46 protein-coding genes (1 of these 46 cut by a window edge) are annotated in these 57,671 nt (G+C 59.2%); 30 read left to right on the top strand and 16 right to left on the bottom strand.

The annotated features are described in order from the left end of the window. The first annotated feature begins 1,080 nt into the window (after positions 1-1,080). The 8 genes from AC3WQS_RS27805 (at position 1,081) to AC3WQS_RS27770 (ending at position 8,157) form a co-directional block, all read left to right on the top strand. Entirely contained in the window at positions 1,081-1,863 is a 783-nt protein-coding gene (locus AC3WQS_RS27805; RefSeq protein ID WP_070797436.1) for a ParA family protein, read from the top strand. Next, a complete protein-coding gene (locus AC3WQS_RS27800) occupies positions 1,860-2,174 on the top strand; it encodes a hypothetical protein (protein ID WP_070797435.1) in 315 nt (104 codons plus the stop codon). The genes AC3WQS_RS27805 and AC3WQS_RS27800 overlap by 4 nt, the downstream gene beginning before the upstream one ends. Before the next feature lie 626 nt (positions 2,175-2,800). Next, on the top strand, positions 2,801-3,775 hold the full coding sequence (locus AC3WQS_RS27795; protein ID WP_492713157.1) for a DUF2637 domain-containing protein: 975 nt from the start codon (positions 2,801-2,803) through the stop codon (positions 3,773-3,775). 111 nt (positions 3,776-3,886) lie between these two features. After that, positions 3,887-4,513, top strand: a complete 627-nt coding sequence (locus AC3WQS_RS27790) for a TetR family transcriptional regulator (protein ID WP_241841249.1) — start codon at positions 3,887-3,889, stop codon at positions 4,511-4,513. Between the two features lie 432 nt (positions 4,514-4,945). Continuing rightward, positions 4,946-5,182 carry a YlcI/YnfO family protein gene (locus tag AC3WQS_RS27785; RefSeq protein ID WP_070797433.1) on the top strand — a complete coding sequence of 79 codons (237 nt, stop codon included), beginning with the start codon at positions 4,946-4,948 and terminating at the stop codon, positions 5,180-5,182. After that, positions 5,182-5,481 carry a type II toxin-antitoxin system PemK/MazF family toxin gene (locus tag AC3WQS_RS27780; RefSeq protein ID WP_070797432.1) on the top strand — a complete coding sequence of 100 codons (300 nt, stop codon included), beginning with the start codon at positions 5,182-5,184 and terminating at the stop codon, positions 5,479-5,481. The genes AC3WQS_RS27785 and AC3WQS_RS27780 overlap by 1 nt, the downstream gene beginning before the upstream one ends. A 28-nt stretch (positions 5,482-5,509) precedes the next feature. Continuing rightward, a complete protein-coding gene (locus tag AC3WQS_RS27775) occupies positions 5,510-7,360 on the top strand; it encodes a hypothetical protein (RefSeq protein WP_492713158.1) in 1,851 nt (616 codons plus the stop codon). Further along, positions 7,360-8,157, top strand: coding sequence for a hypothetical protein (locus tag AC3WQS_RS27770; protein ID WP_007733683.1), 798 nt, complete (start codon positions 7,360-7,362; stop codon positions 8,155-8,157). The genes AC3WQS_RS27775 and AC3WQS_RS27770 overlap by 1 nt, the downstream gene beginning before the upstream one ends. A gap of 130 nt (positions 8,158-8,287) precedes the next feature. On the opposite strand, the gene AC3WQS_RS27765 is transcribed toward AC3WQS_RS27770, so the two are convergent. After that, positions 8,288-9,358 (bottom strand): PDDEXK nuclease domain-containing protein, encoded by a 1,071-nt coding sequence (locus AC3WQS_RS27765; protein WP_003941261.1) that lies wholly within the window; start codon positions 9,356-9,358, stop codon positions 8,288-8,290. A 302-nt stretch (positions 9,359-9,660) separates the two neighbouring features. On the opposite strand from AC3WQS_RS27765, the gene AC3WQS_RS27760 reads away from it, so the two are divergent. Then, positions 9,661-11,610, top strand: a complete 1,950-nt coding sequence (locus AC3WQS_RS27760) for a cutinase family protein (RefSeq protein ID WP_139148547.1) — start codon at positions 9,661-9,663, stop codon at positions 11,608-11,610. 708 nt (positions 11,611-12,318) lie between these two features. Here AC3WQS_RS27760 and AC3WQS_RS27755 read toward each other — a convergent pair. Then, the gene (locus AC3WQS_RS27755; protein ID WP_070797427.1) at positions 12,319-13,359 is read right to left on the bottom strand and encodes an iron-siderophore ABC transporter substrate-binding protein; all 1,041 of its coding nucleotides are present in this window, start codon (positions 13,357-13,359) and stop codon (positions 12,319-12,321) included. 511 nt (positions 13,360-13,870) lie between these two features. Here AC3WQS_RS27755 and AC3WQS_RS27750 point away from each other — a divergent pair. The 3 genes from AC3WQS_RS27750 to AC3WQS_RS27740 all read left to right on the top strand — a co-directional run bounded on the left by AC3WQS_RS27750 (position 13,871) and on the right by AC3WQS_RS27740 (position 17,726). Beyond that, positions 13,871-14,554 carry a response regulator transcription factor gene (locus AC3WQS_RS27750; protein ID WP_070797426.1) on the top strand — a complete coding sequence of 228 codons (684 nt, stop codon included), beginning with the start codon at positions 13,871-13,873 and terminating at the stop codon, positions 14,552-14,554. Continuing rightward, positions 14,554-15,942, top strand: coding sequence for a HAMP domain-containing sensor histidine kinase (locus AC3WQS_RS27745; protein WP_492713159.1), 1,389 nt, complete (start codon positions 14,554-14,556; stop codon positions 15,940-15,942). The genes AC3WQS_RS27750 and AC3WQS_RS27745 overlap by 1 nt, the downstream gene beginning before the upstream one ends. Positions 15,943-16,217: 275 nt before the next feature. Continuing rightward, the gene (locus AC3WQS_RS27740) at positions 16,218-17,726 is read left to right on the top strand and encodes an alpha/beta fold hydrolase (protein ID WP_492713160.1); all 1,509 of its coding nucleotides are present in this window, start codon (positions 16,218-16,220) and stop codon (positions 17,724-17,726) included. 24 nt (positions 17,727-17,750) lie between these two features. On the opposite strand, the gene AC3WQS_RS27735 is transcribed toward AC3WQS_RS27740, so the two are convergent. Beyond that, positions 17,751-17,963 carry a hypothetical protein gene (locus AC3WQS_RS27735; RefSeq protein WP_070797423.1) on the bottom strand — a complete coding sequence of 71 codons (213 nt, stop codon included), beginning with the start codon at positions 17,961-17,963 and terminating at the stop codon, positions 17,751-17,753. Between the two features lie 143 nt (positions 17,964-18,106). Here AC3WQS_RS27735 and AC3WQS_RS27730 point away from each other — a divergent pair, with 143 nt between their 5' ends. The 5 genes from AC3WQS_RS27730 (at position 18,107) to AC3WQS_RS27710 (ending at position 23,253) form a co-directional block, all read left to right on the top strand. Then, positions 18,107-18,922, top strand: a complete 816-nt coding sequence (locus AC3WQS_RS27730; RefSeq protein WP_070797422.1) for an SDR family NAD(P)-dependent oxidoreductase — start codon at positions 18,107-18,109, stop codon at positions 18,920-18,922. Positions 18,923-18,961: 39 nt separating this feature from the next. After that, positions 18,962-20,371 (top strand): flavin-containing monooxygenase, encoded by a 1,410-nt coding sequence (locus AC3WQS_RS27725; protein ID WP_070797421.1) that lies wholly within the window; start codon positions 18,962-18,964, stop codon positions 20,369-20,371. A 323-nt stretch (positions 20,372-20,694) separates the two neighbouring features. Next, positions 20,695-21,321: a TetR/AcrR family transcriptional regulator gene (locus AC3WQS_RS27720; protein ID WP_492713161.1), complete on the top strand. Its 627-nt coding sequence runs from the start codon at positions 20,695-20,697 to the stop codon at positions 21,319-21,321. A gap of 224 nt (positions 21,322-21,545) precedes the next feature. Then, on the top strand, positions 21,546-21,683 hold the full coding sequence (locus AC3WQS_RS27715) for a hypothetical protein (protein WP_153212672.1): 138 nt from the start codon (positions 21,546-21,548) through the stop codon (positions 21,681-21,683). A gap of 904 nt (positions 21,684-22,587) precedes the next feature. After that, positions 22,588-23,253 (top strand): TetR/AcrR family transcriptional regulator, encoded by a 666-nt coding sequence (locus tag AC3WQS_RS27710; RefSeq protein WP_153212671.1) that lies wholly within the window; start codon positions 22,588-22,590, stop codon positions 23,251-23,253. A gap of 1,065 nt (positions 23,254-24,318) precedes the next feature. On the opposite strand, the gene AC3WQS_RS27705 is transcribed toward AC3WQS_RS27710, so the two are convergent. From AC3WQS_RS27705 to AC3WQS_RS27685, 5 genes are all read right to left on the bottom strand, one after another. Continuing rightward, the gene (locus AC3WQS_RS27705; RefSeq protein WP_070797418.1) at positions 24,319-25,791 is read right to left on the bottom strand and encodes an APC family permease; all 1,473 of its coding nucleotides are present in this window, start codon (positions 25,789-25,791) and stop codon (positions 24,319-24,321) included. Positions 25,792-26,410: 619 nt separating this feature from the next. Then, the gene (locus tag AC3WQS_RS27700) at positions 26,411-27,886 is read right to left on the bottom strand and encodes an aldehyde dehydrogenase family protein (protein ID WP_078377560.1); all 1,476 of its coding nucleotides are present in this window, start codon (positions 27,884-27,886) and stop codon (positions 26,411-26,413) included. A 1,019-nt stretch (positions 27,887-28,905) separates the two neighbouring features. Beyond that, positions 28,906-30,006, bottom strand: coding sequence for an alanine dehydrogenase (gene ald, locus AC3WQS_RS27695; RefSeq protein ID WP_070797416.1), 1,101 nt, complete (start codon positions 30,004-30,006; stop codon positions 28,906-28,908). Between the two features lie 606 nt (positions 30,007-30,612). Further along, entirely contained in the window at positions 30,613-31,137 is a 525-nt protein-coding gene (locus tag AC3WQS_RS27690; protein ID WP_070797415.1) for an Lrp/AsnC family transcriptional regulator, read from the bottom strand. Between the two features lie 169 nt (positions 31,138-31,306). Then, the gene (locus AC3WQS_RS27685) at positions 31,307-31,531 is read right to left on the bottom strand and encodes a hypothetical protein (RefSeq protein ID WP_070797414.1); all 225 of its coding nucleotides are present in this window, start codon (positions 31,529-31,531) and stop codon (positions 31,307-31,309) included. Positions 31,532-31,583: 52 nt separating this feature from the next. Here AC3WQS_RS27685 and AC3WQS_RS27680 point away from each other — a divergent pair, with 52 nt between their 5' ends. The 5 genes from AC3WQS_RS27680 (at position 31,584) to AC3WQS_RS27660 (ending at position 38,395) form a co-directional block, all read left to right on the top strand. Continuing rightward, positions 31,584-32,531: a transketolase gene (locus AC3WQS_RS27680; protein WP_241841243.1), complete on the top strand. Its 948-nt coding sequence runs from the start codon at positions 31,584-31,586 to the stop codon at positions 32,529-32,531. Further along, positions 32,528-33,544, top strand: coding sequence for a transketolase family protein (locus AC3WQS_RS27675; protein ID WP_070797412.1), 1,017 nt, complete (start codon positions 32,528-32,530; stop codon positions 33,542-33,544). Before AC3WQS_RS27680 ends, AC3WQS_RS27675 begins: the two co-directional genes overlap by 4 nt. Beyond that, entirely contained in the window at positions 33,541-34,785 is a 1,245-nt protein-coding gene (locus AC3WQS_RS27670; protein ID WP_070797411.1) for an aminotransferase class III-fold pyridoxal phosphate-dependent enzyme, read from the top strand. Before AC3WQS_RS27675 ends, AC3WQS_RS27670 begins: the two co-directional genes overlap by 4 nt. A 464-nt stretch (positions 34,786-35,249) precedes the next feature. Further along, positions 35,250-36,371: an alcohol dehydrogenase catalytic domain-containing protein gene (locus tag AC3WQS_RS27665; protein WP_070797410.1), complete on the top strand. Its 1,122-nt coding sequence runs from the start codon at positions 35,250-35,252 to the stop codon at positions 36,369-36,371. A gap of 626 nt (positions 36,372-36,997) precedes the next feature. Beyond that, entirely contained in the window at positions 36,998-38,395 is a 1,398-nt protein-coding gene (locus AC3WQS_RS27660; protein ID WP_492713162.1) for a M1 family metallopeptidase, read from the top strand. A gap of 338 nt (positions 38,396-38,733) precedes the next feature. On the opposite strand, the gene AC3WQS_RS27655 is transcribed toward AC3WQS_RS27660, so the two are convergent. Then, positions 38,734-40,017 carry a cation:proton antiporter domain-containing protein gene (locus AC3WQS_RS27655; protein WP_228118135.1) on the bottom strand — a complete coding sequence of 428 codons (1,284 nt, stop codon included), beginning with the start codon at positions 40,015-40,017 and terminating at the stop codon, positions 38,734-38,736. Between the two features lie 680 nt (positions 40,018-40,697). On the opposite strand from AC3WQS_RS27655, the gene AC3WQS_RS27650 reads away from it, so the two are divergent. The 3 genes from AC3WQS_RS27650 (at position 40,698) to AC3WQS_RS27640 (ending at position 44,679) form a co-directional block, all read left to right on the top strand. Further along, the gene (locus AC3WQS_RS27650) at positions 40,698-42,224 is read left to right on the top strand and encodes an MFS transporter (RefSeq protein ID WP_153212669.1); all 1,527 of its coding nucleotides are present in this window, start codon (positions 40,698-40,700) and stop codon (positions 42,222-42,224) included. Further along, on the top strand, positions 42,211-42,774 hold the full coding sequence (locus tag AC3WQS_RS27645; protein WP_070797659.1) for a TetR/AcrR family transcriptional regulator: 564 nt from the start codon (positions 42,211-42,213) through the stop codon (positions 42,772-42,774). The genes AC3WQS_RS27650 and AC3WQS_RS27645 overlap by 14 nt, the downstream gene beginning before the upstream one ends. A 1,551-nt stretch (positions 42,775-44,325) precedes the next feature. Next, a complete protein-coding gene (locus tag AC3WQS_RS27640; protein ID WP_492713163.1) occupies positions 44,326-44,679 on the top strand; it encodes an Lsr2 dimerization domain-containing protein in 354 nt (117 codons plus the stop codon). Between the two features lie 419 nt (positions 44,680-45,098). Here AC3WQS_RS27640 and AC3WQS_RS27635 read toward each other — a convergent pair whose 3' ends face one another. Beyond that, positions 45,099-45,230: a hypothetical protein gene (locus AC3WQS_RS27635; protein WP_265588721.1), complete on the bottom strand. Its 132-nt coding sequence runs from the start codon at positions 45,228-45,230 to the stop codon at positions 45,099-45,101. Between the two features lie 539 nt (positions 45,231-45,769). Continuing rightward, positions 45,770-46,213 (bottom strand): hypothetical protein, encoded by a 444-nt coding sequence (locus AC3WQS_RS27630; protein WP_153212994.1) that lies wholly within the window; start codon positions 46,211-46,213, stop codon positions 45,770-45,772. Between the two features lie 402 nt (positions 46,214-46,615). Between AC3WQS_RS27630 and AC3WQS_RS27625 the strand changes: the two genes are divergently transcribed. From AC3WQS_RS27625 to AC3WQS_RS27605, 5 genes are all read left to right on the top strand, one after another. Further along, the gene (locus AC3WQS_RS27625) at positions 46,616-47,128 is read left to right on the top strand and encodes a hypothetical protein (RefSeq protein WP_492713164.1); all 513 of its coding nucleotides are present in this window, start codon (positions 46,616-46,618) and stop codon (positions 47,126-47,128) included. 594 nt (positions 47,129-47,722) lie between these two features. Continuing rightward, the gene (locus AC3WQS_RS27620; RefSeq protein ID WP_070797662.1) at positions 47,723-48,241 is read left to right on the top strand and encodes an NADPH-dependent FMN reductase; all 519 of its coding nucleotides are present in this window, start codon (positions 47,723-47,725) and stop codon (positions 48,239-48,241) included. Further along, positions 48,238-48,789 (top strand): flavin reductase family protein, encoded by a 552-nt coding sequence (locus AC3WQS_RS27615; RefSeq protein WP_078377589.1) that lies wholly within the window; start codon positions 48,238-48,240, stop codon positions 48,787-48,789. Before AC3WQS_RS27620 ends, AC3WQS_RS27615 begins: the two co-directional genes overlap by 4 nt. A 129-nt stretch (positions 48,790-48,918) precedes the next feature. Beyond that, entirely contained in the window at positions 48,919-50,199 is a 1,281-nt protein-coding gene (locus tag AC3WQS_RS27610) for a bifunctional 3,4-dihydroxy-2-butanone-4-phosphate synthase/GTP cyclohydrolase II (RefSeq protein ID WP_078377590.1), read from the top strand. Positions 50,200-50,257: 58 nt separating this feature from the next. Beyond that, positions 50,258-51,460 (top strand): NAD(P)-dependent malic enzyme, encoded by a 1,203-nt coding sequence (locus AC3WQS_RS27605; RefSeq protein ID WP_492713165.1) that lies wholly within the window; start codon positions 50,258-50,260, stop codon positions 51,458-51,460. 411 nt (positions 51,461-51,871) lie between these two features. Here AC3WQS_RS27605 and AC3WQS_RS27600 read toward each other — a convergent pair whose 3' ends face one another. The 5 genes from AC3WQS_RS27600 to AC3WQS_RS27580 form a co-directional block, all read right to left on the bottom strand. Continuing rightward, positions 51,872-54,610 (bottom strand): winged helix-turn-helix domain-containing protein, encoded by a 2,739-nt coding sequence (locus tag AC3WQS_RS27600; RefSeq protein ID WP_070797394.1) that lies wholly within the window; start codon positions 54,608-54,610, stop codon positions 51,872-51,874. Positions 54,611-54,682: 72 nt separating this feature from the next. Further along, positions 54,683-56,170: an aldehyde dehydrogenase family protein gene (locus AC3WQS_RS27595; RefSeq protein WP_492713166.1), complete on the bottom strand. Its 1,488-nt coding sequence runs from the start codon at positions 56,168-56,170 to the stop codon at positions 54,683-54,685. Positions 56,171-56,300: 130 nt separating this feature from the next. Next, a complete protein-coding gene (locus AC3WQS_RS27590; RefSeq protein ID WP_228118164.1) occupies positions 56,301-56,675 on the bottom strand; it encodes a cupin domain-containing protein in 375 nt (124 codons plus the stop codon). Positions 56,676-56,765: 90 nt separating this feature from the next. After that, positions 56,766-57,056 (bottom strand): Dabb family protein, encoded by a 291-nt coding sequence (locus AC3WQS_RS27585; protein WP_070797393.1) that lies wholly within the window; start codon positions 57,054-57,056, stop codon positions 56,766-56,768. Positions 57,057-57,150: 94 nt separating this feature from the next. Continuing rightward, positions 57,151-57,671, bottom strand: partial view of a cysteine hydrolase family protein gene (locus AC3WQS_RS27580; RefSeq protein ID WP_492713167.1) — the 3' portion only. The gene runs 151 nt beyond the window's last position; the window shows 521 of its 672 coding nt (coding positions 152-672); the start codon falls outside the window, past its right edge; the stop codon is at positions 57,151-57,153.

Here is a 57,671-nt window from a genome sequence, read left to right as displayed (position 1 = left end):
ACGGGCTTCTATTGACGTGCCCCCGGCGCGAAAATCAGAGAGTTTCTGAAGTGGCAGTCTGTTCTTGCCTGCCTTGCAAGGTTGGTGCTTTCCTGCCATCCCCGCAAGGGCGGTGCATTGGCGGATGGCTGGGTATGACCGCTCGCGACGGTGAACAATTTGTTCTGCGCGCACATCGGAGATTGTCGAATCCTACAATTTCGGCCTTTACTCAGTTAGCAGCCGAATAGCGTCCCTTCGTTTCCTTAACAAGCTGACCGAGAGGACTGCCACACGTTTCGATTCGGTCTCTGAAACGTCTCACGATCGGGTGATCGTGTTAGCGAAGCTGCTCTCGGTCGAGTCGAGCTTTTGCAACAACGCGTGACACTTGCGGCAGGTATTTTTGATTCGTTCGACACGCATAAGCGTATTGACCTGCTATTTTGCTGCTTCACGCAATGCGTGAGGTGCATGCAATGCATGCAGGGAATCGAAAGAACATGCAATGCATGCAATGCATGATCTGCTTGCGGCGCAAGGGGTGCGTGCTTACCGTGCATAACATTTGATGCGTGTCCTGCATGCAGTACACGCACGGCATGCATGGCAGTGCGTGCATGCTGAGCGAGCAGAGTACGCAGCGCATGCCATGCGTTGAATGAGGTGATTGCGCGGCGTGCGAGACGTGCATTGTGCGCAACGCATGCGTGGGTTGCGGGCGAAGCATGGCTAGCGTGTCGAGCGAGACGTGCGTGGGTTGCGGTGCACGCATGGTGAGCGTTGCATGCGTTGTGCGCACGGGGTGCAGGTAATGCAGCACGTGCATGACACGCACAGAGTGCAAGGCTTGAACGTCATGCAATACATGCGTGTTATGCTACGCGCGCACGTAATGCACAGTGTGCGTGTCTAGCGGGCAGAGCAGACCCAGCATGCAATGCATGCGGTGCTCAGGTCGCGTGTAACGCACAGTCTGCATGTAACCCACGTACAGCGTGGATTGCGCACACAGCAAGCAATGCACATATTGCATGCAGCGCGTGATCCACACGCAATGCACGCCTCACACGCGTCAACGCCCTCGATGAAAGGTCCGCAATGCAGCCACGCAAAATCGCACTCGGCAACCAGAAGGGTGGGGTAGGCAAGACGGCCTCCACTCTCGGGCTTGCCAGCGCCATCACCGCGGTCGGCGGAAAAGTACTTGTCGTCGACATGGACCAGCAGGGCAATACGACCGGCGGCCTCGGCGTCACTCTCGAAGAGGGCATGATGACGGCCTACCACCTCATGAACCAGACCAGGGAAGGCGTTGCAGCCGAGGCGATCATCGCCACCCCATGGGATGGCGTCGACCTCATTCCCGCAGACGAAGAACTCGGAAAGATCGAATCGGATGGGTCGAATGACCTGGTGTTTCGCCTAGACGTCGCGTTCGAAGGGCTCGACCTTTCTCCCTATGACGCCGTGCTTTTCGACTGCCCTCCCAATATGGGCAAGGTCCTGTTCGCGGTTCTTATTGCAGCAGATGGCGTTGTGGCGATCACCGAACCGACAATCGACAGTGTCGGCGGCGTTCAGAAGCTCGAAGAGACAATTGACACCGTTCGTAAACGGGCAAACCCGAAGCTGGAATTCGACAAGATCGTGATCAGTCGTAAACGATCCACCGGCGAACATGAGTTCAGAGAGAGCGAGCTACGGGAAACCTACGGCTCTCTCGTCGCCAAGACGTCGATCCCGGAACTCGCGGCCCGCCAGGACGCGCACTCGAATCGCACTCCGATTCACCAGTTCAAGGGTGGGAAAGCATTGACGCTGCAACTTGCATATAGTGACTTGCTCGCTGAGTTGCCCATTGTGATCGGAGCACCGGCATGAGCGTGAAGCGGGAACCTGCCATTCGTAAGACACATCCGGCTGAACTCATCCCGGAACGTCCGCCCAGGGGAGACGCGACCCCTGCGGCACCTGCAGCTACGCCGTCATCGCCTTCAGCGGATCTCAGCGGCCGCAAAGATGAGGAGGAGAAGCTGTCGATGACCCACAACACGCGCATCAAACCTTCAACCAAGGATCGCCTCCGGCGTGGTGTTGACAAATTGCGGTACGAGACGGGCGATCGTGAAATCAGCGAGGCGTCGATGACCGAGGCTGCGCTGGACGAATACTTGAAGGCCAGGGGACTCTAGAGCGGAGCGTGCACGGCATGCACTGCGTGCATGCATCCGATAGATTGTCCTGATTGCGGAGTTCGGTCACGGGCATCTTGTGCTTCGGCTGAAAGACCTACGCAGCGGCGCTTAGCGCGTGCCCGTCGAATGAGTTTGCACACGGGAAGCATTCCACGGACCTCAGTAGTTCAAGTGGTCAGCCCGCGGGTGCGGGCGCGCAGCGAACCCGCCCCGGAGTGGGAGTCCTTGCTAGGACGTGCAATGCCGTGTTCCTCTCATCTGCTGGCATTCCGTTCCGTAGCTCTCGGAAGCCTTGGCAGCGCAAAGCGGCGAGCAATTTGCGTGAGCAATCCGCTGCAGTCCTGCAATACACACGCAAAATTGCAGACCACCCCACATACATCTGAATCAACATGCACGCAGCTGGCACGACATCGCCGACATGCTCGGAGTACCACGCAAACAACAGCAGTCGCCGCTCGCATGCGACCGGAAGAAATCGCAAGAACCCCCACTCCACGCAAAGCGGACGAAACGCAGGAGTTCCACCAGAAGAAATCTTCCGAAATCAGGAGGAGCCCCGCCGGCGGCAACCAGCGAGGCTCCAGACCGAGAACACCCCTTGTAGGAAGGAAAACCCGATCATGGGTGATTTTAGTCTGCGCGCAGCGCGGATCCAGCTTGGAGCACTGATCGCCGCACTTCTCATCGCGATCTTCATCGCAATCGGGATCACCGCAGGCGCATTTGTCCTCTCCTTCGCAGTCCAACGGGACCTCGCGCGCCAAGGAACCATCCCCGAAAACCTCGCATGGATCTTTCCCGTCATTGTTGACAGTGCAATCTTCGGATCCACCGTCGCCATCGTTATTCTGAGCAAACTGAAGATGCATCGACGCGACAAGTACTTCTACGTTGCTGTCGCTGTTGCAGTGGTCGCGATCAGCATCCTCGGGAACGCCTACCATGCGTTCCACTCCGCAACAGTTGCGCAAAAGGCCGTTGCAGCAGGTCAGAGTATTGGCTACACGCCTCTCGACCCCGCCGTTGCAGCCATGATCGCGATCATTCCGCCCGTGCTGGTACTCGCCTTCACTCACGGTCTGGGAATCCTGATCAAAGCAACGGGTATCGCATACTCCGACTACAAGATCGAGATCGACAATGCCGCTGCAGACGCGGGCACGGTCGCTACGCAAAGCATCGTCATGCGCAACGAAACAGCCGAAGGAGTCCAACACTCTCTTGGCGTCGTAGCAACGCATCAAGCACCGAAAAGCGCTCCGCACCCGAACCCCTCCGAACAAACGAGGTCCTCAGTGGACCCGGAGCCGTCGAACGAAGAGGCGGTGGCGCACGCCGAGCTCGAATGGTTCATTGCCACATCGGACCTGCCCGACGCTGTCAAGGACACCGCACGACGCAAGCTTGCAGACCCAACCCTCACCTGGGAGATGATCGCCCAGACGTCCGATCCTCCTGTTGCGACATCGACCTCGTGGCGGCGGTACGAAAAATTTGACACCGCGGCCCGAGCGGCCGGCTTCGACAACCCGCCGCTCATCGACATGCGAGCCTCCGATGTTCACTTCACCGACCAACTCGTCACTACAACGTGAGTAGCGCCGCAACCCACCAAATGCCAAAGTCTCCGAGCGGCAGGAATCGCGTCATCATGGAGAGGTTGACCACCGCAGAGTCCCTCACGGATTGCAGACAAGGAACCCGCATTGATTGACCCAGACGACCGACGCCACTTGATCGTTCCGTTCGAACAACACCACCGACCCCGACAACAACGAGCGCACGAGACGAAGGCAAAGATCCTCAAGGCAGCTGCACGCTCCTTCTCGATCGATGGGTATGCCGCCACCTCGTTGAACGACATCATTGCGAAGGCTGCCTCCACGAAAGGAGCGGTGTACTTCCACTTCGATTCCAAGGAAGCGATCGCGGGAGAACTCATCAACCACTGGTTGACCGCGCTCCGCCGAACCCGACAATCAAGCGGCGAATCAGCGGTACCAGCGCTTGAGCAGTTGGCTGTATTTTTCAACGGTCTAGCGGCGCTTATAGCTGACGATGCCCTGGCCCGAGCCGGTCTCAGGCTCACCACAGAAGCAAGCCTCGATATCGCCCCACCCGCATTCCGGGAGTGGGTGGAACTCGCCAGCCGACTCGTCGATACTGCGATCGCAGACAGACAGCTCCCCGCCTCCGCCGCCCACCGTCTGGCGGCGAACCTGTGCGCGGGATTCATCGGCGCGGTTCAAGTCATACAGGTACTCGGCGACCCTGGAGATTTCACTTCGCGTATAGACGACCTAGTGAACGCGTATGTGATCGCAGATACGTAGTCCGCGCACTGGGCGAGGTCGTGGTAGGGGAGAGGGACCAGACCCAATCCTGGCAGTGACGTCGCCAACCGCGTACCACGTCTATTGCATTTTCTCGACGGTAGCGAGGCAGTCGCGTCGTAGAGAGGGGTGACAACGTGCCAGGCATTCAGAGTCGAATCCCCAACGCCCTTTGTCGCATAGCGAATATTTCAGCGATACGAGCCGTGCCGACGTGAAGACGCGACCATCGACGGGACCGTCACTGAGACTGGAGAACATCAGATATAGATCGACCCGATGAAGGCAGCGGAAACCGTGTGCGTGGGAAGGTGTGCCGCGTCGGGGCCGCTGAGTACTTCATCGATCCTCGCCTCCCGTTGAAATGATCGGTTCCACAACTCGCACACGATGGTGGTACCCAAACGAATCCCACTTCGGTACCATTGGCATATGAGCACGCAGATCGCGGTACGACTACCGGACGAGATCGTGGAATTTCTCGACGACGAAGTCAGGGAACATCGCGCCACCTCGCGGGCCTCACTAGTGTTGCGCGCTCTCGAACGGGAGCGTCGCCGCCAGATAGCCGCACGAGACGCGGAGATCCTCTCGGCCGCAACATCCGAACATGATCTGAGTTCCCTCGCTAACCACGCCGTCAATCGACAGCCAACAGGCTTGACCTGATGCGACCAATTCACGAAGCCCACCTCGATACAGTCCGGCCGGTCCTCGTACTCACCCGGGAGGTGGTCCGCCCGCACCTCGGGACCGTCACGGTAGCGCCCATCACCGCCGAGGTCCGAGGGCTGTCCACTGAGGTCCCCGTCAGTTCAGCCAATGGAATGACCACCGAAGCGGTCGTCAGCTGCGACCACATCACCACGATCCCCGCCAACGCACTCGGTAACATCATCGGCTATCTTTTTCCAGCACAAGAAGAATCGCTGACCATCGCCGTGCGCGCCGCATTCGATCTCGAATGAGGACGACAGCGAACGGAAAGGATGAATCATGGCGCTGAAGAAAGGGGAGCAGTTCGCGCTATTCGAGCTCGAAACACCAGAATCCGCTACCCGTTCGGACGAAGTTCCCGAACCAGACCAGCCTTCACTGTTCGACGTTGACGACACCGCTTCTCTCGAAACGGATTCCGACGCTGCTGAGCTCCCGGCCACCGACGATATCGTCGCCCCTCCGGATGACCGCTCCAAAGACGTGGAACCGGAAACCACCCAGGCCCCCGGACTCGACGCAACCGAACCGGCCACCCTACCTCCCGCCAGTGAGTCGGCAGACGGCCACGCCGTCATCGTCACAGCAGCTGGCACCTACACGCCATCCGGCCACACACTTACCGGCCCAGTAGATTCCATCGAAAAACTCGACAAACTCATCAGATGGGCTACCCTCACCCCGCTGGGTGCGCCGGCACAGATCTGGATCGTCGGAATCGACGCCTGCGAAATGCTCGGATGGATCATCGACCCAGGTAGCGAAGATGACGTCGACGACATGGAAATCCTCCGCACACGCGCGGCCGAAGAACTTACCGCGATCCTCCATGCCACACTGACCCCCATGCTGACCGCAGGATGGGAACTCCGCGGAGAGCCTGGCCACGTCGTTCACCTCTCCCGCACCACCGGGAACTTCACATCCATGGTCGACATCTTCATCGAACCCTATGTATGGACCTACTGGAACAAAGACTTCGGATGGGGCAATCGCGTGGGAGACATGGGGATCCTCGGATCACCCACCGCCGGAACCTACCTCCCCGACGATGACCTCCTCGCCGCGCAGGAACTGGGACGCCGACTCGCCTGGTGCGCACAACACCTCGGCGTACTACCCGGCCCCACTCCAGCACGCACCGGTGCCGCCATCGTTGACAAGATCAAACGCGACCGCACCCGCAGCGGTAAAGGAATCGTCGTCACCGTCGGTGGACCCGTCCCACCGCTGGACGGCGAACCCCGCGGAGATCTCGAACCTGCAGTCGGATGGACCCGCATCCCGGACCTCGAAGAACTCTCCGACGCAACACAACTGGTATCGATAGACCAACGAGCGGCTTACCTCGCTTCCGCTGGCATGCTCGAATTCGGCTACGGAAAACCTCGACATCTTCGCGGCGAGGACGCGCTCGATGCGGCAGGGCAATCGAAAACCCCGTTCGGGCTCTGGCGTGTAACCCTCCCACCCGGCGACATGCTGGCGCTCCCACCCGCTCTACCGTTGCCCCACCCACACATGTTCGCCGACCAACCTGTCCAGACCTGGATCACCACCGTCAGCCTCGATGCACTTCAAACGTCCATCGCAGATGGCGGAATCGGCGCAGAACTCGACGATCTCGACATCACCGAAGCATGGGTCTACCCCGAACAAGGTCGAGCTCTCGACAAGTGGGCCAAGATCCTCCGCGAAGCCCGGAAAGTTGCCGTCGACACAGGCGACACAGCGATGAAACGGTTCATCGGCGCCTGCTACAAGGGTTACATCGGCCGAATGGTCAACCCGGACATGTGGACCGCCAAACAAATGCAGCACCACCACCAACCGCTCTGGCGGGCAGCGATCATCGCGCACTGCCGCTGGCGAGGCCGCCGCGTCGCGATGCGCATCGCACGCGAAACCGGCCGATGGCCACTGCGCACGGTCACCGACTCCTGGGTCTACCCACTGCCCCCGGGTATCGACATCGCCGACGACAGTGACGCACTCGGGAAGATGACTCTCGAAAAGCGCTCCCCGCTCACCGAGGACATCACCGTCATGCTGACCGACGCCCGCGACACCCACGAGATCAACCTCGCGCTCAAAGCTGCGTTCACCGACGAAGATGAAGGAAACATATAGTGGCCCTGCATCTTCCGAAACCACGATCAACCAAACCCGCACAGAAAACCGTCGGCTTGGACGGCCTCAACGTATCCGTCTCAACAGCAGCGACCAGCGGTATCGAAAAATCCAAATCGGTCAAAAGTGGGGGATTGGCCGGACTCACCAGCAAAGTCTCCGTACGCCAGATCCGTACCGAAATCGGCAAAGAAGGCCTACGGCAAGCAGCTGTCGACGCCGGGAGAAAGCCACCCTCTGACCGAACACTGCGCCGCTGGGCGCAGCAAGGACGAATCCCACACCCCGACGTCACCGAACGTGCACAACGGCGAGCCGCCATCGAACGCCTCGGCGGAATCGACGCTGTCGCAAAGAAAATCGGCCGTTCACGGTCAGCGGTCTCTCGCTACCGTTCCGGCGAAACGAACGAACTGCGCGCCGATGCGAAAAAGAAGCTCAAGAATGTCAAAGCTCGCGACATCATGGACCGCGCCGGCGTCCTACGACCCGACGGGCAACCCAAAAAGGCCACCATCCGAGTCCGCGGGGGAGTGTCCGTCCGCAACGGATCCGAGGAAGGTTACGACTATCGAGTGCGTACCCTCGACTTCGCGAACTCCGACAGCCCCTTCAGTCTCGACGAAACACGAGAACTCGCCATGGCTTTGGCCAATGACGATCATGCCCGGGTGGTTGCCATCCTCGAACGTCACGCCACGATGGATTACCCCGAGAACAAGGGATTCGATCAGTACGGCGACACTTTCGGATTTCACTTCGATTCCATCGAATCCGTCCACATCGACTGGACATAAAGCTGCCCTGCCTCTCGACGCGCCGGGCAGGGCCGGGCATCTCGTTCGCAGACGCTCGTGCGAAACACTGATAGCGATCTGTTGGCACCACTGGATATGTCGGCCAGATTCGAAATCGAATTGGCGCGTCTCAGCCGGAGTTGTCAGGTTTGACGGGCAGTTGGGAGTCGAGTTCGGAGACGGTGGCTTCCACAGCTGCCGCGATCTCGTCGTCGGTAGGGACGAGATCGCGAACCTGGGAGGGGAGAGTCTCATAGGTGTAGTCGGCTACGGCGAGGGGTGCAGTTGTTCCGGCAAGTGAATATCGGACGACGTTGTCGTTGCGGCCGGCGCAGAGCAAGATTCCCACAGTCGGGGCGTGGATGTCCTTGTTTCGGAGGTTGTCGTCGATCCACGAAACATAGAAGCCGAGCTTCCCGACATACTCCGGCTCGAACCTGCCTACCTTCAACTCGACGACGACGAACCTCGCTTGCACCCAGTTGAAGAACAGCAAGTCGATATAGAAGTCCTGATCACCGACCTCGAAATGGTACTGGCGTCCAACAAAAGCGAACCCGTGGCCCAGTTCGAGGAGGAACTGCTCCAGCCGACGCATCAGTGCGGACTCCAGCTCCCGCTCCGCGACACGTTCGGTGATGTCGAGAAAATCGAAGACGTACGGGTCACGCACCAACTGTTGAGCGAGATCGGAATCCTCGGCCGGAAGATGGTCCTGAAAATTCGACGGTGCCGCACCGATCCTGCGCCGTAAACCGCTGTTGATCTGATTTTGCAGCACATTGCGCGACCACCCGTGTTCAGCAGCCGTTGATGCATACCAGTCGCGGTCGGACTGGTTATCCAGCTTGTCGAGCAATACCGTCACATGACCCCACGGCAATTGGCCAACAGGTTGTTGGCCAATTGCATCGCGACCCCAGATGCTCGCCATCTGCCGCATGTACTTCAGATTGGTCCGCGACAACCCACGCATGTCGGGAAAGGCCGATCGAAGATCGACGGCGAGCCTGTCGATCACTTTTGAACCCCAGCCCTCGGCCTCTTGACGCTGCACGATCGCGTGCCCTATGTCCCAATACAGGCTGAGTAGTTCGGTGTTGACGATTCGGGTGGCGCGAACTCGCGCTTGCCGAACTTGCGACTTGAGATGGTCGAGAAGCTGGGCGTAGTCGGCGGGCAGTTCGGCTGGAGCATTCACCCATCCATCTTTACCCAGCGCTGCTGGGAACGCCCACCGGACATGCCTCCACTGGACACCTCAGCTCGCAGGAACGGCGACTCGGGTGTGGATGCGCGCTAGACGCAGGATCACCCGGCCCTCGCACAGCTCAGTTCTTCACAGGGCGCATTGATTGGAGTGAATACGTCCAGCACCATAGCGGCCCTCACCTGAAATCGGGCGCGTCAGGCCTGTCCGCGCGCGGACAGGTACATCTTGTTTGCTGGTAGAGAAAGGTTCTCATGCCGTTCCTAGGTTCGACCCTCCACCGTCCGGTATGCATGCTGATGACGGCAACAGTCGTCGCAGCCTCCATCGCTTTGATGTCGCCGGGCATCGCGTCCGCCCAATCAAACGGATGCTCGAAGACTTTCAACCTGTTCATCCCCGGAACCTGGGAAACCGCAGAAGACGCCGATCCCTCGATCCCGGTCGGTATGCTCAAACCGATCGCCCACAGCATCGCGGACACGAACGGTAGCGCGGCACAGGTCCACACTCTGCCGTACATGGCCCGAGCCTTCGACAACGGAAAAACCTACGCAGACAGCAAATCTGATGGTTTGACGAGGGCGAAGGACGTGATCGCCGAGATCGCAACGAAATGCTCCGACACCAAATTCACCATCACCGGCTATTCCCAGGGCGCGGACATCGCAGGTGATCTTGCCTCTGAAATCGGCAACGGCTCCGGCCCCCTCAAGGCAGAGCAAGTCCTCGCGGTCGGGCTTCTCGCAGATCCCGGTTCCGGAACGAACGGCGAAGCAGTCATCGGCCCGAAGCCGTCAGGAAAGGGGATCGCCGATCCGCGGCCGCAGGGCATGGGGAAGCTGTCGGGCCGGGTCGCGTCGATCTGCGATCCGAAAGACCTCTACTGCTCGATCCAAAAAGGTTCGAGCCCGCTGCTCGGATCGCTGGGTTCAGTGCTCACCAAAGCTCCGAGTGCTGGAGTTGACGGCCAGGTAGGCGACAATTCACACCTGGCCACCGCACTGGCGTCGGATTTCTCCCAAGCCGACCTTCCCAGCCTCGCCACAGCCACTGGCAATCTGACCAGTGAACTCTCGAAGACGGACGGCACAGTCGACCTCGAGAAGGTCGCCTCCAGCGCGACAACTCTGGCGAACACCATCAGTCCGCTCGCGGAACTACTCGGCTCCGGTGCCGCCAATCCTGCGGCGAACGGGCAGCTCGCTGCAGCTCCCGCCGGAACCGCCGAAAATAATGCCGGCCACGTTCTGGACAAGGCCGGAGAATCTGATCTCAGAAGTGCGCTCTCGACAGTGACCGCGATCGCCGACACCGCGAGCACGCTCGCCAGCAAGGGCTCCACGACGCTGCCGGCTTCATCTCCGGACCTGACCTCCCTGTCGACCGCTGCTGGCACCCTCGACAGCCAGATCGCCCCGCTCGCCACGACACCGACTGACGTCCTCGGATCGGCCTCCGGAGTCCTCTCCTTACTCAAACCCACAGTGGTCGTCAACCAAGTCCTGGGCGTCGCCACCGGCTTCACCTCCCTGGATATGCCTGCGGTCCTGGCGAACCTGAACCTTCTTCCGCAGAAGGTCGCCGCGCTCGACGCCCACGGTGCCCACAAGGTCGCAGGGGATCTGAACAACCAGTTCTCCCCATTGGTGAAGATGGCCGCGGGTATCGATCTGAAATGGGTCTCACAGATTCTGTCGGCAATCCCGGATCCGTCCGGCTACTCAAAGGTCGCGGCGCTCGTCGCGTCGATCCTGGGAGATGTCGACATCATCAACCTGGCAAACCTCGTCGGTCAGGTTCAGGAAATCGCTTGGGCCGCAGTCGAGAAGCTGCTCCCACCGCCAGGACAGCTCCCCGACCCGCTCGGGGCCGGAGCCGTCATGACCGGCCTCGTCCCAGTCGGACTCGAACTCGCCACGGTGGCGGTCAACATGCTCGCCGGCAAGGCTACGAAAACTGATTCCGCATTGCTCCGCAAGCAGACCTCGATGGCTACCACCATCACCACCGAGGCGCAGGATCTGGATCTTTCACCACTGGCCGGTTCGCTGACCACGATGATTAACTCACCGGGCGCCAGCGACCTTGTCTCCTTGGTAGGGGAGGGGCTCGACGCAGCGTCCTTCTTCGCGTCCGGCGCACACCAGAACTACAACAGCCTGGTCGTCGACAACGCCGGCCGCAACGCGATCCAGTGGATCTCCGACTGGCTCAACCTCCAGATCGCACGTGCAGTATGAGTCGATACCGTGCCCACATAGTGAAGGGATGTTTCACGTCGATCGTCGGACCGAATCGTTTGGCTGCCTTCGCATTTTCGGCGAGATTGGACCAGCACGCCTACCGCGTTGCCGTCCTGGCCGACCGCGCGCCACAGATAGTGCTTTGCCGCATTCAACAACGTGACAGTGCCGCCGTGACGGAAAGAGTCGTGATCCGCAATGAGCGGGAAGTTGTCCACCGCCCACGTTGATTGCCCCCGGGCGTACCAGCCACTGTGTGTCCTCACCTTGCGCAGCCGCACCGTGTAGGACCGCAGAAACGATTCGAGAGAGCGGTTTCATTGCTGGCGCCGTTGAGGATCAGACGCCCGGGACAGCGAGAAGCAGGAGCGCTCCAGCAATCACCACAGTCGGAGCGATCGTAATCCACCAAGACCAACCCCTATCTTCACCGACGACCCGGAGCGTGGAACTCATCCACAACAGCCCATTCACCGCTAGCAGCAACATCAGCACACCGCCGACGAGAAGCTCATCGGGACCGGTCATTCGGGACAGCCATTTCGACTGATCCCATCGCATGCAGAGAAGCCCAATAATTGGCAAGACAGGTAGTACCGCGACGGGGATGACGGCCCGTCGCAGCGATTGTTGACCCTTCTGCGCTTGATGCCTGACTTGGAGCCCCACCCTTCTCATCGAAGTAGCATGCACGTCTGGTCGTGCCTATGTGGTGACGTTCTTCGCGGCGGCCGACAGTTGGGGAAGCAACTGTTCGAGCAACCAGGACATGTTCAAAACATTCGGTGAACTCGAAGCGAAAACCAATGAGGGATCAGTAATTGGAACATAGGAATTGTCGACGACTGCTCCCATACTTGCGAACAGCGGGTTGTTTTCCACTTCGTTCTGGAAATCCGCCGACAAGTACCAAGCCACCAGAACGTCGGGGTTGTACATCGGAAGGATTTCCATGCTCACTGACGCGGAGAACGCTGTCTCGTCGCTGGCCTCACGCAACTGCTGCGCCAACCGATCTACCGTGAATCCGAGTGCCTGGAGAAGTTTGGTACGGGGTTCGGTGTCGAAATAGAAGTTATACGAACCTGTTTCGGTGGCGCTGCCGAATGCGGCTGTTTTGTCGGCGAACTCGGGATGTGCGTCCTTCGCGTCGGCGATCACTCGCTGCGTGGACTCGATCAACTCTGCGGCCTGCGCATTGCGTCCGAGTGCCTTGCCGACCGTGCTGATCTGGTCTTCCCACGAGGTGGCCCAGCTGCGCTCGGGATAGGCGACAGTCGGAGCGATCGAGGACAGCGTGTCGAACTGCTCTTGGCTGAGCCCCGAATGCACCGCGAGGATCACGTCCGGTTCGAGCCCCGCGATTTGTTCGAACGATACTTCCGGCGACAGGAAGGTAGGTTCGGCACCTGGGTCGAGTTCTTCGAGTCGAGCCCGCGACCAGGGGAGTAGACCGTCCCCGCTGCCGGGTTGAATGTCCTGCACGCCTACTGGAACTACTCCGAGGGCGAGCGCTGCATCTTCGCTTCCCCACCCGAGGGTCACAACACGTTGGGGGGATGCCTCGATGGTTGCGGAACCAAGGGCCGAGTCGATGGTTATCGGAAAGGCGGAGGTGTCGGCTGTCGCGGATCGAGTCGGGGCATCGTCGTCCCCGGTCTTGTTGCCACAAGCTCCGGTCATTAACGCTGTTGCCCCGAGCAATGCAACGCATACCCTTCTCCAGCGACTTCGTGACGGCTTCATCGAACTCCTTCTATTCGTCTCCGCACCGGGTGGACGCCCGGATTGCGAAATTAGGTTAGCCTGCCGTCGCTCGGTGGCGATGTCACAGGACCGGTCTTCGCTCGGCTCTGCGGGCCTCCATGCCCATCAATGGGCAGGTTCGGAACGATGCCGCCGGATCTGGCTGGCGCGGTCCGACTCTGCGCGACAAAACACCTCATCAGCACAGATTTTGATATGTGCCCATTGAGCGTGCTTGACGCCACAGCTGACGATCACGGGGCTCGCCGTGCTGACATCTCTACCGAGCACGAGTCGCATGGCCGAGTTTGCCTACCCCTCGCGAAATACTGACATATCTCACGAATCCGCTCACGTCGCCGCCGACGGAACAGGCAGCAGCGATTGAGCATTCTCCAGATAGCCTGTCGCAATCAACTGGCATCCCAGACATGAATCCCGGTCACGACTTGTGATCCGACCCAGGCGCCGCCACGCCGCCACGCATAATAGGGCCGTGAGCATCCAACAAATGCCTGCGGCGGTGGTCCTTGTTGTCGAGGACGATCCCCATGTGCGCAGCACTCTGGAGCAACTGTTGCGCTTCGAGGGGTATGAGGTCGTTCTCGCCGCCAACGGTGTGGAGGCGCTGGAGGCCATTGGGCATCGGCAACCGGACGTGGCACTGGTGGATGTGGTGATGCCGGAACTCGACGGGCTGCTGCTGTGCCGGACGCTGCGCCGACGCGGCAACCCGTTGCCGATACTGGTGCTCACCGCTCGCCATCAGGTAGGCGACCGGGTCGCCGGTCTCGACGCCGGAGCCGACGACTACCTCACCAAACCTTTTGCCACGGAAGAGCTTCTCGCGCGAGTCCGCGCTCTGTTGCGCCGCAATGCCCCCGCCACTGACCAAGGTGTCCGCACGGTCATGGATCTGGTATTGGATCCGGCGACGAGGGAGGTGCGGCGCGCTGGACGGACGCTGGATCTGACGCGTACCGAATTCGACGTGCTCGAACTGCTCATGCGCAACGACCGCTTGGTCTTGTCGAGAAGCCTCATCTACGGGGAGATTTGGGGATACGACTTCGACACCGAGTCGCGATCGCTGGACGTGTATATCGGCTACCTGCGCCGTAAAACCGAGGAAGGCGGCGCGGCGCGGCTGATTCACACCGTCCGCAATGTCGGCTTCACGATCAGGGCAGTGTAATGCTACGGATCAGAATCACTCTCGTCGCGGTCGTCGCGGCCATCGCGGCCATCGTCGTCACCGTGGTGACGACCTATCACAGTGTCGCGCCCCTCGTCGTAGGCCAGTTCGAGCGCGGTCTGTCCGATCGCACCGACACCCTGCTCGCTGTGCTGCCTGCCGGCGCGCCACTGCCCGTGCGGCCGGACACCACCGAGCAATTGCTGCTGCCAGACGGCACCGTTCAAGTCCTCACCCCCGGCCGGAATCCTCTGCCCGTGACCGAGGCCGACCGTGAGGTCGCGCGCACAGGCCGAGGTACGGTGACTGTCAGTGTGGAGTTGGACGGCGCTCCGCACGACGTCGTCACCAAGGCGCGACCCGGCGGCGGAGCAGTGATGGTAGGCCGCAATTACGCCGAGGTAGAACGTGTTGATCGCGAATTCCTGGATCAAACGGTGTGGGTCACCGCAGCCGCACTTGCCGCTGCGGCCGTTCTCTGTTGGCTGGCAATCGGCGGTATTTTGCGCCCGATCCGCAGACTGGCCGCCGCTACGGAGCGCATCGCCACTACTCAGGACCTCTCCACGAACTTGGTAGGCACCGCGCGGGGCGAAGTAGGTGAACTCACCCGAAATTTCAATACAATGCTTGCAGCACTACGCTTTTCGCGCGCCCAGCAGCAGCGGCTGGCCGAGGATGCGGGCCATGAACTACGCACCCCGCTCACCTCGGTGCGCGCCAGCGCCGAATTACTACAGCGCGCTGGCGGACGGCTCGCGCCCGACGACGAGGCCAAGGTGCTGGGCACGCTGCTACACGAGGCCCTCGCCCTGGATGAGCTCGTGCGAGAACTTGTCGACCTAGCAACCGATCAGTACGCTGCCGAGAATCCGGTTCCGCTCGACCTGGTCGAACTTGCTGAAAACTGCGCGGCCCGCTTACGCCGGTGCACTGGACGCTCTGTCACCGTCGAAGCCGTAGATCCGGCGACAGTGCGGGTGCGTCCTCGCGCGTTGGCGCGGTGCCTGGATAACCTGCTCGACAATGCAGCCAAATACAGCCCGCCAGAAACCGACATCTACATAGAGATCCGGAAGTCTACGATGGCTGTCCGTGACCACGGCCCTGGCATTGACACCGCGGACCGCGACGCCGTTTTCGACCGATTTTATCGTGCCAAACGTACACGCGCCTCCCCGGGTTCCGGCTTAGGCCTGGCCATCGTCCACGATGTGGTCACTGCCCACGGTGGTTCAGTCCACGTCGACAATCACACCGACGGCGGCGCGTCCGTCGGGTTCACCTTGCCGGGAGTGGACCGCACACCCGAGAACGTCCGCCAAACCCGCGAGCATCCCTGCGACAAGCGACTGACCGCACCGAGCTTCTCCGCCCGACGCGAATAGGTTCTGACATCGAGCAAGCTCGACGAATGAGCCATGGTTTTCCTAGTACCCCGATCGCCGCGAGTGCAGTGACCGAGGCGAATCTGCGTGTTCCCCGGTGTGGTCGGCATTTCAGGCATCGACCTCGGGCCCGGCGAACCTCAGCGCCTCCGGTGTATCGACCGAGCTTTCTTACATCGTTTTGCCTCTAACTTGGTATCGCTTTGCGTTTGTTCGAGCAGCATCGGCAACGCCCGGTGGCCAGCTGGGTCGTAGCGATGAACAGGAGCCAGCGTATGAGTAGTGTTTTTCGGTCGTCGATGAGCGTGGCGCTCGCCGTGACCGTGGTCGGATTGGCCACTGGGTGTGTCGCCGAAGTGTCCAGTAGTCCTCCACCGCAACCGGTTTGGTGCCCGACGGTTGCCGGGCACGAGGTGGACTGCGGCGTGATGAACCGGGAATTGGTGGAGGGCAGGCCGGACCTGGGGGGAGTGGACGTCGGTTATGCGATTGTGAGGCACAGCCGCGACGAAGAGCCCGCAGCGGGAACGATCCTGCCGAATCCGGGTGGTCCCGGGGCGGGAATGATCGAGTCCGCGGCGATGGTGGTCGAGGTGGCAGGTTCCCTATTGGACGATCACGACCTGCTGCTCGTCGATCCGCGCGGCACTGGGGTGTCGAGCCCGCTCGATTGCGGAGCCGATGAGCCCACGTTTCGGACGGGGACGCGGGAACAGCAGTTACAGATCGTGGAGCAGTGTGGAAACACGCTGGGGCCGCGCGCGGCTGGATACACTAGCGCAGCGACCGCCGACGATTTCGACGCTGTGCGCGAACGGCTCGGAATCCCGAAACTGACGCTGTACGGCATCTCCTACGGCACTTACTTGATGCCGGTCTACGCACAACGGCACCCCGAGCATGTGCAATCGATGGTGCTGACTGGTGCCTTCCCGCTCGACTTCGACCGGTTGCAACGTCCCACCGCACAGGCTGTGTCGCTGACATTGCGCCGTATCTGTGACCGCAGCCAGGCGTGCGACGGCGAGACCACAGTCGAAGACTTGCGGACAGTAGCTGCGCGGATGCAAGTGGAACCGATCACTGTCGATGCCGCGGGGCAGTCGATGCTGCTGACCGAGGGAAAGCTCGGCAACCTGATCTTCGAGTCGGCCACCACCTCGGTCGGCGCGGATCCGGAGGAGATGACGCCATTAGGTCTGCTGCCTTCCGCCTTGCATGCGGCTGCGAATGGTGACGACGGCCCGCTGCGTGAGTGGGCAGCGGCCATAGTAAGCGGACCGGAGTTGGATTCGGTCGACCCCTTTATCACGATCTCCTGCAACGACTACGCCACCCTGTGGTCGGCCGACGCGACCACGGCCGAACGCGAGCAGCAGTACCGTGACTCGATCGCTCACGCGGATCCCACAGACTTCGGCGCGTTCAGCGCCCAGGGATGGGGTGCCGCGCAACGCGATGGTGGTGACATCTGCCTTCGCTGGCCGGGATCGGTGAACGATCCGCGCCCCGATCAAGTCCAAGACCCGATGCCGGACGTGCCGGTGCTGGTGTTGTCCGGCGACCTGGACGCGATCACGCCCGATGCAAACGGAGAGTTGGCCGCCGCACAGTTCCCCTCCGCCACATTCGTGTCGGTACCTAACACCGGGCATGTGCCGGACTTGGAACCCAGCGGTTGCGTCATCAGCATCGTCGGCACTTTCCTCGGCACTGGCATGCCCGGCCCGACCGAGTGCTTAGCGACGATCCCCCCGATTCAGGTGGCCCCGGTCAGCAATTGACCTACGTGCCCGTTTTGTTGGCCGCTATGTGGGAGAAATGGCCGCACGCCAGGCGGTTTCGCTCTCCATCGGGGCATGCGGTATTTCGAGTCTCGGGTGGTTGAACTGTACCTCCGGGCCAATGGGGTCCATGCCCTTGAGCAGCGGCAACGCCGGTCCTTGGAGATGCCGATCGAAGAAGCCGCCCACCAAGGAGCTGGTGAGGTCGGCCGCATGGCCACCGCCCAGCGTTCCCACCCGCGTATTCGCACCCTGATTTCCCCCGGCGGTTCGCTAGCGCCATGTTTCATGCAGCATTCTCGAAATTGTGCATAATTGGTCATGTGTACTGGTCAAGTGACCAAGACGCATGACCAAATAATTCGACGATTGGAAACGTCATGATGGAGGCACGATATGCGCTGGTCACAGGAGCCGCCGGGGGGATTGGGCGTGAGGTAGCGCGAAGGTTTCGACGTCAGGGATACACGGTGCTGGCTGTCGAACGAAACGACGAACTCTCGAAGAATGCCGCGTGGGAGATCGGCGATGGCACGGTGGCAATCGCATGCGATTTGTCCGACGCGGAATCGGTATCAGCTCTCGAAGGGCGCATCGAAGGTGAATGGAGCGACCGACTGGAGGTGTGCTTCCTCAACGCAGGTGTGATCGTTCCGGGCGAGGTGAAGGATTCCACCGTTGCGGAACTGGAACTTCAGATGGCAGTTATGCTCACCAGCACTCTTCGGCTCGCCCGGTCCGCTACCCGCGTTTTCACGCCGAAGAATCGGGGGCATCTGATCGCCACGGTCTCGGAAGGGGCGATCTTGGCTCTGCCTGGTTCTGCGGCTTATTCTGCGGCAAAAGCTGGGCTCAGAGCATTCCTCGCCGCATTATCGTATGAATTGCGAGGAACCGATGTTGTTGTAAGTGGGATCTATCCGAGTGCCGTCGACACACCGATGCTCAGGCATGAAGCCACTCACGGCGGGAGTCTGCTGAATTTCATAGGCAAGATCAGCACGGTGGATGACGTCGCGGACGCTGTCGAGAAGGCACTCTCGAAGAGTCGCCTCGAAATCTACGTCCCGTACGGCGACAGCATCCTTTCGCGGGTCCTGCAATGTGTGCCGTGGCTCGTGCCCACACTTTTGCCCATCGGAGAAAAGCTCGGAGAAAAAGGGCGCCGCAAGTTCCTCGCGTCCATCGAGCAATGACCAATAATGTTGGCGTGCAAACACTTATAGGAGTTCTAAATGTCCACTCGACGAAATGACAACACCGATGCGCAAGGCGTTATTGACCGATCCGGCGCCATCTGCATCATCGGCGCGGGACCTGCAGGTTTGAGTGCCGCCCGCACCTTCGCCGGTCTCGGAATCGCCTACGAACAATTCGAACGTCACACGGATGTTGGGGGCATCTGGGATATCGACAACCCCGGGAGCCCCATGTACGAGTCAGCTCATTTCATCTCTTCCCGCGACACGTCCGGTTTCTTCGACTTCCCGATGCCCACGCACTACGGCGATTACCCCAAGCGCACACAGATCCTCGAGTACACGCGAAACTTCGCGGACACGTTCGGACTCCGAGAGAGAATCACGTTCGATTGCAGCGTCGAGAAAGTGCACGCCGATGGAGAAACGTGGATCGTTACTCCCTCTGTGGGGCCCGCCATACGCTTCGGAGGGGTGGTCTGCGCAACGGGAACCAACTGGCATCCTCGCACCCCACACCATCCGGGCGCCTTCACCGGAGAAATCCGCCACTCTGTCACTCATCGCAGCGCCCGCGACTTCGCCGGCAAGCGTGTATTGATCGTGGGTCTCGGCAACTCCGGTGCCGACATAGCATGTGATGCGGCGCAGAACGCAGACGCCGCGTTCATCAGTGTTCGGCGTGGATACCATTTCATCCCCAAACACATCATGGGAATCCCCGCTGACCAACTCGAAGGCAAAGGCAGATCACTGCCACGCTGGATCGAGCGCCCTGTCATGACAGCGATGCTGCGTTTCCTCGTCGGTGACGTCACTCGCTGGGGACTTCCCAAACCAGATCACAAACTCTTCGAATCCCATCCTTTGCTCAACACCCAACTCCTACACCACCTTCAGCACGGCGATATCATCGCGAAGGCTGATATCGCCCGATTGGACGGAAGCGAAGTCGTGTTCACCGACGGTTCAAGGGAGACAATCGATCTCGTACTCTATGCGACCGGCTACGAGCAGCGAATCCCCTACATGGATGACGAGTACTTCCAGTGGTCGCACGGGCGTCCGCAGGAATACTTGACCGCATTTAACCGCAAGCACCGCAATCTGTTCACGCTCGGATTTCTCGAAGTGAACTCCAGCGCCTACACATTGTTCGACAACATCTCCAACGTGATCGGGCAGTACCTCAAAGACCAGACCGACCGCCCCCGGTCAGCTGCCGAATTCGAGCAACTGATCGCAACTGACCAACCCGACCTCTCCGGCGGTCTGGGCATGGTCAAATCGGCCCGCCATGCCGGCTACTTGGATGCTCACGCCTACAAGGACTACCTCGCAACGCTTCGCGAGAAAATGAAGTGGAACGACCTAACTCCCGGAGGGTACGACAAACTCCCCAGCGCGCTCGCGAGGGCAACCACTCGAACACTCGAATCGAGGTAGAAGCGCTTCTGTTTCGCTGTTCACCCCGCCGGATTACTCCTGCCTCGCCACGATCGGCACCTCACATTCCAGTGGACTAGATCCGCCACCTCGGAGAAGTCCCAATTGCTGAAGGAAGCATCGCTTCGTCGGGCTCGGCGGCGGCCGACGAAGCGATGCTCACGCTAAATGCATTATCGCTCCCATGGCCTGACCTAACCAGTGGGCGGACTTCACCTCGGAGTTTGGCTGCGGATACAACATCGCGATGTCTAGTCCACTGCCGAAGAGAATTGAGACGAACCGAAGGAATGAAGAATTCTCCGAAAGACTATGCCCCTGGGATGAACACCACACCGGAGGAACGGCTGACCCGCGCGGCACTGGAATTAGCCGAAGAACACGGCCTCGACTTCCTCACCGTTCGCCGAATAGCGACGCACGCCGGAATCAACCCCGGATCCGTGTACTACTACTTCTCCAGCAAAGTTGAATTGATCGATACGGTCGTTGCTGCGGCAGCAACAAATTACCTGTACCAGATCCGGTCGACGTTGGGCGCAACGATCTCGCATTCAGGCAATTCCTCAAACCTTGATGGAGACTTTCTGATATACAAAGGATTGCACTTTCTAGGGTACTCACTTCGATGTCAGCCCAACCATCAATTACTTGTAGAAGAATCCGTCAGGCGTTCCCTGCGGATGGAATCCAAAATATCTAGGAGTATACTTCTCTGTCGACCAACTGTCGGCGAGTTGGCGCAAAACGAAGTTGCCAATTTTCTCAAGAGGGTAGCTGATCTATCGAACATATCGTGGCGCAGACCGGTGAACACAATCGCGCGAACCGCCCTCGCTAGCGTTGAGGCAACAATCAGGCGATGGCATGGCGATTCTGACACTGCCGCCGCCATATATGTACTCGACGAAATTATCGACTATGTTCTTGCTGATTCTCAACCAAACTGACATTTGAGCCAAAGGGCACCACTGATGCTCATGTCTAGGTATCTCATTGAGGCTATTGGCAAATGACTTCTCATGCTGTACCGATATTCCTATCGACGCTCTTGCGGGGTTCTTACATATAAATATATTTGGAATCGGATATTGACGTTGAAACACCTTCCGCGATACTGTGATCCGGATAACAAATACCGCACTCGCGGAATCACTCTCAGTTAGGGGTTTCAATGACTTCGTCAGAATCTGATTTGACTGCCATCGAAGGCGCAATCACCTTCCTTGGCGGGACGGCTGGTGTCCTTGCAGGAGTCGCTGCTGCATTGGGTTTGGTTGCATTCTTCGGTGGAGGTGGCAGCAGCGTTTAGCAGGTAGCGATAGGTTAGATGTGCCCCACCAGATCGGGCGGGGCACATCTGTCGTCAATTCTGCATATTAATCTGACGAAAAAGACCTAAATATATGGCCGTGAACATCTTGCAAAGAATCGAAAAGGAATAAGATTGCGAGGTTGTGAGGCTCTCTGCTGTAGGCGGCGAGCGAACTCGGACCCGAGCATCGCACACCAGGTGCGGATTGTTTTTCGGGTGCGTACCCGGGACGAGCGCGATCGTGTCGGTAATCAGGGCCCGTGACCTAAATCCTTTGTTTCTTCAATAGTGTCCGGCAGGACCTGGTCTCAACTTCGTGTCCTGCTTTCCTTGGACGAAAATGTCGGGAGCCTTCCCGTAATGGTCCGACGTTCGTCGCTTCAATCTCACTGCGCGCGAGCAACGCGATCTCACGAACCGAGGGAGCGAATCGGTAGTCGAGCCATGCGCAGTGGGCGATGATCCCCCCTGGAAGCCGGTCCAATTGTGCATGCACGGCACCTATAGTTGATCTCAGGTCAGGCATGCTCAACAACTTGACAGTGTCCCGACGGCGGTTCGTTTGTCGCACTTCGTGGGCTGCTCATTTGTGCGCCTGCCCGTGAGTGGTCCAGCGGCGATGGACAGGCTGACGATTGCTCGGCAGCTCTACCCACGAGCGCGGGTGCCGGCTGAGTGACGAAACCGGTCAGTGCTTCCATCTCATGGTAATTGCGAAATCGATCTGATACTTGGATTGCATTGCCTGCGTCTGGAATTCATCGATCCGAATGAGAGCGTGAGTCAATCTAGCAGGCGACCGAGCGGGAATCTGGTGCGCGGACATGATGACGAAGTCTGGACTAGATCGAACTGGTCATCCTCCAGTACGGATGACCCAAAGGGGTGACAAGATAAAAGCATGTCAGCCAACAGAAGACGACTTGACCGGCAAGACGACGGCCGCCGGGCCGCGTTGATCGCAGCAGCCGGCCAAGTAATCGCCAGGGATGGGATTGTCGCGGCCACAACACGTCGGATCGCAGACGAAGCCCAACTTCCGCTGGGCACCGTGCACTATTGGTTCTCCAGCAAGGAGGAACTTCTCGAAGAAGTACTCACCAGCGCGTTGCGCGAACTACAACTTCCAGGAGGCAATGACACGCCGTCCGCCCCGATCAAGAGTCTTCTCGACGGATTTCGGGAAACCTGGCCCGCCGTGGAAAGCGACGACAGGGGAAGACAAATCGGCATTTACGAACTCACGACGATGGCGATGCGTAATCCAAACATGAATGATCTGCCAATACGTCAGTACCGTCGATACCGGGAAAGCGCAGCGCTCGTAGCCAAGCAAATATTGCCCGACCACTCCAGCCGCCTTCCAGGCGGGGAGGCGGCGCTCGCTCAACTTTTGTCCGTAGTGTTCGACGGAACGGTGCTCGCATGGCTTGCTGATCCAGAAGGAACACGACCGGATGCGATCTTCGTCCTGTTGGACTATTTATTGAAGAACACCTCGACGGGCGAGCATGTCGAGGTGTCCGACATTTCATCCGACGATCCGAACTCAGGAGACATCGACTAAAGGTTCTGAATAAAGGCTCAGAGAGTCGAGCCATGATGTGTAATGGAAGCAGTTTCTGAATGAATTTCACGCCTACGACATTTGGGTCGCCTGGGTGTTGTTTCTCAAACCCCTCCATCCGGTCTGCGTGCGCTTGTTAACGCGAAAGGGGCCGAGAGCCTTCGCAGTGAGATCCAGTGAAAGCGTATCGCCGGGAATGCCGAGTTTACAGAGCGGTCGAGGCCTGGTTGTCGCATAAGAAGTGCGATGGTCCGCAGGGGGAGCGGACCATCGCACGAGATTCTCAGGACAGCGAGGTGGGTACCTCACCCGGAGGGATTCCGACCTCATCCTCGGAACTGCCGGCGCTACCAGTTCTTCCGCCGAACGCCCCCAGCAATGACGCGATAAGCTGCTCCATTTTTCCTCCATGGTTTGGGTAAAGGTGCCCATTTGGACGCCCCCAAGATTATTACGTAATTCTCGGTAGATATGCAACCACCGAAAGTTGGATAGCTAGGAACTTACTGAAAAGAATAAGTTCGGTTTCGCGATTATGGTCCCGGTTTAGTGGGGTTTCAACTATCGCGATGCCGAACCGACGCCCGATATTTCAGTGCGCCTGCGTTGTAGAGTCAACACGAAGGCGCGTGTGGTTTGCGCATAGTGGCATAGTCGCCAGCTTAGTGTGCTCCTACCGGTACGAGTTCGCTGCCCTCTCCAACGGCACCGGTGCCTGCCCTAAAACCACTCGGAGAGATTGGCGCTGCTCGCGCCCGGTAGGAACGCAATTGAAGTCGGTGGCAAAGTGCGGGAACTAAGACGCTGACGTGGGGGTCACCGTCCTGTCGCCAGTAAGTACGCCTATGACTAACAGCAGTTCCTCCTGCGAAAGGGGGTTGCTCGTAACGGGAGGGCGCTCCTTTGAACCCTTTGTTGGATCGAGTACTGGGCGCATCGCAGTGCCTCACTTTCGAAATGGTTGATGGAGTTTGCCTTGTTCTGTTGTATCCCTCTGCCGTTCTCCGGGCACTGACTATCCGTGTCCGGACCCTCTACGTTCGGCGAGTCGCCGACTTTGGCGTATCACTGGCTATCACGAGTCAGTGCTTCGTACCGGTCGGGTCGGGAGCGCTTCATTACCTCGGCGCCCACTACCCCGGCAACAAAGGTTGCCGACAAGAGTCCCCCGAGAATGATTGCGGTGGAAGCACTTCCGACAAGGAGTGAGAAATTTCCGATGACCAGAATGAGGATGACAGTGAGCCCGATCAAGGACAACCCCGGTGCGATCACCGCGCGCCAGGTGCTGCGGGTACATTCCTTCTTCCGGAAGAAGGCAATGACGGCGAAACTCGTCATTGCCATCAACGCAATCAACCCGAGCGTCGCTGCACCAGAAAACCACGTGTAGATCTGCTTGAACGGGTCCCATCCGAGGACCGCAATAATCGCCGTTGCCGTCAGCGAGATCAAAGAAAAGGTCAACGATGATTTCGACGGTGTCAGGTGCTTCTGGTCAACCATTGCCAGCGACTTTGGCAGCAGCCCTTTTACTGCGAGCGTGAACTGGTACCGCGTGAGCACATTGTGGAACGACAACACGCATGCGAATATGCTTGTCACCAGCAGTACCTGGATGATGTCCGTCAAGATGGGTGACACATACCATTCGGCCAGGTTCATGATGAGGTTCTCAGGGTCGGTCGTCGCTTTGTCGACTGCGCGCCCGACTCCAAGCCCTTCGATAACCGCCCACGATGAGATCGCATAGAACAAGCCGATGGACACCACAGCGATGTAGGTCGCGCGGGGAACGGTTCGGTCCGGATCTTTCGCCTCGTTGCGAAATACGGCGGTCGCTTCGAAGCCGATGAAACTGAAGAACGCGAACATAAGCCCAAGGCTCGGAGTCCCTGTCGAGAAGGCGGAGACTGACAGCGGCTCGACGTTGAGCCCGGCGGCCCCTCCTTGACTGACTACTGCGATGTTGAGGACCACAACCACCAGTGCCTCTGCCGCCAGCAAAATGCCCAGGACCTTAGAGCTCAACTCGATATCGCGGTAACCCAGGAATCCGATACTCACGAGGGCAACGAGCGAACACAACCACCACGGCACATCGACGTTGAGAAATGCCATCAGCAGGTTTGATGTCGCGACCCCCAAAAAGGCATTGATCCCGATGAGCATCACGCCGTAGGACCCGAGGGCCAGCGCGGCTGCTCCGATTCCCATCCGAGGGCCGAGTCCGGCTTGGATGTATGAGTAGAAGGCGCCTGCGTTGGGGACGTATTTGCTCATGGCTGTAAAGCCCACAGAGAACAGCACCAAGATGACGGTTGCCATCAGGAAGTACAGAGGGGCTGCAGTGCTACCACTCGCCGAGATGACGAGGGGAAGATTGGCTGTGACCACAGCCAGAGGCGCGGCGGCGGCAACCACCATGAAGACTATTGAGCCGATACCCAGTCCGCGGTGCAGAAGAGTTTGGGAACCGTCCACCGAGGCCGGTTCTGTGCCGAGGGGCTGGGGTTGAGATTGGGGGGAGTTGCTCATTGTGTCACTTTCTGACGACGTCCTATTCGTTGATTGACCCGCGGCCCATCACTCCGCTGCGGTGCGCCGGGGCTAGGGCAGTTCATCTTGGTTGGTGGAACTGCAGCCTCCTTGCAAGCCCCCAGTCACGGCACGTCTTGTAGTGCAAAGATTGCATCGGCTTTGACGCAGCGATGCCACTCGCGAAGATTCAGTCGACATTCATCGACATCTCTCTCGAAGTTTCATCAGATTTGCGATCCGAGACCCCTGTTTCGAAGAATCTTCGGTTCGTCGCGATCGGCTGTGCGGCATTCTGCATGCGCTCGAAGGATCTGCTTTCCCACTGTGATGGAACAGTGTCTCGCTGTGGCCGTTCTCGCGACGTAGCCGTTACGACCACGAACACCAATCGCGGGCCGATGCAGGCAGCACAGCCTGCTGTCCAGGGCGCCGATATCAATGTGCACGTCGGGTGTCGCTGGGCAATGCGAACCCTCGGGTGTCGCTGGGCAATGCGAACCCGACGTGCACATTGCCCAGCGACAGTGCCTCCGAATTGACCCGATTCGTGTAATTGTCTCAGGCGCAGTGCTCGATCGAGGAGGCGAGCGAACAGGTCGAGCGGTTGCTTGTGGTCTCAATCCTGGGTGATGACTCCACGCAGAACGATGCTCTTGACCTGGCTGAATTCCTCGAGGGTGTAGCCGATGCCCTCGCGACCCAGACCGCTTTTCTTGTAGCCTCCGAATGCCGATACATCGGGCCGGTAGGCATTACCGCCGTTGACGGAAACGATGCCAGCTTTGATCCGGCGCCCGGCGCGGATTGCCTGCTTCAGATCGGCCGTGAACACCGCCGCGTTTAATCCGAATTGGGATGCGTTCGCGATGTCGATCGCCTCGTCGAGGCTGTCCACGGGGAGAACGGAGAAGACCGGGCCGAATATTTCTTCGTCGGTGGCAATACCGACAGTCCTGTTTATCTCCAAGAGGGTGGGGTGGATGAACGCGCCGTCGCGAGTGCCGCCAGTCAACAAGCGCGCTCCCTGCTCGATCGCATCGTGGATCTGTTGTTCCACACGTTGAGCAGCCTCGATGCTGATGAGCGGACCGACGTCGGTGTTCCCACAAGATTGATCGCCTACTCGAAGCGCCTCGACCCGACCCCGGAGTTGGCTGAGGAATTCGGCGTATCGGGAACGGACCACCATGATGCGTTTTGTCGCAACGCACACCTGCCCGTTGGCGTAGGTGCGGCCTTCGATCGCCTGCCCAACCGCGTAGTCGAGGTCGGCATCGTCACACACGATGAAGGCGTCGTTGCCGCTCAATTCCAGAAATACCCGGACTATATTCTTCCCAGCGTTGGCTGCGATGATCGAACCAACCTGGGTGCTGCCGGTGAATGTGACTGCAGCGATGTCAGGACTTTTGGACAAGTGGTCGCCAACGATGTCGCCGTAACCAGTCACCAGCTGAAGCGTCGTTCCGGGAACACCTGACTGGTGGAGGATTTCGGTCAGCAGAATCGTGACGATGGGGTCGTCCTCCGGTGGTTTGACCACCATTGCGTTCCCCGCTGCCAACGCGGCGCCAACCTTGTGAGCATATAGTTCGGCGGGAAAATTGAACGGCACGATGCCGACCATGACACCGAGCGGTTCACGCACGGTGATCATGAGGTCGCTTTCGAATCCTTCCTGAATATCGAGCGGAATTGCCTGGCCAAAGAGTCGCATCGACTCCTCAGCGAACCCCTCGAAGATTCGAGCCGTCGTATCGATCTCCAAACTGGCGTGTGCGATCGTCTTGCCATTTTCCGCGCTGAGGAGCGAAATCAGTTCCTCTCGACGGGCCCGGATTTGGGCGGATGCAGCCTTGAGTACTTGGACTCGCCGGAAAGTCGGTGTAGCAGACCAAATTTCGGCACCCACTTGCGCTGCGTTCAGGGCCTCCTGGGCGTCCTCGATCGTGCCGGCAGGCACTGTGCCGATGATGCTGCCGTCGAATTTGTTCCGTACCTCGATGGTTTCACCTGAAGCGCTCTCTCGCGACTCTCCTGCAATCGACATGCGGTAGGCGCGGGCTGTGGGTGTTTTCGTTTGTGTGCTCATAGTCGAAGGATCTTCTTTCTGGTAGTGAGTTTCTACTTCGATCGGGTTCGCGGAAGCGACCAAAATCGGAGCCGAAAGTATTTGTCAATCAACATGACTCAGTACCTTCGATGCCGAACGTCCATATGGATTTCCCCTGTTCCGAACGTGGAGGCGCACTATTTTTCTGAATGACATTCATCCGTTGTGTGCGATCACTGCACATCTGCCCGAGGGTTGCAATATTGCTCCCGCCCATAGCGATTCGTACCGAAATTTCTGTTTCATGGTGGTCTCCGCTACTCGACAGACTGGGACGCCGCAGCGTGCAAGAAGGTGGGCTGCCTGAGAGTGACGACCCTGCCCCAAGGTGGTCTGGGCTCAGTAGTGAGACGGCGAGGAGTCGATCCGTCCCCAGGGCGCCCTCGCAACTGACAGAACAATGATGCAGAACACAATGAAACGTAGGGAGAAAATCGAAGATCCTGCGAATATGAGCGGAAATATTCGATAAGTTTCGCCTGAGTGGGTGTCCCTGATGCGATCGCCCAAGCTTCTTCGGACTTTGACTGATTTCGTAACCCACAGGGCGCAGGTGCATTTGGTGCTGTCATGACTGCCTGCGCCAGTCCGGGAGATTTAATCGACGTCGCCAGTTGTTTTGTGATGGGGCGGGTGAACATCTGAGGAGGCTCGTCTGATGTGATGAAGTGGCGGTCCTCCACTCGTTGCGGTTCCCAGCGAATGCTGTGGATATTACTATCGCCAGGGTTCGGAGTGAGTATTCGGAAGTGGTGCTCGAGGCCGGTCAATCATCGGTATTGAGTTGTCTACCTACGCCTGTAGTCGGCCCGCTGTGACGGTGTACCTCGCGTATTTCGGAGACCACACGACAGAAGGGCTCTGCGTCCTCACCACCGGGGCCGGACATGACCATGCGGGAGCCGGCCGCCGTCCACCAGGCGCGGCTGCAGCATTCGACATTGCTGATCGCTGTGAACCACATTCCGGTGGAGATGACCAACTCCCGCGCGGCGGCCTTATAGGTTGACGGCGGTGTAGCCGTGGGCAGCGGCGACCTCCGAGGACAGCAATGCACCGTCGTGAGTGCTCAGTCCCTCCGCCAGGCCAGGGACCGTCGAGGTGGCCTTCTCCCATCCTCTGTCAGCGATGGCAACGACATAGGGGAGGGTAGCGTTGGTCAGCGCATAGGTGGATGTACGGGGGACTGCACCGGGCATGTTCGCAACGCAGTAGAACACCGAGTCGTGTACCTGATACGTGGGCTCGGCGTGCGTGGTGGGCCTCGAATCTTCGAAGCAGCCGCCCTGGTCGATGGCGATATCGACGAGCACCGAACCTGGCTTCATCCGCTGGACGAGGCTGTTCGACACGAGTTTGGGGGCCTTCGCACCTGGGACTAGTACGGCGCCGATGACCAGGTCGGCCTCGATTACGGCTCGTTCCAGCTCGAGGGTGTTGGAGGTGATCGTCTTGACCTGCCCGTGGTATTGAGCATCGATCTCGCGGAGGCGGGCGATGGACAAGTCCAGAACTGTGACGTCCGCGTGCATTCCATACGCGACGGCGATCGCATTCTTGCCGGAGACGCCAGCGCCGATGACGACCACTTTGGCCGGACGAACCCCGGGAACGCCTCCCATCAGGACGCCACGGCCACCGCCCTGACGCATGAGGTGATAGGCGCCCGCCTGGGGGGCGAGGCGTCCGGCGACCTCACTCATCGGGGCCAGCAGGGGGAGAGAGCCGTCGGTGCCGACGACAGTTTCGTATGCGATTGAGGTCGTCTTCGAGGCGAGTAGGGCGTCAGTGCAGTCCCTAGACGCGGCGAGGTGCAGATAGGTGAAAAGCACCTGGTTCTGGCGCAGGAGAGCGTGCTCGCCGGCGATGGGTTCTTTGACCTTGAGCAGCAGTTCGGCAGTTTCCCATACATGTTCGGCTGTTTGGAGGATCTGTGCGCCAGCGGCTTTGAAGTCCTCGTCGGCGAACGAGGATCCGTCGCCGGCACCGGATTCGACAAATACCTCGTGGCCCCGACCTGATAGTTCATGGACTCCGGCCGGGGTGACGGCCACTCGGTACTCGTGGTTCTTGATCTCTCGGGGAATCCCGATTCTCATGAGGTGCTCCGTAGGTTGTTGATGTGCCGGATGCTGCGACGCGAAGAAGGAGGCCGGCAACGTCTATGCGCCAGTGAATTCGTCTGGCGCCAGTCAATAGTGAAGAAACATCGGCGGCTTGCCAAGGTAAGGAAAGATCATTCTCGAGAGGCTCGGAATCATCGAAGATCTTTCGCTACAACACCTTTCCGGTCTTGTCGGACAGAAGGATGTTCGGTACGCCTGTGCCCGTCGGCGCTATCGACCGAGTACTTTCGATCGTCAAAGAGTGCAGTTGCCACCTCGTCCCGCTCGGCTCGGCCGGGCCAAGGGGCGTGCGAGGACCTAGGTGGCAGTTTGGCGCAGTCAGTGACCCGTCGTATCCGTCACGGCCACTTCGGCAAAGTCGCCTCAGGGAGGTGCCGGCAGGGAAGATCCTGGCCAGACGGATCTGGAGGGGGAACTTGGTTTACGCCGAAGCTTGCAGATCGGTGCGCGCCTTGTTGAGGGGTGTGGGCAACTTCCGGATCGGCTGGCCTGAAGATCGGCGGAGGGCGCCTCGTCCGCTACGGCGTTGGACCTCCGACGCGCTGGAGCCGGGGCGTTCATCATTCATCGCGCGTGCAACTAGCGGATCGGACGTCGCATCTCCTCGTATCCGCTGACATATTCCATGTGCTGTACACCGATGAAGTGATCAAACAGGATGCTCGTAGTGGTTGCCGCTACCGGGCCAGCGCTCAATTTCGACGCCACGAAGTCACGGAGTTGGGAACTCGAGGTACATGCCACATGAATCAGAAAGTCGTCCGGCCCTCCCATGAAGAACACATTGAGCACCTGCGGGAATCGAATGACACGGCTTGCATAGCTCTTGACCTGATCACGCGCGTTTGCTTGGAGTCGCACAAACACAATGGCCTGGATCGGAAACCCAAGGGACTCATAGTTGATGAACGCGTTGATCGACCGGATGATGCCGAGGCTCTCGAGCCGTTTGATCCGAGCGTGGCAGGTCGAGGGAGCGATCCCTGCCTTACGTGAAAGCTCGTTGTTGGACATTCGACCGTCGGTGGTCAATTCCCAGAGCAGAATCTCATCGATCTCATCGATTTTGACCTCCCGAACTCGCTGGTCCTCGTATGGCGACATTGGTCATTCTCCTCAAACAGCGTCTGGGCGGGAATCCGATCGTGCACGCCTGCAAGCAGTGAGAACTGCGGCGTCACGCGACAGTAGGACCTTCGGCATCACGTGAATGGCGTTGGAGAATCCCGAAATTTCTGACTAATTCAGATCTGGTTCCGAAGATACTTCAGGATCAGCTCTTCTGCAACGAAAAATCTCCGAGAATTGCTCGAACGTCGGCAACGGTAGGAATTCTCATGGCGATCACCAGGGTCCGCGGCAAACACGATTCGAGGCATATCGGGATTTTGTCGTCCCGGTCAGTAGCCGAACCGTGAAGCCACCATGCGGCTTCACACACGATACCGATTCGCCACGCGGAGACTCCGGTGAAGTCTTCGTCTGCAGAGCTGCCCATACATCGGAGTCCAGATCGCATCGGGCTTGAAATCCACTACTGAGCAGAACCGGTGAATGCCAGCCACGGCGTTTGCTGTACCGATCCCGACCTTGCTAATCAACAGCAAAGGAGCTGTAACCCAATGATCCCACCCAGAGGCACATTCGAACGGAGAGTGCAAGTAGAACGCCTCTCCGACCGAGCGCTGTTCGTCCGTCTCGAGACGGTGCGGCTATCCAGAATTGCAGGAGCGGGGCACTACACGTCGTCGTTCTCCGCTGCAGAGTTGTTTGCCGCTCTCTACTACGCAGTGATGAACTATAATGCAGCAGAATCGAATTGGCCGGATCGAGACCGCTTCGTCCTCAGTAAAGGGCATGCTGCGATCGGCCTGTACCCGGTGCTGGCCGACGTGGGCTTCTTTGACCCATCCGAACTTGACACCTACACGCGCCTGGGCAGTAGGTTCGGCGACCATCCCGACATGAAGAAGATCCCGGGAATTGATTTCAGCTCCGGGTCGCTCGGCCATGGCCTGTCTGTCAGCGTGGGTATGGCACTAGCGGGGCGAGTCGAAAACCGGCCATACCGCACATACTGCATGTTGGGCGACGGCGAATTGCACGAGGGCCAGATCTGGGAAGCCGCTACCGCAGCCGGGCACTACAAACTGGGCAACCTCGTTGCCATCGTGGATCGAAACCAGCTCTGTATCGACGGTTTCACCGACGACGTCATGAGTGTGGAACCAATCGAAGACCGGTTCCGGGCGTTCGGGTGGCAAACCCACCGCGTAGACGGGCACGATCTGGACGCGCTGCTGGACGTCTTCGCTGCGCTGCCAAACGAGTCCACGGGGCCCCCACAACTCATCGTGGCTGACACGGTGAAGGGTCGTGGCGTTCGGCTCATGGAATTCAACCCCGACTGGCACGTCGGTAACCTCGTTGGTGCCGACTACGACAATGTGATCGCGGAACTGAAGGCAGGCCTGCGACCGCTGGAGGCAAACAAATGAGCGATACCCAGGACCAAGCAGAGATCTTCGGCGGCGGAGCGACAGCGCTAAGTGACAGTCGATCCTTTGACGGCAATGATGTCAGCGCGATCCCTGCCTTCGTGTTCGGTGAAGAACTTGCCGACCTTGCTGACCGCGACACTCGCATCGCTGTGCTCACCGCTGATCTTGCGACCGCCAACCGTGCTACCGACTTTGCCGCACGGCACCCAGACCGTTTCTTCAACATGGGCATCGCGGAGAAGGGCATGATCACAACCGCGGCAGGAATAGCGTCCTGCGGATTCGTGCCCTTCGCTGCGACCTTCGCGTCGTTCTCGGCGCTACTGTGCGCTGAGCAAATTCGCACGTCATGTGCCTACCCACGGATGCCGGTGCGGATCGTTGGACACCACTCCGGCATGTCGATGGGATTTTACGGAACCAGTCATCACGCGCTCGAAGACTTGGGCGTCCTGCGCACCTTCGCCGAACTTACCGTTGTGTGCGCGACCGACGCCAATCACCTTCGCGCAGTGCTTCGGGCCTCCGTGGACCACCCGGGCGCGATGTACATCCGGCTTGGGCGAGGTCGCGATCCCGAGGTCTACCCAGAAGTTCCGGAGATCACCTTCGGCAAGGCCGTTCGGCTGCGCGAGGGCACTGACTTGACCATCATTGCCACCGGAAGCGAAGTCAGGCCATCGCTCGACGCTGCCGAACAGTTGGCCATCGAAGGCGTCAGTACCCGAGTCGTCGACATGCACACCATCTCCCCGTTGGACGTCGAGGAGGTATTCGCCGCGTACCGCGAAACTGGCGCCATCCTGACAGTCGAGGAGCACAACGTCACTAACGGCCTCGGTACCGCCGTTGCCGAGGCTCTGTTTGAAGGTGGAGCAGCCGGCCGAAGGTTCCGCCGGCATGGAGTGCCGGACGAATACGTACCGGTAGGGCCGCCGGCCGCCCTGTATGCCAAGTATCTGCTGGACGCCGCTGGCATCGCGAACGTAGCGAAGGAGTTGCTGACATGATCAACAGCATTGATGCTGGACTAACCAAACGAGCCGAGATTGTCGTCCCCAAAGGAATTTACGGACACATGAACGTCCGCGATTTCTCCGATGTGCTGCCCCAGTACATCGCGTCGGGTGATGGCTGCCGCATCACCGACACCGATGGCAACACCTACCTCGACTTCATGTGCGGATGGGGGCCGATTGTACTCGGCCATGGGAACCCCAAGGTTCAACAAGCGGTAGCCGAGCAGCTCGCCAAGGGGGACTGCCTCAATGGCGTCTCGCCGATCATGGTTGAACTCGCTGAACTGCTCGTCGACACCATCGCGCATGCTGACTGGGCGATGCTGGCCAAGAATGGCACGGACGCAACCACCGCTTGCTTGACGATTGCCCGGGCAGCGACTGGACGCCGCAAGGTGCTCGCCGCCAAGGGTGCTTATCACGGGGCAGTGCCCTGGTGCACGCCGCTTACAGCCGGCGTGACAACCGAGGATCGCGCGCACCTCGACTATTACGAGTTCAACGATATTGAGTCGGTACGTGCCGCGGCCGAACGGGCAGGTGATGATTTGGCCGCAATCATCGTTTGTCCTTTCCGGCATGACGTCCACCGCGATCAGGAACTCGCAGACCCGGACTTCGCGCGGGGGCTGCGTGAATTGTGCGATCGGATGGGCGCCGTATTGATCATGGACGACGTCCGCTGCGGTTTCCGGCTAGATCTCGCAGGAAGTTGGGAACCACTCGGCGTCAGGCCGGACCTGTCTGCGTGGTCGAAGGCAATCGCCAACGGCCACGCACTGGCTGCAGTGACCGGCACGGACGCATTGCGGGAGGCCGCCGGTCAGATATACGCAACAGGTTCGTTCTGGTTCTCCGCAGTGTCCATGGCCGCCGCGGTCGCCACCATAACGGAACTGCGCGAGACCGATTCACTCGAGCGAATCCAGCGTGCAGGGCAGAGACTCCGTGACGGACTCGACGCGCAGGCAGCAGTGCATGGCTTCGAGGTGGTTCAAACCGGTCCGGTACAGATGCCGCTGCTGCGATTCGCAGGCGACGACACCTTCACGCTGACGCGAAGGTGGACTGACGAGGCCGCAGCGCGGGGTGTCTATCTGCACCCTTATCACAACTGGTTTCTCGGTGCCGCGCATACCGACGCCGATATCGATGACGCCTTGGAACGCACGGATGACGCGTTCGCAGCACTAACACGCTCGACAAAGGAACGGCGGCTTCTAACCGGGTAATCAGACTGCTTGCTGCGGAAGAGAGTTCGCCTCATGGGCCAATGCGAGCGGCGATTCCAACCAGGGATGAGCGCTTGGCATTTTGTGATGGTCAGCGACTCTTTACGGGCGCACAGACTTCTTGCTGATGTTCGGATTGGCGCCAGGGTTCGGGATGATGAGGCGAAGCACGCCCTCATCCCGAACCCTGATCGATACGGGCGTTCACGTCACGAATAGCAGCTCACCGAAGGTGTTGTGGTCGTTCTGTTTCCGCAACACCTTCCGTGGCTAGACTGCGTGGAAGCCGGCTATCGCTGCAGCCTTCCCGTCGTTATTTCTCGCGAGAATCGTTCAGATGACGTCCCGACCACAAACCGCAGTACGACTATCGGGACGGTTGCCAGGGGGCGTTTTCTCGGCGACCTCTGTCTCCTACAAGCGTCAATGGTGTTTAACGCGATACAACGAAATCAGGTCAATTGATGAAGATCACCGGAGCAGTCCTCGAAGAGTCCGGCCGAGACCGGCCCTTCTCACAAACACGTCCGATATCAGTGGGCGAACTCGACCTCGGAGAACCCGGCCCCACAGAACTTCTTGTCAAGATCGAGGCGGCTGGAATCTGTCACTCAGACCTCAGTGTGGTCGACGGAAACCGGCTGCGCCCCACGCCGATGCTCCTCGGTCATGAGGCGGCTGGAATCGTAGTTGCCACCGGCGGCGCAGTCGTGGACATTCATCCGGGACAACGGGTAGTGATGTCGTTCCTGCCCCGCTGCGAGCAATGCGGTGCTTGCGCCGAGGGGGGCCGGCTGCCCTGCACCACAGGGACGGACGCAAACAATACCGGTGAACTACTTCACCGCACGCGACACTTGAGCCGCGAAGGCGAGATCATCCATCACCACCTGGGTGTTTCGGGCTTTGCAACCCACGCTGTCATCGACCGTGCGTCGGCAGTGCCGGTTGAATCCGATGTCCCTCCCGATGTAGCCGCTGTCCTCGGATGCGCGGTGCTCACCGGCGGGGGGGCTGTGCTCAACGTCGCTAAACCCATTCCCTCTGATCCCGTGATGATCGTCGGACTCGGCGGCGTTGGGATGGCCGGGATCATTACTGCGAAAGCTCTCGACGTCGAGCGGATCATCGCGGTGGACACCGTTCTGGAGAAGCTACAGCAAGCGGCTGACCTCGGCGCAACCGAGACTTACACTCCCGAACAAGTTGTGGCCCTCGGCGTGAAGGCTCGCTACGTCATTGAGTGCGCAGGCCATCCCCGCGCGTTCGAAACAGCTTTTGTCGCAACCCAGCCCGGAGGCACCACCATTTCGGTCGGCCTGCCTGGCCCGGCTGCGCGTGCCGCGATCTCGCCCTTGACCGTGACCGCCGAAGCGCGAACTGTCATCGGCAGCTATCTCGGTTCCGCTGTCCCGTCCCGCGACATCCCCCGATACACGCAAATGTGGCGTGAGGGAAAGCTCCCTGTCGATAAGCTCATCTCATCCCGAATTAGATTGACTGAGATCAACGAGGCAATGGACCTACTCGCTGAAGGCCTAGCGATACGGCAGGTCATCATGTTCGAGGAACCCCTGGGGGAGTAGTGAATACGAAAATTCTATCGGGCTAGCAACCCAAGCCGAGTGCATGGCACTTCATCGGTGGCCGCCGATGCCGATCGCCTGCCGGGGCACATCGCCGCGAACCCCGCTTTAGGGGGCGACCTTCACCGCGTGGCCGATATCTGCCGGTACCTGATGTCACTTCTGGGATGGCGCACTTGGCGCCACAGCTTAGGCTGCCCGGTCCACCAGAGCTGACACCGAATCCGCGTCCGGAGTGAGCCCAGGATTCGATCGCAGTATCCGCAAAATCCAACGCGCACTCCCGTTTCGGATCGGGACCCGCCCCCCGTGTCACTTTCCTCCGATCGACCGCAGACTGGCTTAATCACCCTCAGCGCCGTCGTTGGCGCCGCCGCGGAGAGCCCGGAGGGTTGTTCGCCATGGTCGAGTTGACGGCACTGTCATAGGACGGGAAGAACATCCTTCTGTACAGCGGTCCGCGGGAGAAGGGACAAACACGTCTGGGCAACCAAGTCGTTGAGACCTAGCTAGCCGATCCGATTGGATTCACCTCCGTCCAGAACGAGGATCCAGGAACTGGTTTCCGGTGGCTCCACCACTCACCCAGGAGTCGAGCCACACCAACCCGAAGGAGTTCATCAGTCGTGAAACCCACCGGTGTCGACCCCTACCTCACCACGGTTGACGCCGCCATTCGTGCCGATCTGATCGAGGTTCTCTCCTATGTCGTCGAACTGGACTTGACTGATGGGTCAGGGAATCCCTCATGGAACACTTTTCGCTCGAAAACCAAGATCACCTTCACCGTGCGCCGTCCAGGGGAGACAACATTCGTTGATGTCGTCGCCGACAAAATTCATCTCGCGACGTTGAACGGCTCCGATGTGGAGTTCAGCAGCTATGCCCCGGACAAGGGCATCAGAATTGAGAACCTCGCGGCGGAGAACATTCTCTTCATCGACGCCGATCTGCAGTACACGAATTCTGGTAAGGGACTGCACAAGTTCGTTGACCCGATCGACGGCCAGACCTACCTCTACTCTCAATTTCAGACGACCGACGCTAAACGTATGTATGCGTGTTTCGACCAACCTGACCTCAAGGCGACGTTCACGATCCGAGCAAAGGTGCCGAATCACTGGGAGGTAGCGTCCAACGGCCGCGAGAATCACGTCGAACGGCTCGCGGAAAGCAAGACGATCTACTTCGAGACGACGGAACGGATCAGCCCATACGCCACTTCACTGATGGCCGGGCCTTACCACGTAGCGCGTACACAGCACGACGGGATCGATCTCGGTCTGTGGTGCCGCAAGACACTCTCCCCGCATCTCGACGCGGAGGAACTGTTCAAGATCACCACACAAGGCTTGGATTGGTATCGCACCAATTTTGGAACAAGATACGCGTTCAACAAATACGACCAGCTGTTTGTGCCCGAGTTTCACACCGACGCAATGGAAAACGCGTCCTGTGTGACATTCCGGGAGCGCTTCATCTTCAAAAGCAAAGTGCCTGACGATCTCTACGCACGTCGCGCCTACACGATCTTGCGTGAGATGGCGCACATATTGTTCGGCAATCTGGTGATGCTGCGCTGGTGGGAGAACTCGTGGCTGAACGGGTCGTTTGCCACCTATGCGGCCGCGCTGTGCATGGAGAATGCGACCCGCTGGACCGAGGCGTGGCTCGTATTCGTCGATACCGTGAAGAATCGGGTATACGGTCAAAATCAGCTTCCGCCGAAACATCCTGCCGCCGCGGACGCCCTGGACGTACAGACTGCTGAGATCAATTTCGATGTGATCCGCTATGCCCAGGGTGCATCCGTGCTCAGGCAGCTCAGTGCCTATGTGGGGCGAGAAGCGTTCCTTGGCGCCATACGCGAATACTTTGTCGAGCACGCCCACGGCAATACGACGTTGACTGACCTGCTCCGTGCCCTGGAACATTCGTCTGGCCGGAGCCTCAACCGGTGGTCTGTCCAAGGTGTGGCTCGAAACGACAGGGATCAGTGGGTGGAGCCCGAAGTTCACCCCTGACTCTGACAGAACTCCACCAGCGTCGAACCCGTGCTGTCCGCCCGGTTATCGTCGCCAGGAGTAAGACTGTGCGCACCTGCGTTGGATGTATCGAGTTTCACTGCACTACCGGAGGGGCTCGGCGGAGGAAAGAGCGGACTCGGATTCTGCTGTCTCCCAGAGGTGATCGGATTCCTGCGATGGCGTCTAAACCTGCCCAACGACGGTGCCCGAATGTCGAAGCGGATTCGTATCGGCCCTGATTGTCTATGATCGCAGCGTGCGCCGTTTGGCGTGTGTCCAGCTCTTCGATCTGACGACGTCGGGTGTTTTTGTCGTTCAGCCCGGTCGTGCTTCCTTTAGCCGTGCAGTGGCTTGGAAGAGTCGACTTTGTGGTCCCGATAGTGGTTCGGAATCCGACCGTACAGCAGGGAGATAACTCGTGAGGCCCCGAGACCGTGCAGCACGAGGCTGCTGAGAACGATGATGCAGGCGGCCGCCAGTACAGCTTCGCCGTCCTCGTTCGGTAATGCGTTGTAGGCGATGAGGCCGAATACGATCGATGCCGCTCCGTGTGGCCCCATGACGGCCATGAAGATGCGGTCGCGCCACGGTGCTGGGCTTGCGATCAACGCGATCAGCACCGGCAGGATTCGGCCGACGGTGACAACACATACGGCCAGGACCAGTGCCGGCCACCAGTTGACGTTACTCACGACGAGGGAAATTCCGGCGATCCCGAAAGCAAGCCACAGTTGAAGATTCACCACACCGGCTACGTCGTCGGCCAGAGAGAACTCCGCCCCGGGCTTATCCGCAGGGTTGTTGCCGCGCGCAGACAGTGCGATGCGAAAGGCGACGCCGCAAACGAATGCCGCGACGAAGCCGTTGCCGTGAGCAGTCACCGCGACTGCGAACGTAAACAAAGGCAGCGCGAGTACGCCGATGCGAGTGCTGCCGATGTCGCACCATTGGGCACGGGCCGCGGTTCGGAATGCCCACCCCGCCACGGTGCCGATCAGCGCTCCGACGATGACAGCGATGCCCCCGGCCGGGGCCGCTGTGAGGAATGCCGCGAGCGCTTGGTCGCCGGGATCGCCGGTCGTGCTGGCCAGTGCGAGTGCGGCTAACAAAAGGGGTGAGATCAGTCCGTCGTTGTATCCGCTCTCGATACCCAGCCATCGGCGGACCGAGGGCGGGATCCGAGTGTCCTTGATGATCGACAATTGTGGCGAAAAGTCCACCGGCACTGCCACACATGTTATGGCCAGTACCCCGGCCGCCGAGAGGCCCAGCGGCAGCGACAGGCCGATGGCCATGATGAGGATGAGGGACAACGGCAGCGCCACCGCCAGCAGACGAAGCGGAACGGAAGTGGCGTGTGACCGTAATGACCCCGGGACATCTGTGGCGTCCACGAACAGCAGCAGCGCCAGGATCACCTCCGCAAGGTACAGAGCCAGCTTCGAATCGAAGAAGGCGGCGCTTTCGTCGGCGACGAACCAGCCTGCGATGCCTCCGAGGACGACCATCAACAGGGGGCCGTTGACAGAGAAGCGTTGAAGGCGGCGCGCACACGCCGCCCATATGAGGGGTGGCCCGGTGGTAATGAGCAAGACGGTGATCATGGTGGACATGATCATCGTCGGGATGTAGGCGACGCGGCAACCTTCAGCAATGTGATGCGGCGTATGTCACGGGTGTCTCGTCGAGTACGTTGCCTGGTGTTCATGTGTCGGTGAGACTCTGGCGATATGGACCAAGCGATAAAGACCACCCACAGTGGTGAGAACTGCGGGTCGATACTGTAGTCGTTCTAACTGGATGCACCATCGGTTGCGTAGCTCTGGTCGAAATCGACGGCGGCATACCGGATGGGTCTGGCCGTCATGATGTTCTCGAATCAAGCCGCCGTAGGTACGAATCCCTTTGAAGGAAGAGTGACTAGCCAGACATCACCACTCTGCGCAATAGCCCCACCGTAAGCGCCTGATCCCGATGCTCCACCACACCACCACGTGGTCGGCATCGTCCGCGATATATTACCGTGTCCCCGTTGTCATCTCAGTGAACTGTAGTGCGGACAACGTCGCCGTGCAGTGGCGCCTGGGCCTGCTGGCGCGATCGCCTACTTCAGGCGGAGTGATAATGCGGCCGTGTGGTGCGCTCGACTCGGTTCGATCATCGCATGTCAACCTCGGCGGCGGAATGCATTGCGTCAAAGCTGAAGTGGGTCGAGGCGGGTTTCGTGCATCGCCACCACCATCCATTAAGAGCCCATAACAGTCGTATAACAACTCATTTGGGTTGTTATCCTGGTTCTATGAGTGTCGCAAACAATTCAACTCCACCTCGTGCTGGACGTCGGGAATGGTCGGCTCTAGCTGTATTGGTCTTGGTCGTCGTACTACTGGCTGTCGATGGCACCGTGCTGTACCTGGCTGTTCCTTCGCTGACCACGGACATCTCACCCACCGCCACTCAACTCCTGTGGATCGGCGACATCTACTCGTTCGTGCTGGCAGGTCTTCTCATCACGATGGGAAACCTTGCGGACCGTATAGGTCGCAAGCGCTTGTTGCTCATCGGCGCCGGGGCCTTCGGCCTGGCGTCGGCGTTGGCTGCGTTTGCACCCAACGCCGAAACCCTTATCGTGGCAAGAGCTTTGCTCGGCGTAGCGGGTGCGACATTGATGCCCTCAACGCTGTCGATCGTGCGCGCGATGTTCAACGACCCGAAGCAACGTACGACCGCCATCGCAGTCTGGTCCATGGGGGCCACTGCTGGTGCTGCCCTTGGCCCACTTATCGGCGGCGTATTGCTGGAAAATTTCTGGTGGGGCTCGGTATTTCTGATCAATCTCCCAATCATGATGATCGTCCTGATCGTCGGACCGCGTCTGATTCCCGAGTCGCATGGAGACACTTCCAGTCCCATCGATCTGCTGTCCTCTTTGCTCTCAATACTCGCGATCATTCCCGTTGTGTATGCCATCAAACACTGGTTCGGTGACGGCTTCGACTGGACCGTCCCGGTCGTTGCCGTGATCGGGCTTGTTGCGGGATGGGTGTTCATTCGTCGTCAAACAAAACTTCCGCATCCACTGCTCGATGTCACTCTGTTCCGAGTACCAGCCTTCGCAGGTTCTGTTGCGTCCACCGGTTTGTCGGTCTTCGCGTTCATTGGGATGCTGTTCTTCTTCTCGCAGTACCTGCAACTTGTCCGTGGGTACGGGCCGTTGCAAGCAGGGTTGGCGGAGCTGCCTGCAACCTTTGCTGCGATGGTCGTCATCGCGTTCGTGGGGGCGCTCCTGACTCGACTCGGAGCAGGGCGAGCAATCGGTTTTGGCCTGGCCGTGGGGGCGCTCGGGTTGGTCGGGATCGGTCTGACGGTCTCGCAGGCTTCGTTCTGGGGACTGGGTGTTTCTCTCGCGGTCATCGGTCTGGGTATCGGAGTTGCAATGACACTCTCGACGGATGCAGTAGTCTCCGCGGTGCCGAAAGAACGGGCCGGCGCGGCATCCTCCATCTCCGAAACTGCCTATGAGCTCGGTGTGGCGCTCGGTATTGCGGTCCTTGGATCGGTTCAACTGGCCGTGTACCGTGCCCAGCTCGATCTGCCAGCGGGTACCGATCCGGCAGACGCCGCTGTGGCCGACCAGTCGCTGGCAGTAACCGTGAACACCGTCACCGACCCTGTCGTGGTCGAACATGCCCAGACTGCGTTTTCGACGGCCGTACAGACCACCTCGTTCGTTGCCGCAGCCGTCCTCGCGCTCTCAGCAGTCGTCGCCTGGCGGGTGATCCCATCGCCGCGCGATGGCAAGGTTGGTACGCATGAAGCACACTGAGCCGGTCGCCACTAGAGACAAAGAACGCACCCGCCGAGCGATCCTCGACGCCGCCGAACGGGTATTCACCAAACGCGGATCGAACGTCAGTCTCACCGATATCGCTGAGGCAGCTGGAGTCACTCAAAGCGGTCTCCGCCACCATTTCCGGAACCGTGAAACCTTGATCTACGGCGTCATCGAACACAGCATCAGCCTTATGTGGGAAGAAGTTCGCGCTCACATCGACCTATCGGAGAACCGACCTGGAAAATTCCTCCGAGGCTACGTCCGCGCCTTGACCGGTGACAGTGACCAACTTGCGACCGCGCTCGATCCCACCGCTTTGATAGCCGCGCTGGGCACTCCGCCGAAGGTCGAATCCCTGTATGCGCGTGACGCTGAGAAATGGAATGCGGCCCTCAACGCGGACGGTCTGCCCAGAGAACGTGTCCTCGTAATCCAGTACGCCGCAGAAGGTCTTGCCGTCGCACGATCGAGCCCCTATCTGACCAGTGAGGACCTCGCACTGGCGCGAGCCGAACTGCTGGCATTGACCGAACAGACGTAAGGCGCACCTTCAGTGACGAGTCCAAGCGGCGGCGCTCCGCCGAACATCGAGGCCAGCGAATTAGAGAGACAGAAGGGCTGCTCGGACTCGCCATGGGGGAGGCGGAAGCTCTATTTCAGTAGGTTTGAATGTTATTGTGTGCCAATAACTTTTGATATTCACAAGGTCAGGAATTTCGAGAGTTGCGCACGGTTCAATGTCATTGAACGTCAAATATTGTTGCAGCAGGGGTATCGAACAGTCTCGCAGGTGTCAGATACGCAACGACATCGGGAGCGATAGTTTCGGCGGGCACTTAACTGGCCTGCGCGCAACTCCGCGATACCAGAGAGATGCCAGTTATGCGTACCGTTTTGGTACCGCAACCGGGTTGTTCGGCGGTATCGGCCAGCAAGCGTCAGTCCTGACAAAGCCAAGTTCTGCGGAGACAACGCGAGAATGCACCTGTGTGATCAACCGTCCATGCCGGCGTCGAACGAATCTCGGTCCAAAGAATGGAAACTGACTGCGCCTTAATAACTTCCGCTCGGTATGGCAGTTTTGGGTGTCGATTTCGTCAAGTCAAGGGTCTATGGTCCGCCACCCACGGGCCTGACACACTGGGGATCGATCATCGCCAGACTCCCAGGCGCGATCGCAATCTGGATGACCGGACACCGGGATCTGTGCCTTCAAACACAAAGCTTGGCGCACCCGACTCACACTGACCGCCTACAACCTCCCCGGACCCCACCACGTCGCACCCATCCCCACCAACCACGCCACCATACAAGCCCCACCGCCGTGTGGCCGAGTAATCACTGAGAGAGGTCCTGGCGGTGATGGTTCGGCCCGGCGGGCAACCTCAGATGCTGGTTGGTCAGTCAGCGGTTCAGATGGGGTGGGTCCCGAACAACTATGGCTCGTTCCGGTCGTTTCCGGGGCGCTGGTTCGGCGTTGAGGGCTAATTGGCCCGGAGGCGGGCAAGAGCCCAAGAGTTGCCTTCACGCACTAGTTGCCTGATAAGAGACTGAGCGATCGTCTGGCTGTCTTGGAGCGTCGCGGTACACCGGATTGAAGATCTTTCCGTTCTCGAAACAATGCTGCGCTTCCATCGTGGGCCCTACCCGCCGTGGGGTGCCCGTCGCCAAGGCCCACATGGCGGCCGTCCCACTGTCATGGCTTCCGAGTGCATCGAGCTCGCACGCAGCCTCCGCGAAGCAGGATAAGAGTCTTGACACGATAGCCTCGATACTCGGAGTGGGCTGGTCTTCCGTCAGTCGAGAACTCTTTGATGTGGACGCGAGCCCCCTTGAATGTCAACCAGATCCGATCGTAGAGTGCTTCCGATAGAAGTCGGGGCGGCCGCTGCAGCGCGATCGGACGTTACTTTATGGGAGTATTGCAGTGCGATCTCCTCGTGCAGATTCAACGAAACATGCTTGGGTAGTGGATCTTTCGAGTAGGGTTCGGTTGTGTTACTTGTCATGAAAGGCTGAGGCCTGAGGGTCATTCGCACTAAAGTTGGCGGGTACGCTGAGATAGGCACTCAACTTGGAGGATAGTGAATTGGTGGAGAGGTTGATCCGGCATCGTGTTGATGATCTCGACGGGTTGCCTGTAGCAGAGGATCTCAATCAGAGGATTGAATTCTCATTCCGTGGAACGGACTATGTCATCGATCTCAGGCCGGCAAATGCGAAGAAGATGAAAACTGCTCTGCGACAATACATTAAGGTCGCTCGGAAAGTCGAAGTTGTGGCGGCCGCTCAGGCGGCAGATGTCGGGGAGTCGTCTGATTCTCCATGTGCAGGAGACCAACTGGAGGTAATCCTACGGTGGGCAAAGATGCACAATTACGCACCGTCTCCGTCCGGAAACGTCACGAATCAGATAGTACAGGCATTCAACGCCGCGCACCGTTGATTTCACTCGACAATGGAAACGATAGGGCTGAAGGGGCTGTGGGGAGTGGTTCTTCAGCTGTTTATTCGGGGTCAGTATGTTCCGCTCGCTCTAGTTGAAGCCGACCGGTCACTGGCGTGTTCCGAACGAATTTCGACGGAGCCTATGCTCGTCGGAGCGTGGGTAGCGTCCTCAGTGACCGGCTAATTCAAAATCGATCGCCGGCAGTGTGTTTGAACCATTCTTATGCCGTTGTGGCCCGCCGGAAAGCTCAGGCCGGTATCGACCAGAGGTAGAGGCGCCCCACCGCGCGAGAAGTTCAGGAGGCAGATGCCGGACGATTCCCATGTCCCGAAAATTGACCGGGATGCGGGTCTTCTCACCCTCGGCGCCAAACACCCGGAACCCCTGTCTTGCTCGGGGGTCCGGGTGTTTTCGACTCAAGCGGACTGGTCCCCGAGGCTTTGCAGACCACCACCCTGCATAGAGGCTGTGAGCAGGCCGCCGAGCATGACGTTACCCAGCATCAAGACGACCAAATCGACCATGCTGTCGAAGTACTTTCCTAGCATCGTGACTCCTTACGAGAGGGCTTTGAGGAATGTGGCCAGGGCTAGTCCGAGGCCGTTTGGGCCTGACCAGGATCCGGTTGCGACCATGAGTAAATCTACGAAAAATTTCTGGAAATCCACGTCGGTAGTTCCTTTCTTCCGTGGAGAACAGGAGCTGCTTTAAAGGGGGGCGCCTATCGAATACTGTGCGGGCAGCTTAATGAGGATCTGGTACAGCATCGGAACCATCTGCGTGATGGTCTGGCCGAGTGAACTGGTCGCATTTTGGATTGACAACATGATGTCTCCGTCGATTGTGGTCGTTGTCGATTGGGTTTGTTTACGAGTACTGATTCCCAGACATCGTGTTCAGTCCGGTCAGCGATCCGCCAATCGAGGTTGCGAGGGCACTGATGAATGGGGTGAGGGCTTTGAAGAAGTCGACGGACATGTCCGTCCTTTCCTGGTTCGGAGCGGTGGAGGAGATAAAAAGTGGAAATGAGCACCGAGCGCTGCCCTCGGCAGAAAGGTGCCGAGGGCAGCCGTAATGAATGAACGGATCAGTAGACGCCGTCAAATCCGGAGGCGGATTGCAGTGGGATGTCCCAACGCACGAGGAAGTCCCCCAGCTGGATCCCGGGCATTCCCCCCCACGCTCCGAAGTTGACCGCAGTGCCGGCCTTCGTGCCCGCGAGGGTTACCCAACCACTCTGACTTTGGATGACACTCACCAAGTTAGAGGTGCCCTGGATGCAGTATCCGCCGTCTGGCGCGGTGGTTGTCGTGTAGGTCGCGACCGAAGTCGGGCCGGGCTTCCACAGTTCACCGGTAATGGACACCCCCCCGACGCCATTTCCGGAGCTGTCCCGGACGTTTCCGCAGAGCTGATAGTCGACGGTCGGCTTCTGTGGGTCCGCGGCGTGGGCTACACCTGTTCCCAGGGCAGTCATTGCTGCTGCGCTGGCGAGTACGCCAGCGACCATTGCCTTGCTCTTAATCTTCACGCAGATACCTCAGGTTCTCTATTGCGACCCTGTATGGAGAACTGCTGGCCACGGGAGGCAGGTCGCCGGAATCAGCCTGTGGCCTAAAACACGATTTCGGAAATCGTGTACGAACAATAACCTGTTTCAGTTTTTTGTCGAATCAAACGGAAATATTCCGAAAAGAAACGCTGAACTGGCTTGATTTTTTGCGGGGCGCACAGGTTTGACTATCGATATTTACGTGTTACCTAGCCTCTACGTGAAATGTTTATTTGCGACTGACCTGTGATGATTTTCAGATATTAGCACTTTTGAATTAGTTCTTTTTTACTAATAGTTCTCGTGTTGAGTTTCTCCCGGGGAATGTGCGGAGGTTCAGATCAATGTTGAATGCGTCGAACTGGAAATAGCTGCCCACAGATGGTCGTCATCGCGTTTGTGGGGGCGCTCGGGTTGGTCGGGATCGGTCTGACGGTCTCGCAGGCTTCGTTCTGGGGACTGGGTGTTTCTCTCGCGGTCATCGGTCTGGGTATCGGAGTTGCAATGACACTCTCGACGGATGCAGTAGTCTCCGCGGTGCCGAAAGAACGGGCCGGCGCGGCATCCTCCATCTCCGAAACTGCCTATGAGCTCGGTGTGGCGCTCGGTATTGCGGTCCTTGGATCGGTTCAACTGGCCGTGTACCGTGCCCAGCTCGATCTGCCAGCGGGTACCGATCCGGCAGACGCCGCTGTGGCCGACCAGTCGCTGGCAGTAACCGTGAACACCGTCACCGACCCTGTCGTGGTCGAACATGCCCAGACTGCGTTTTCGACGGCCGTACAGACCACCTCGTTCGTTGCCGCAGCCGTCCTCGCGCTCTCAGCAGTCGTCGCCTGGCGGGTGATCCCATCGCCGCGCGATGGCAAGGTTGGTACGCATGAAGCACACTGAGCCGGTCGCCACTAGAGACAAAGAACGCACCCGCCGAGCGATCCTCGGCGGTGGACCATCCGAATCACACACTGGCGGCCTGTTCGAGTCGGCAGCTGAACAAGTGCGCCTGGCACGGTCCGCGGTGAGACAGGCCGGGGTGGACTTGAGGGAAGGAAAGGAGTCCATGCCCAGTCGAAGACGCCCTCCAATCATGGCCGGCACTATCGATAGCAATGAAGCGAGTCCTCGCTGCGCTCGACGCGGGTGTCTGCGGTCGAAACAAAGTGTCCCGCATACCGTCAAGCTGTTAGTGAGGCTTGAATGGTTCGTCCACAAAAGTGCCGGTTTACCCGGCCTGTCCGTACGTGACCCAGACAGGGTGAGGTCGCAGATTTGAGCAAGATATGCGACTACCCCGATCGGGTGGTGACCGACCTCACACTTTCATAGAGGCTGTGTCGTAGGGACAGGGTGGTGGCGATGCCACTTCTGATTACCACATCATGGTTTGCTCTCGATTCTGGCCGAGCCTGAACATCACGCATCGACCTCTACGTCGATCAGGCGTTGATAGGACCGAGGGCCCCTCGACGACTACCGTGGGAGCACCGCATGAAAATTTGCACCTTGGTTGGAAACCCTAAGGCAGGCTCGCGCACTCGAGCTGCCGCGGAAGCGCTTGCAATGCGTCTGGCTGGTCCTTCCGACACCGTCGATGTCATCGACTTGGCTGAATACACGAGCGAGATCTTCGCTTGGCCGTCCGAAAAGATGAACACACTGGCCACGCGGGTGGCCGGCAGCGCGATCCTCATCGTTGCGTCACCAACGTACAAAGCGACCTATACTGGACTGCTGAAAAGCTTCCTGGATCGCTACTCTGCCTCCGATCTGGCGAATGTTCGCGCTATCCCTGTGATGACAGGCGCCGATCGGGGCCACAGAATGGCGCCTGATGTCAATCTTCGGCCGCTCCTCGTTGAGCTGGGCGCTAGCGTGCCGACCGAGAGCCTCTATATCGAGACGCCGAAGATTGACACACTCGACGAGTTGCTGTCCGCGTGGGTACACCGGAACGCGTCGATGCTCCCTCTCGACGCTGCAGTGCGCGCGGAGGTGGTGGCACGATGACCATCGACCAAACCGTGAAGTCCGAGTGTGGCCTGGGTGTCCACTCAATGGCACCGGCCTTGGCTGGATCGAGCGAAGTACGCGATGTATTTCGTCGGTATGCCGCGTCAGTTGGCGCTTTGTGCGCGATGGTGGACGGCGAGCCGGTGGGCATCGTCGCGACATCCCTTGCCGTCGGGATTTCCTATAGCCCGCCGATAATTACGTTTTCGATTCGCAAGGCGTCCACAACCTGGCCAAAGTTGCGCCAGGCTTCTCATATCGGTGTATCTGTACTTGCTGAGAATCAGGGCGGTGTCTGTCGGCAAATCTCGGGGCCGTCAGCGGAGCGATTCAGGGGATTCGGATTGCATGAGTCTCCTGAGGGCGCGGTGTTCGTGAAGGGTGCCATGACGTGGATCCTCTGCACCGTTGTCAATGAGATCGACTGCGGCGACCATGCCATCGTCGTTTTGAAGTTGATCGAAGTGGGTCTCGATCGGGAGGCTGCCCCACTTATCTATCTGGATGGGCAGTTTCACCGAGTGGGAATGAACACTTCCACATAGCGTCGACGCTGTCGCGATCCTCCATGGTTTCGATAGTTCAATCCACGGACTAGACCTCGAGGATCCACGGCGCGAACTGCAGATCAACGGGGGACGGGCCACGTCCGCCGCGACAAACAAGGAGTACCGATGCCCAGAGCAAATCGGGTCGTGGGTGCGGCGACACAAGCTGGCACTCCGATCGACGAACTGTCAGCGGTCGACGCGGTCCGACCCGCGATTGAGGCCTTGACCGATGGCCGGATGGTGATTGTCATCGATGCCGATGACCGCGAGAACGAGGGCGACCTCGTCCTTGCGGCGGAGTTTGCGACGGCTGAGCAAGTGGCGTTTGTGGTGAGGCACACTACAGGTATTCTATGTGCCCCGATGTCGGCGGCTAGAGTTGAACAACTGCGCTTGCCTCAGATGGTGGCGGAGAATACCGACTCGCACGAGACGGCGTTTACGGTCACAGTTGATCATGTTGCAAGTGGTACTGGTGTCTCGGCGGAGAGTCGCGCGATTACTTTCCGTGCACTCGCGGACCCGCATACGCAACCTGATGAACTCCGACGTCCAGGGCATGTGTTTCCGCTGCAAGCTCGTGCCGGCGGCACTCTGGTGAGACCGGGACATACCGAGGCGGCGGTCGATTTGCTCACGCTGGCGGGGCGAGAACAGGTTGGACTTATCGGCGAGATTGTGGATGACAGCGGCGCAATGCTGCGCGGTGAAGCGCTACGCATATTTGCAGCCCGGCATGAACTGCCGATGATCACAATTGCCGACCTGATCCGATACCGTCTCAGCACGGAAGTGCACGTCCAAAAGGTGGCCACTTCGACGCTACCGACGGTGTTCGGTGAGTTTCGTGCCATAGCTTTCCGCTCGACGCTTGACGGTCTCGAGCACCTAGCTCTGACCATGGGCGACGTGGTGGCATCGGGATCCTCAAAGTCCGGGGCCTTGGTTCGGGTGCACAGCGAATGCCTCACGGGTGACATTCTGGCGTCCTTGCGATGCGACTGCGGGCATCAGCTGGAGCAGGCGCTGCAGGCTGTCGCGGCGGAGGGCAATGGAGCAGTCATTTACCTTCGAGGACACGAAGGACGCGGAATCGGCCTTGGCAACAAGATTCGGGCGTATGCACTCCAGGATGATGGCCTCGACACCGTCGATGCCAACACCGCACAGGGCCTTCCCATCGATGCACGCAATTTCGACGCCGCCGCCCAGATACTTACTGTCATGGGCGTCGAACGTGTGCGCTTGATAACCAATAACCCAGTCAAGAGTTTGAGCCTCTCTGACCGCGGATTGACAGTGGTCGAGCAACTCGTGTTGCCTACTGCCGAGAATCCTCACAACCGGCGGTACTTACGGACGAAGCGGGACAGAATGGGACATTCCGTTTCCGCTGCGATTTGAGCGCCGGACTTTCGACCGGAGTTTTCCACATCCATTTTCGTGAAGGATTCATAGAGAAATGAGACCCGTGTCCATCCGTTTCCAAGGCATCACGGCGAAAATGGTCGAGTTGACCGACGAAGAAATCTTTGCCGCTCACGTCGGTGGCAAGCTCTCGGTCGAGACCACCGCGCCGCTCGATACGCAGCGGGCCCTCTCGATCGCCTACACGCCGGGTGTTGCTCAGGTGAGCCGCGCCATCGCTGCAGACGAAACCCTTACCGATCGATACACGTGGACCAACCGACTCGTCGTCGTGGTCAGCGACGGCACCGCGGTTCTCGGACTCGGCGACATCGGCCCTCGCGCGTCGCTGCCCGTCATGGAGGGCAAGTCGGCGCTGTTCAAGAACTTTGCCGGACTGAACTCCATTCCGCTGGTTCTCGACACCAAGGATCCCGACGAGATCGTCGAGACGCTCATCCGTCTGCGTCCGAGCTTCGGCGCGGTCAACCTCGAGGACATTTCGGCGCCGCGTTGCTTCGAGATCGAGAAGCGCGTCATCGAAGCTCTCGACTGCCCCGTCATGCACGACGATCAGCACGGAACCGCCATCGTGGTCCTCGCGGCACTCAAGGGCGCCGTGAAGGTCCAGAGCCGCGACATCACCACACTCAAGGTCGTCATCTCCGGCGCCGGCGCTGCGGGTGTTGCCTGCGCGAACATCCTGCTCGCCGCCGGAATCAGCGACGTCATCGTGCTGGATTCGAAGGGCATCATCTCGGGTGAGCGCAGCGACCTCAACGACGTGAAGGCAGAACTCGCGGCCCGCACCAATCCCCGCGACCTGCACGGTGGTGCCATCGAGGCTCTCGAAGGTGCCGACGTGTTCCTCGGTGTCTCGGCGGGCAAGATCCCCGAGGAGCTCATCGCTTCGATGGCTCCCGAGTCGATCGTGTTCGCGCTCTCCAACCCGGACCCGGAGATTCACCCCGAAACCGCGTCGAAGTACGCGGCGATCGTGGCTACGGGTCGCAGTGATTTCCCGAACCAGATCAACAATGTTCTCGCCTTCCCCGGTGTGTTCAAGGGCGCGCTCGACGCCGGCGCCCGTCGCATCACCGAAGGTATGAAGCTCGCTGCCGCCGAGGCAATCCTGTCGGTGGTCGGCGACGAGTTGGCGGCGGACAAAATCGTCCCCAGCCCACTCGACCCTCGCGTGGCACCCGCAGTAGCGGAAGCCGTCGCGGCCGCAGCGCATGCTGAGGGCGTGACCAGCTAAGAGGGACTACGAAAGCCCCGATCGGAACCCGCACACAAGGTTCCGATCGGGGCTTTTTCGTGTGTACCGATCTACAGACGAGTGAGATCGGGTGTTCGGCGCAGCCTGCCGGTCCCGGGAACCGATGCCCAGACCACCAGCGACTCTTCACTCCGTCCCTCTCCCATGGGGTTTGTCAGAGAAGAACATCCATTCAACGCGAGAGTGACAACTGGCACCCTCGTGTTGCCACCCCTGCACTTCACGAGTGTCCCTCAGCTGCAATTTTGTACACATCATTTTCCGCACGCGGAGCACCATTTCGTAACCAAGATCTGTTCAGGCGACGCGTTCCCCCGTGTCGTTGTGTCTTCTTATGACAGCAACACCAAATATGACCGCAAGCCGGTGTAGACCGGGCGGCTGGTGTAGCTACACGAGGCCAAGCGATCGCGCCTTCGCGACCGCTTCGCGTCGGCTGCTCACGCTGAGCTTGCGATAGATACTGCGTAGGTGAGCTTTGAGTGTGTTGACCGATATGAAGAGTGACGCACTGAGCTCCGGAAGAGAGTCCAGACTGTCGAGCGAGCGCAACACCTCGAGTTCTCGTTCGGTAGGCAGTTCATCGAGCGAGTCTGTCAATGCAGATAGTTTCGAAACTTCGGGTCGCAATGTATCGAACGCATGTAAGACCTGTTTGACGAATACACGGTCGAGGTGAGAATGGCGTGCTGCTGACTCGAGTAAATGCTCGGCGGGCCGGCCGAATTGCAGGAATGGCTGGACGAAGGACTCGGGTGCTGCGAGAGACACTGCAGCACAGATCGAGCTGAGAGCACCGTTCTGGTCCGAGGTGCGCTCCCGGAGGACAGCGAGTAGAACCAATGCCTCAACGTGTTGGTCGATGAACCCTTTGCCCGTCCGGGTTGCTCGCGTGAGAAGGTCGATCGCTGATTCGAGGTCGCCTGTATCGGCGAGTACTTCCGCGCGCACAGTGCTCAAATGAATGGAACCAGCGGCATCTTCAGGGTGTACAGCCAACGCACAGAGGGCACCGTCGAGATCACCTATGTTTGCCATCGAACGGATTTGTCCACCAACGATGTAGTCCCTGAAGACATACGGAGTGTGCATTCGCGCTACTACCTGGGCCGCCTCGTCGAGTAGTTCCAGCGCGTCCCGCCGCCGTCCTCGGATCCCGGTAATCATGCCGCGCACCAACAGGATCGTTGCGCGGACGGCGGCATCATGTCTTCGAACTTCCACTTCAGCGACGTCGAGATGGTTGACCGCGAGATCGAGATTCCCGCGCATATAGGCCGCCCAACTCAACGCGTGCCGCAGGGGGGCAGTAGCTGCTGTGAACTCCCAGTTGTTTCGACGAGCGAGTGCCACCGCTGTTGCGGCCTCGGCCAGTGCCTCAGTGAGTCGATTTTGGGCGGTCAAAACTAGGACGAGGTGGCCGAGACAGCCCAGCTGGACATAGGTACGACCACTACCGGTGGCTTCCGACAAGGCTTCACGCAGGTGTGCTTCGGCGTCGCCTCGTCGTCCGGCCCAGTATTCAGTCATACCGAGCTGTTGCAGGGCGAGCGCCCGCAGGTCTGAGGCCTCACCCGCGTTAACCACGTCGCGAGACCTGGACAGGTTAATGAGTTGCTGCGCCGAACTTTTCGCTCCAGCAAGGTCTCCGACCAATCGGGAACGCTCGAGATCGAGGACGAGCTCTGACAATGCAGGCAAGGTGTCGGACTTCAGCAAAGTTGCATCTGTTTCGGAGGCGTCGATCGGTTGAGGAAAGAGTGAGGGTGTGTGCGATAAGCGAGAGCTTCCGCTCGCACAGGGCAATCGATCCCAGCGCCAACCAAATTCTGGATCGGGGGTGGCATCACCTAGCGCTAGCGCTATCGCAGTACGGACGTGGCCCAGAAGTGACTCGGCGAGGATTTCGGGCGGTAGACGGTCGATTAGCTCACGTAGCTGGACTAGTTTTCCGTCGATGTACATTCCGAGCCAGGTGCCTACGAGGATGTCGGTAGCCGAGTCCCATTGCTCCGCGCGCAGTGCATGTTCGGCGGCTTCCACCGGCATTTTGTGCGCTATTAGCCAGGTCATCGCGGTGGTGTGCAAGTGGTTTACCGTTTCACGGCCCAGATGGTCCAACCGACTTTGAAGAAGCTCAGAGAGCATCGGGTGGTATCGGAACCAGATCGGCCGAGGACTGTCCGCCGTTGTGAAGACATTGTGTCGCGCCATCCATTTCAACAGTTCCATACCGTCCTGGCGGCCACTGAGCTCAGATGCCAGTCCCCCTGTCAATCGTTCACATACAGACGTTCGGAGCAGGAAATCCTCGATGTCTGTGGGAAGGTGGGAGAGCACCTCCGTCATGAGGTAATCCGCGACATCGATGTGATCGCCTCCGAATTGCTTGAGTAGGTCATCGGGTGACAATCCATCGTCGAGGGAGAGCGCGGCGAGACGCAAACCGGCTGACCAGCCCTCGGTACGATCTCTCAGGGCAGCCACAACCTGTTCGGGGACGTCGACTCCGGAGTTCATCAGCATTTCGGCCGACTCAGATGTTGTGAAGGCGAGTTCTTTGCCCGAGATGGCGAAGACTTTCTGCTCAACGCGCAGTTTCGCCAAGGGCAGGGCTGGAAGATACTGACCGCTCAGGAAGACGCGAATTCCTGGCGGCAGCATATGCACTAGTGAAGCAAGTTGCGACTCGACGACTGTGCCCTCAAGGAGGTGAACGTCGTCAATGACGAGAATCAGGGGTGCGGCGAGACCGACCAGCGCCTCGCGGACCGGTCCGATGGTGTCAACTGGGGCTTCCGTGTCGGAAATCGTCTGTCGCACATGCGATATTGCTGTCATCAATGCCGGCCAGAAGATCCTCGGGTCGGTATCTGATCTGTCGACGCTTAGCCAAGCGGCGTCCAAGGAAGAATGCCGTGAGCGGATCCACGAAACGAGAAGCTGGGTCTTTCCCCAACCGGCCGGGCCGGTCACAGTTACCAGTGGATAGGCCAGAGAGTTGTCCAGGAGGCGAAACAGGCGTGGGCGCTCGACAACGCCGTCGGGGAGGCCGGGTGCAGTCGTCCGGTTTGCGACCCATCTCAGGGCCTCGACATCGATTGCTGATGCCTGAACGTCCGGTTCCATGTGGGCCGCATCCTCTCCCTCAATTGTCGAGTACGTAGACTATCGCCCCCTGAATGCATCTTCGAAGCCAACTCATCTGGAAATGCGTATGTTGACCTGTTTGATCTGCGTAAATCCTTCAATCATCCCTTCGAGCGATACTTCCCGGCCGAGTCCACTTTGCTTGAAGCCACCGTAGGACTGACCGACCACCTGTCCACCGCTCTGGTTGATCTGGACCCATCCAGCCTCGATTCTACTTGCGGCGCCCAGGGCGCGATCGATGTTTTTGCACCACAAATAGGCCGCCAGCCCGTAATTGCTGTCGTTGGCCATCGCAAGGACCTCCTCGTCCTCCTCCCACGGCACCACCACCATCACTGGTCCGAAGATCTCTTCGCGGGCGAGCCGCCAGGTATTGTTGCCACTGAAGATTGTCGGTGCGTGGTAAAAACCGCCAAGTCCGGTTGGCAGAGTTTCGGCACCGTCATAGACGAGTGAGGTACCGGGCGTTGAGCGCCCCTCCCGGATATAGGACGATACGCGTTGGTGCTGTTTCGCGTTGATCAGGCAACCCATGTCAGTGGCTTCGTCGAGAGGATCGCCAATCCGAAGTTGCTTGACCTTGCGGACGACACCCTCGAGTACCTCGTCGTAAATTGAACGATGCAGGAAGAGACGCGAGCCGGCCGTGCAACTTTGGCCTTGACGGGTGAAACGCATTGCGGTGACGATGCCTTCGATCGTTGCCTCTGATACGGCGTCGGGCCAGACGATGTTGGGGTTTTTACCGCCCAGTTCGAGGGACGCCGGGACCATCCGTGCGGCAGCGGCCCTGCTAACATCTAGCCCCACCGCGGTCGAGCCTGTGAAAGAGACTTTATCGACGCCGGGGTGGCGGACAAGATGCGCTCCGCACTCGTCCCCCAATCCGGTGATCACGTTCAAGACCCCATCGGGCAAGAACGGTGCGCACAATTCGGCCAACCGCAGAACTGCGAGTGGAGCGTCTTCGGCTGCCTTGACCACCAACGTGTTACCGGCAGCGAGTGCGGCCGGAATCTTCATGCCGGCAATCATTAGCGGTGAATTCCAGGGCAGTATCGCCCCCACGATGCCAAGTGGTTGACGCACCGAGTACTGGAGCTGACCCTCACCGGAAGGTAGAACCACTCCCTTTACCTCACCAGCCACACCACCGAAATATCGGAATAGATCGGCAAGGACCTGGCATTCGGGACGTGCTTGCGTGCGCAAGGCGTTGCCTGTGTCGACAGCGGTCAGGCGCGCCAGTTCTTCCTTATGCTCTTCCACCGAATCCGCGATCGCCAACAGCCGGCGCTGGCGTTCGGCGAAGTGGAGAGCACGCCATGCAGGAAACGCCTGACGCGCTGCCGTGACCGCCCGGTCTACGTCAACGGCACCTCCGCGCGGAATTCGTGCGAGCAGAATCTCCGGCTGGGAGGGCGAGTAAACCTTGATCCACTGCTCGTCGGCGGCCCCGACAGGAAGTCCGGCGACGTGCATCGGCCAATCTCGTGCCCCCGAGGTTTCGATCCATGGCGGCTGAACGATGGTCACAGGTTCCTCCAATGTGGTGTTGAATCGGTGTGCAGGGTCGTAATGTGTTGCGCCGGGCATGGTTCCGGGGAGATCCGAAAGCTATAGAGGGCCCCGGCCACACAAGTCATCGCGGGCAGGACCTTCTACTTCAGTAGATTGCGTAGACCTTGCGGACCGTCTCAACTACATCCCAACGTCCGCTCCACCCCTTGGGCATGAGGATGTAATCTCCGGCGGAAATCCGGCGAGTGATACCCGTCGAGTCGTCTGTTACGTCCACGGCGCCGGCAAGGAGGTAGCTGGCTTCGGTGTCTACCCGGTTCGGGATGGCCCATCCGCCGGGTTCGCATTCCCAGATGCCGACATTGCCGCGGCCCAGGGTATCCAGCAAGCGCAGTGCCACTTGCGGATCTCCTCTGTCGGCACCTGCACGCCGCCCCTTCGGTTCTAGATCGCCCCGGACTTCCTCGGATGGAACGAGGACCAGTGACGGCAGATCTGTCTGGCTGTTCTTATCGTTCATGTGACGTCTCCTTTCTCAGGTGTTTCGGCTTTTCGGGCGGATCAGTGTCTCGGGGCACGTTCGTGCGCCCATGAAACGGGTTACCGCGCTTCAGATCTCGACAAAGTCGAGAGTCTGCCATTCCGAGACCTCCGGAATCCAGCGCCGGTTTACGTACTCGACATGTGCCGCGCTCGCGTCGTAGGTGTCGAGTTCTTCCTGAGAGTCGAATTGCATCGAGATCTGGAAATCGAAGGGCCCCTTGCTGCTTACCTGTCGATTGACTTTGAATCTCTGAACGCTCGGCATATCGGCAATGCTGCGAAGAGATTCGATGAAGTTCCGTTCCTCGGCGGAATCCGCAAGGTGTTTGAGACTGAAACTGACTGTGTGTTCGATCATGAATGACCTCTTCTTCGGTTGGATTTTTGCCGTATGAGGGCGGAAGTCAATCTTCCTGAGCGCCCTGACAAGGGGCATTGGGTGGGGTAGCGCGTCACACAGTGAAAGGCGATTGGTAGTTGATGTCCACAGTTTCGCCTGCGATCAGTCGCTGCACAGTCTCGGACGGGAGTACCTTGCCGAAGGTATTGTCGATCAATGACAAACTTGCTTCATGCGAAGGCTTGTTGAAAGCCGCTACGGATTCTGCGGGGACGATCACGTCGTAATCGCCTTGGTAAGCGTCCCTGGCCGTGCCTTCAACACAGTGCGTCGTGACTAGTCCGGTGATAATCACGGTGCGGGTGTCCAACATGCGCAACAGCGTGTCGAGTCGAGTATCGAAGAACGCACTGAACCGGTGCTTCTGGATGATCTCAGCAGAAGTATCAGTCAGGTCCCTCACCTCGTCTGCAAAATCTGCTTCCCACGAGCCTTTCAGTGCGCTGGGTCCGTGTTCCCAGCGGAAGCTATGGGGGACTACCTGATGACGAGTCCACTTGGCATCGTTCGGATAGTGAATGTGCTGGGTCCAAATATCTGGCATTCCCTGCTCTCGACCGGCCTCGACCAGGT

It is taken from the genome of Rhodococcus sp. FW305-130, assembly GCF_058788335.1.
Note: the sequence above shows the minus strand (reverse complement) of the source record. Positions and strands in the feature narration are given on the sequence as shown.

Excerpts from the sequence above, each read along its gene's own strand:
- AC3WQS_RS27805 (WP_070797436.1), top strand. The coding sequence starts at position 1,081 with ATGCAGCCACGCAAAATCGCACTCGGCAACCAGAAGGGTGGGGTAGGC.
- AC3WQS_RS27800 (WP_070797435.1), top strand. The coding sequence starts at position 1,860 with ATGAGCGTGAAGCGGGAACCTGCCATTCGTAAGACACATCCGGCTGAA.
- AC3WQS_RS27795 (WP_492713157.1), top strand. The coding sequence starts at position 2,801 with ATGGGTGATTTTAGTCTGCGCGCAGCGCGGATCCAGCTTGGAGCACTG.
- AC3WQS_RS27785 (WP_070797433.1), top strand. The coding sequence starts at position 4,946 with ATGAGCACGCAGATCGCGGTACGACTACCGGACGAGATCGTGGAATTT.
- AC3WQS_RS27780 (WP_070797432.1), top strand. The coding sequence starts at position 5,182 with ATGCGACCAATTCACGAAGCCCACCTCGATACAGTCCGGCCGGTCCTC.
- AC3WQS_RS27775 (WP_492713158.1), top strand. The coding sequence starts at position 5,510 with ATGGCGCTGAAGAAAGGGGAGCAGTTCGCGCTATTCGAGCTCGAAACA.
- AC3WQS_RS27760 (WP_139148547.1), top strand. The coding sequence starts at position 9,661 with ATGCTGATGACGGCAACAGTCGTCGCAGCCTCCATCGCTTTGATGTCG.
- AC3WQS_RS27755 (WP_070797427.1), bottom strand. The coding sequence starts at position 13,359 with ATGAAGCCGTCACGAAGTCGCTGGAGAAGGGTATGCGTTGCATTGCTC.
- AC3WQS_RS27750 (WP_070797426.1), top strand. The coding sequence starts at position 13,871 with ATGCCTGCGGCGGTGGTCCTTGTTGTCGAGGACGATCCCCATGTGCGC.
- AC3WQS_RS27745 (WP_492713159.1), top strand. The coding sequence starts at position 14,554 with ATGCTACGGATCAGAATCACTCTCGTCGCGGTCGTCGCGGCCATCGCG.
- AC3WQS_RS27740 (WP_492713160.1), top strand. The coding sequence starts at position 16,218 with ATGAGTAGTGTTTTTCGGTCGTCGATGAGCGTGGCGCTCGCCGTGACC.
- AC3WQS_RS27730 (WP_070797422.1), top strand. The coding sequence starts at position 18,107 with ATGATGGAGGCACGATATGCGCTGGTCACAGGAGCCGCCGGGGGGATT.
- AC3WQS_RS27725 (WP_070797421.1), top strand. The coding sequence starts at position 18,962 with ATGTCCACTCGACGAAATGACAACACCGATGCGCAAGGCGTTATTGAC.
- AC3WQS_RS27720 (WP_492713161.1), top strand. The coding sequence starts at position 20,695 with ATGAACACCACACCGGAGGAACGGCTGACCCGCGCGGCACTGGAATTA.
- AC3WQS_RS27715 (WP_153212672.1), top strand. The coding sequence starts at position 21,546 with ATGACTTCGTCAGAATCTGATTTGACTGCCATCGAAGGCGCAATCACC.
- AC3WQS_RS27710 (WP_153212671.1), top strand. The coding sequence starts at position 22,588 with ATGTCAGCCAACAGAAGACGACTTGACCGGCAAGACGACGGCCGCCGG.
- AC3WQS_RS27705 (WP_070797418.1), bottom strand. The coding sequence starts at position 25,791 with ATGAGCAACTCCCCCCAATCTCAACCCCAGCCCCTCGGCACAGAACCG.
- AC3WQS_RS27700 (WP_078377560.1), bottom strand. The coding sequence starts at position 27,886 with ATGAGCACACAAACGAAAACACCCACAGCCCGCGCCTACCGCATGTCG.
- ald (WP_070797416.1), bottom strand. The coding sequence starts at position 30,006 with ATGAGAATCGGGATTCCCCGAGAGATCAAGAACCACGAGTACCGAGTG.
- AC3WQS_RS27690 (WP_070797415.1), bottom strand. The coding sequence starts at position 31,137 with ATGTCGCCATACGAGGACCAGCGAGTTCGGGAGGTCAAAATCGATGAG.
- AC3WQS_RS27685 (WP_070797414.1), bottom strand. The coding sequence starts at position 31,531 with ATGGGCAGCTCTGCAGACGAAGACTTCACCGGAGTCTCCGCGTGGCGA.
- AC3WQS_RS27675 (WP_070797412.1), top strand. The coding sequence starts at position 32,528 with ATGAGCGATACCCAGGACCAAGCAGAGATCTTCGGCGGCGGAGCGACA.
- AC3WQS_RS27670 (WP_070797411.1), top strand. The coding sequence starts at position 33,541 with ATGATCAACAGCATTGATGCTGGACTAACCAAACGAGCCGAGATTGTC.
- AC3WQS_RS27665 (WP_070797410.1), top strand. The coding sequence starts at position 35,250 with ATGAAGATCACCGGAGCAGTCCTCGAAGAGTCCGGCCGAGACCGGCCC.
- AC3WQS_RS27655 (WP_228118135.1), bottom strand. The coding sequence starts at position 40,017 with ATGATCATGTCCACCATGATCACCGTCTTGCTCATTACCACCGGGCCA.
- AC3WQS_RS27650 (WP_153212669.1), top strand. The coding sequence starts at position 40,698 with ATGAGTGTCGCAAACAATTCAACTCCACCTCGTGCTGGACGTCGGGAA.
- AC3WQS_RS27645 (WP_070797659.1), top strand. The coding sequence starts at position 42,211 with ATGAAGCACACTGAGCCGGTCGCCACTAGAGACAAAGAACGCACCCGC.
- AC3WQS_RS27635 (WP_265588721.1), bottom strand. The coding sequence starts at position 45,230 with ATGCTAGGAAAGTACTTCGACAGCATGGTCGATTTGGTCGTCTTGATG.
- AC3WQS_RS27625 (WP_492713164.1), top strand. The coding sequence starts at position 46,616 with ATGGTCGTCATCGCGTTTGTGGGGGCGCTCGGGTTGGTCGGGATCGGT.
- AC3WQS_RS27620 (WP_070797662.1), top strand. The coding sequence starts at position 47,723 with ATGAAAATTTGCACCTTGGTTGGAAACCCTAAGGCAGGCTCGCGCACT.
- AC3WQS_RS27615 (WP_078377589.1), top strand. The coding sequence starts at position 48,238 with ATGACCATCGACCAAACCGTGAAGTCCGAGTGTGGCCTGGGTGTCCAC.
- AC3WQS_RS27610 (WP_078377590.1), top strand. The coding sequence starts at position 48,919 with ATGCCCAGAGCAAATCGGGTCGTGGGTGCGGCGACACAAGCTGGCACT.
- AC3WQS_RS27605 (WP_492713165.1), top strand. The coding sequence starts at position 50,258 with ATGAGACCCGTGTCCATCCGTTTCCAAGGCATCACGGCGAAAATGGTC.
- AC3WQS_RS27600 (WP_070797394.1), bottom strand. The coding sequence starts at position 54,610 with ATGGAACCGGACGTTCAGGCATCAGCAATCGATGTCGAGGCCCTGAGA.
- AC3WQS_RS27590 (WP_228118164.1), bottom strand. The coding sequence starts at position 56,675 with ATGAACGATAAGAACAGCCAGACAGATCTGCCGTCACTGGTCCTCGTT.
- AC3WQS_RS27585 (WP_070797393.1), bottom strand. The coding sequence starts at position 57,056 with ATGATCGAACACACAGTCAGTTTCAGTCTCAAACACCTTGCGGATTCC.